The sequence below is a fragment of the Selenomonas sp. oral taxon 478 genome, assembly GCF_001189555.1.
Taxonomy (GTDB): domain Bacteria; phylum Bacillota; class Negativicutes; order Selenomonadales; family Selenomonadaceae; genus Centipeda; species Centipeda felix.
Map to the genome: position 1 here is coordinate 1,086,857 of NZ_CP012071.1, position 57,671 is coordinate 1,144,527.

The following is a 57,671-nucleotide window of genomic DNA, read 5'->3' on the forward strand; positions in this document are numbered from 1 at the left end:
CAAGGGATTGGTCGTCTCCCTGCATACCGAGGCACATCATCAGTTCGTTCGCCTCATGCGCGGCATCCGTCTCCATCAGTGCCGCGATCAGTCCGTCCCGTACATCCGTCGGTGCATGATAGTAGAGTGCCGAGGGCCAGAAGGAACGCGCTGCGAGTGCCGCGCGTGGGATCTCCGGCACGAGCCGTCCGCGACAGCAGAGCAGATACCAGAAATCATCGGGAACATCCTCGATCTGCGCGATGACCTCCTGTTCCTTTGCCGCGACCTCCTCGGGCGTCCATGCGAGTGCGGCACGGCGATTCGCCGCCGTACGGCAGCGCCAGCAGAGCCCCTCGTAGCCGAGCTCCGTGCCGCAGTCGGGGCATTGGTAGGGTAGATTCATGGGCGGCTCCTTTCCCATTTAGACATATCGATTCATTCTGATAATAATACGGATGTGGAGCAGCTTCAATAGGTCTTTTGGGAAAGTAAATGAGAAGGCGGCGAAAATCCCCGCGCTTCCTTTACCTTTTCGCTGAATCTATATATAATAGAAGAAGGGAATCGCTGAATTTATCCGTGTTTCCCAAGTTTTGGAGGTGATGCTATGCGCTTAGGGGAGAATCCGCTCCTTTTGCGGCTGCGGGAGGAGAAGGCGCATCGCCTCTCGGGCGGCATCTACCATGAGCTGCAGGTGCGCATGACCTACAACTCAAACCACATCGAGGGGAGCCGCCTCAGTGAGGAGGAGACGCGGCGCATCTTTGAGACGAATACCGTGGGCGGGGATGCGCATGTGGATGATATCATCGAGACGGTCAATCACTTTCGGGCGATGGACTACTGCATCGACTGTGCGGAGGAGCCGCTGACGGAAGAGATCATCAAAAAACTCCATGAGTTGCTGAAAAGCAGAACGTCTGACGAGCTGCTCCCCTACTTTCGCGTGGGCGACTACAAGGAACGTCCCAATATGGTGGGCGGCGTGGAAACGACTCCGCCGCAGGAGGTTGCAGCGGCGATGCGGAGGCTCCTTGACCGCTATCAGGCCAAAGAGAAGATCGCCTTTGAGGACATTGTGGACTTCCACTACCATTTTGAGCGGATTCATCCGTTTCAGGACGGCAACGGGCGTGTCGGGCGGCTTATCGCGTTCAAGGAGTGCCTGAAGTACAATATTGTTCCGTTCATCATTGAGGACACAAAGAAGGCATTCTACTACCGTGGACTGAAGGAGTATGAGCGCGAGCGCGGGTATCTCGTGGATACCTGCTATGATGGGCAGGATACAATGCGGCGCCTGCTCGATTTTTTTCAGATTTTCGGACATTCCTTTGAGGAGAGTACATGAGCGATTTGAGAACTGCCCGTGCCGCCGCTGAGCGCGGGGCACGGCTGACGAAGGAGGATGCACTCCTCCTCTATGAGGACAACGACCTCCTCGCGCTCGCTGCGTGGGCGCGTGCGGCGAAGGAGCGAGCGAGCGGGAAGAACGTCTACTATACGGTGAACCGTCACATCAATCTCACGAACATCTGCAGTGCGAACTGTCCGCTCTGCGCGTTTCAAGTGGAGCAGGGGGATGCGCGCGGCTATATTATGGAGACCGACGACGTGGCGCGCGTGCTGGAGACGGCGAAAAATACGCCGCGTCTCACGGAAATCCACATTGTGAGTGCCCTGCATCCCGACCGTCCCTTCTCCTACTACGAGGGCGTGGTGCGGCAGGTACGTGCGGCGCTTCCCCATGCGGACATCAAGGCATTCACGCCCGTGGAGATTGTGAACTTTGCAAAAGGCGAAGGGGGTTCTGTCCGCGACATCCTGCGCCGTTTGCAGACGGCGGGGCTCTCATCCCTCCCCGGCGGCGGCGCGGAGATCCTCTCCGACCGTGTCCGCGCAATCATCTGTCCGAATAAGGCAACGCGTGCCGAGTGGCTCGACTGTATGCGCACGGCGCACGCGCTCGGCATCCGCACGAATGCCTCCATGATGTACGGGCACATCGAGACGGTCGAGGAGCGCATCGAGCACCTGCTCGCCCTGCGTGATTTGCAGGATGAGACGGACGGCTTTCAGGCGTTCATGCTCTTTCCGTTTCATCCCGAGAACACGGCGCTCGGCGCGGAGCGTAAACTCACGCGCGTCGGCTCGTGGGAGGATATGAAGATGCTTGCCCTTTCTCGCCTTGTGCTCGATAACGTCGCGCATTTCAAGGCATTCTGGGTCATGCTGACGCAGCCGATCGCACAGCTCTCGCTCGGATTCGGTGCGGACGATCTCGATGGGACGATCGGCGAGGAGAAGATCATCCACGCCGCAGGCGCGCAGACGCAGACGGGCATCACGCGGCGCGAGCTCGACGCGATGATCCGCGAGGCGGGCTATGAGCCTGTGGAGCGCGATACGTTTTATCGGCCGATCGCGGCAGGGGAGGGCGCATGAGACTCACGGAGCAGGAGGCTGCCGATCTCCTCACGCACGGCGACCCGATCGAACTCGGGCGTGCGGCGGACGCGGAGCGGCGGCGGCGGTTCGGCGATACGGTGACGTTCATCGTTGACCGCAACATCAACTACACGAATATCTGCGTGAACGAGTGCCGCTTCTGCGCGTTCTACACGAAGCAGGACGCGCCCGACGCCTATCTCCTGCCGATGGAGGAGATCCTCGCGAAGGTCGGCGAGACGGCGGCAGCGGGCGGCACGCAGGTCATGATCCAGGGCGGGATTCACCCAGATCTGCCGCTTTCCTACTATGAGAATATGCTGCGTGCGATCCGTGACCGCTATCCCTCCATCGTGATTCATTCGTTCACTGCGACGGAGATTCTGTACTTTGCGGAAAAGGAAGGTATCACCATCGAGGACACGCTGCGGCGGCTTCAGGATGCGGGGCTTGCCTCGCTCCCAGGCGGCGGTGCGGAGATCCTCGTGGATCGCGTGCGAAAGCTCATCGCGCCGAAGAAGATCATGACCGAGGATTGGCTGCGCGTCATGCGTACGGCGCACAAGATCGGCATGGAGTCGACGGCGACGATGGTGATCGGCTTCGGCGAGACGATGGCGGAGCGCGTGGCGCACATGGAGCACATTCGCCGTTTGCAGGAGGAGACGGGCGGCTTTCGTGCGTTCATTACATGGACGTTCCAGCCGGGCAATACCGCACTCGGCGGGGAAAAGACGTCGAGCTGGGACTATATGCGGACGCTTGCCGTCACACGTCTCTACATGGACAATGTTGCACACATCCAAGGATCGTGGGTCACACAGGGCGAGCGCATCGGACAGCTGACACTCGGCTTTGGTGCGGACGACCTCGGGAGCATCATGCTTGAAGAGAATGTCGTGCGTGCGGCGGGGACGCGGTACAATATGTCGATCAAGAAGATGATTGATCTGATTCGCGGCGCAGGCAGAGAGGCGGCACAGCGTGACACGCAGTATCGCGTGATACGGAGGTTTTGATATGGCAGAGCAACAGGTTCCGGCAGCGGGCTATGCCGTCATCGGCGGCTCGGGGACGCTCTCGAGCGACTTCCCGCGCGCCTCGATGGCGGCGGATGTGGAGATCCTCGCGGACGGGCTGCACTTTGCGACACCCTACGGCGAGAGCCCTGCGTTCCGTCTATTCTCCGTCGCGGGACGGCGCGTGCTGACCTGCCGCATGCACGGCTGGCGCAGCGGCGTGACGCGCGCGGATGCGTCGCGGCAGGTGTTCTGGGTGCTGCGGGAGGCGGGTGTGCGGCGCATTCTCTCCGAGGGCGGCGTCGGGACGGTGAACCCGCTGCTCGATCCGCGCGACTTCCTCATTCCCGACGACTACCTGGACCTCTCCGTGCGCAAGGATGTCATGCTCGACGGGCGTTATCTGCTTGTCATGCGCGATGCACTCTGCTCCGAGCTGCGTACGGCACTCATTGAAGAAACGAGGAAGCGCTATACGGGGCGCATCTTTGACCGCGGCATCTACGCCGTCACTGACGGGCGGCATTTCGAGAGCTCTGCCGAGATCGCGATGCTGAAAGGGCACGCGGACATCGTCGGGCAGAGCCTTGCGCCCGAGGTCTATCTTGCGCGCGAGATCGGCGCGTGCTATGCGGGGCTGTACTTCGTCGTCAACTACGGCGAGGGCATCCGCCCGTGGTCGCACGACACGCTAGAGCAGATCTTCTACGACGATGCACCGATGATCGGCGACATCCTCCTCGCGACGATCCGCAGCGTCTCCGCCGAGGAAAGGGCGTGCCCGTGCCGCAGCCTGCGCAAGGAAACCCTGCTCAAGGATGTCTACAACGCAGCGTCGGACAAGGGTTGACGAAAAACGCCGAACATCGTATAATGGACACAGAAAAAGGTGCTGCCGGTAAACGGTCAGCCCCCGTAATCTAAGAAATGGTTATAAGAAACCCGCCTAGAGTTGGTGACTGCAGGCGGGTATTCTTATGGTCTCAAGGCTACGATACAGATCGTTACAAGAAAGATGAACGACAGAAAATCGTACAGAGTCATAAGTATCGCCTCCTCTCTTGAGGAGACTGACCGCCTACCGCTCGTGACAACACCTGCGTGCATTATAGCACGAAAATATTTGTCTGTGGACTGTTGTTTCATATTGACAAGTTGGCAATACGAACTCTCCTGTATACACGTTATACTCCGTGAAAAAACCCGTTGACAATGATTCCCTGTGGTGCTACTATGATGGTGCAGGAAATCCTGCGGCGATGATTTGACCGAGAAGAGGTGTGATTCGCCATGAAACAATTACTATCTGTACAAATTCTTCTTCGACCGTAGTGCCCGAGTGCGTTTTTGCGTTCGGGCTTTTTATTATTTAGGAGGTCATTATTATGTCCATCAACCGGGGAAAAGTCGTCATCATCGGTACGAGCAATGTCGGCTCCGCCGTGCTCAACAAAATCGCAGACTTTCAGCTGGCCTCGGAGATTGCCCTCATCGATCTCGATATGAATCGTGCGCGCGGCGAGGCACTCGATACGAGCCACGCCATGTCCTCACCGTACAGTACGAACATCAAGATCCATACGGGGACGTATGAGGACTGCCGCGATGCGGCGTTCATTGTCATCACGGCGGGACCGTCGATCCTGCCTGGAGAGAAGCCCGACCGACTGAAGCTCGCGAGCACGAACACGAAGATCATGCGCTCCATCTTCTCTGAGATCGTGAAATACACGAAGGAAGCCATGGTCATCATGATTACGAACCCGCTTGACGTTGCGACCTACGTCGTATCAACCGAGTTCGACTACCCGCGCGAGAAGATCCTCGGCACGGGCACGATGCTCGAGACCTATCGCTTCCGTTACCTTCTCGCGGAGCATTATGATATGGATCCGAAGAATATCCACGGCTATGTCCTCGGAGAGCATGGCAACGATGCTTTTGTTGCGTGGTCGACGGTCAACTGTGCGGGGCTCGGGATCGATCATCTTGACGAATACTTCCACTTTAAGGAGCGGCTGAATCGTCATGACATCGAGCAGGGACTCATACAGACGGCATACGATGTCATTAACCTCAAAGGATTTACCAACACGGGAATTGCTATGGTTGCCTGCCGCTTTATCAAGGCGATTCTCTACAATGAGCATACGATCCTGCCCTGTGCCGCCGTCATGAACGGCGAGTACGGCATGAAGGATGTTGCACTCTCCATTCCGCGCATGATCGCACAGGACGGCATCGTCCGCTCGCTCGAGGTGCGCCTTGCCGACGATGAGATGGAAAAACTTTCCCGTGCGCAGAAGAGCGTCCGTGCCGCACTCGACGGTGCAGGCGTGAAGTAAAGGCTGTTATGTCCTTTGCAGTGAACTCTCCCACCCGTCAGGCTTGACGGAACGGTTCACACGTCGTATAAATGAGCACAGAAAAAGGTGCTGCCGGTAAACGGTCAGCTCCTCTGCTAGAAACGAACTAAGATTAGCCGCCTAAGTTTGGAAACAGAGGGCGGCTTTTCTTATGCTTTGATCGTTGCAATACAAATTGTAACGAGAAAGACCAGCGAAAGAAATTCGTATGGTCCCATAAGCATCACTCCCTTACGGGAGCAGTGAATCGACCGCCTACCGTTATTGACAACACCTATGTGTATCATAACATGAAATTTCATGTTTATGAACATCTGTTTCATACAAAACACCGCCCCGTGTGTAGTGGAGCGGTGTTTTCGTTTGTCGTTATCCCTTCGCCGCCTCGTATCCGATCATCAGCGCCTGCATATTGCGGTCAACGGTGTGCGGCGGGACGCGATTTGCGACGGCGTTCTTTACGGCATCGAGCGGGACGATGCCGGAGACGCGCGTGATCGCGCCGAGCGCGACAATGTTCGCAAAGAGCGCCTTGCCGATCTTCTCGATGGCAAGCGTGGTGATGGGAACGGAGACGACGTGCGCCGCCTGCGGGACGCTCGGGACGAGCTCGCTGTCCACGATGAGGATGCCGTGCGCAGGATCGAGGTCGCCGGCGTACTTATCCGCCGCCGCCTGTGTCATGGCGAGGACGATGTCAGGATGCTCGACGTGCGGATGATAGATCACGTCGTCGCTGATGATGACCTCGGAGCGGGACGCACCGCCGCGCGCCTCTGGGCCATAGGACTGTGACTGTGCAACGTTTCTGCCGCACGCAGCCGCCGCCTCGGCGAAGATAATGGCGGCGGTGATCACGCCCTGTCCGCCCGAGCCTGAGAGACGAAGTTCCTTCTGCATATCAGAGCCCTCCCGCACGCCGCTGAATCTCGGCGTTTGCCGTGCCGTACTCCTCGCCCGCGCATTCGTAGAGCAGTCCGATGGGGAACTTCTCCGGGGTGCGCTTCTCGGGCGGGAGCTTGTCCCATGCCGCCTTCATGACGGCGGAGTCGCGCATCCACTCAAGCATCGCGGCGGGCGATCCCATCTTGTTCTTGCGCCCGTAGGCGGTCGGACACTGCACCATCGCCTCGACGAGGGCGAAGCCGTGATTTTTGAGCCCGCCCGCAATCATCTGCGTGAGGTGCTTGACGTGGAACGCCGTCGAGCGCGCGACGTAGGTCGCACCCGCTGCCTCGGCGATGCGGCACGCGTCGAGCGGTCGGTCGATTGTCCCGTATGGTGCGGTCGCCGTCATCTTGCCCGGCGGTGTCGTCGGCGAGGACTGCCCGCCCGTCATGCCGTAGATATTGTTGTTGAAAAGTACGACGGTGAGATCGACGTTGCGTCGACAGCCGTGCAGAAAGTGATTGCCGCCGATGGCAGTGCAGTCGCCGTCTCCTGTAATGACGATGACGTTCAGCTCGGGTCGTGCGAGCTTGATCCCCGTTGCAAAGGGAATCGCTCGCCCGTGCGCCGTGTGTACGGTGTCAAAGTCCATATAGCCCGAGCCGCGTGAGGAACAGCCGATGCCGGAGACGATGACCGTGTTGTCCTGCGAAAATCCCTCCGCACCGTCCACCGCCTCTGCGATGCACTTCATTGCCGTGCCGTTGCCGCAGCCCGGACACCAGAGATGGGGGAGGCGGTTCTGACGAAAATACTGCTCGAACGGACGCTGTATGTCGACCTTTGTATGTGCTGTGCTCATGCCCGCACCTCCTCGCTCATCTGACGAATCGCCGCCGTGATCTCCTGCGGCGTGAAGTCCAGCATATTGTACTTGAGGCAGGAGCGGACGTGCGTGCCGTGTGCAGCGCGCGTGACCTCACCCACGAGCTGCCCGTAGTTCAGCTCCGCGACGAGGATGCCCTTGACACGTGCCGCGAGCCGTGCGACTGCCGCATCCGCGAACGGCCAGATCGTCTGGAGCCGCAGAAAGCCGACCTTGATTCCCTCGGCGCGTGCCGTGCGCACGGCTTCGTATGCCGTGCGTGCTGTGCCGCCGTAGCTGACGACGGCGTACTCCGCGTCCTCCATAAAGGATTCCTCTGTGTGGATAATCTCCTCACCCACGCGGCTGATCTTCTCGTGGAGACGGCGGATGAGATGCTCCGTGACGGCAGGACTGCCTGAGGGAAAACCCGTCTCATCGTGGAGCAGTCCCGTGACGTGGATGTGATATCCGTCGCCGAAACGCGCCGCGTCGGGTACGAGATCCTCGCCCACGGCATAGGGCTGATAGCCCTCGGCACGCGTTGCTTTCGGCAGGCGGCGCGGGTAGATTTCGATTTCCTCAGGGGAGGGCAGTGTCACATTCTCGCGCAGATGTCCGATGATCTCGTCCGTCAGCAGAATGACGGGCGTGCGGAAACGCTCCGCATAGTTCACTGCCATGATCGCCATGTCGAATGACTCGCGCACGCTCCACGGGGAGAGCGCGATGATCGGATGATCGCCGTGCGTGCCCCAGCGTGCCTGCATCACATCGCCCTGCGAGGGTGCGGTCGGCTGTCCTGTCGAGGGGCCGACGCGCTGGACGTTCGCCACCACGCAGGGGATCTCCGCGCACGCGGCATAGCCGATCAGCTCCTGCTTCAGTGAGAAGCCCGGGCCGCTCGTCGCGTCCATGACCTTTGCCCCTGCGAGTGACGCGCCGAGAATCGCGCCCATCGCCCCGATTTCATCCTCCATTTGGAGGAAGGTACCGCCGATCTTTGGCAGCAGTTTTGCCATCTGCTCGGCGATCTCCGTCGAGGGCGTAATGGGGTAGCCTGCGAAGAACGTGACCCCGGCGGCAATCGCACCCTCGGCGACTGCCTCGTTGCCCTGCATCAGTCTTGTGCCTTCCATCCTACGCCCTCCTCTCCACGAAAATCGCAAAATCGGGACAGCGCATCTCGCACTGCCCGCACGCGATGCAGTCCTCGGGGCGCACGGGCACAATCTTGCCGAGCAGACTCACCTCGAGCACCTTCTTCGGGCAGAATGCCGCGCAGATGCCGCAGCCCTTGCACCGCTTTTCCTTGATATACAGCTCACCTTTCATGGCACTTCTCTCCCGCCGGGATGCGGAAACACATCCTCACATACACAAAAGCTCATCCTATCATTTCTATAAAAAACGATTTTATCATTATAACAGAAAATACAGAAAAAGGATATATCCCCTGATAGGAAAGGGGGTTCGCGCGTGTATACATCTGCTTGTCTACCGATTGTCTACAAAAATCATTTGTCTGCAAGCCGTTCAAAGATACGATACATGAGTTGGGGCGCAGGATAATATGTGCCGCCTGTGGGGATGACGGCGAACTGTTCGGGCGTGATAATGGTACTTAGGACGGCTTTTCTATGCCCAAATTTTCTGTGTGTACGAACGACGAAAGCCGGGCGGGAATTTCCGCCGCATGATGGACGCCATCAAATCGGGGGGAAAGCCTTCCCCGCGTGTTGAAGTTCGCGACGGCGCAGAGAAGTGACAGCGGACATCGGTGTATCGCAGGTGAAACGGTTCATGAAGGACAAGCGTCCCACCGACGGTGCAGTGATCTTTCGCCGCGAACAGCTGCACGGGAAGCGCGCATTACCTACTACACCCGCAGCGCTATGGACATCGGCTGTGCCGACGATGCAAAGAGCGCGCTGCACAAGATATTTTCGGTCATTGAAACCGCCATTTTTTTGTGCTAGAATAAATTGCGATCGGATCGGAGAAAGGATGCCATGATGGATGAGGAACTGCGCCGTTACGAGAAGATACGCGGAGCGTACTGTTCGGTAGGGCGGCTCGCGAGCCTCTATGACGGAATGATGACGTACTCGACATGGTCGGGGAAGCTGGTCTCACGGCTCGTGTGGGGGCTGGATCGCAGCGGCGTGCGTCGCTATGTGACGCTTGCGCTGCGTGCAGCGCACGAGGACTTTGCGGGGCGGCTGCTCGAGGTGCCGGTCGGGACGGGATGTCTCTCGCTGCCCGTCTATGCGGAGCTCCCGGAGGCAGACATCACCTGCCTTGACTACGCGCCTGCGATGCTTGCGGCGGCGCGTGCGCGTGCGGAGGCACTCGGCATTCGGAACGTCACCTTTACCGAGGGGGACGTCGGGCATTTGACGTTCGGCGACGCTGCGTTCGATGCGGCGGTTTCGATCAATGGGTTTCATGCGTTTCCCGACAAGGAAGCGGCATGGAGCGAGGTACACCGCGTACTGTGTCCCGGCGGACGTCTGACGGGGTCGGTGTTTGTCCTGGGGGAGAATGCGCGGACGGACTTCGTCGTGACGCAGCTCTACACGCGCATGGGATTCTTTACACCACCGTATGACACACGGGAGAGCCTGACGGAGCGCCTGCGTGCGCTCTATGCGGAGGTCTCTGTGGAGTGCGTGGAATCGCTCGCTTGTTTTTCCTGTGTAAAGTAGGGGGATGCCTACTAGAAGGAGGACGTTTTTATGAAGTCTCGTACCCTTTCCCGTTTCCTTGCTGCTGCGCTCGTTGCCGGCAGCGCCGTTGTTGCCGCACCGGCAGTCTATGCGGCGGATGCTCCCGCTACACAGGCGCAGGAGGAGCAGGCGCCGTTCCAGGGCGATGTCGTCCAGCAGCACATGATGGCGACGATTGATCGTTTTGAAAAGGGAGACATCGCAGGTCTGCAGGATGAAGCGACCGCCGATCTGAAGGCGCATCTCTCGGCCGACCAGCTGAAAGAGGCAAAGGCTCAGTTCGCACAGGACTGGGGCGCACGCGTCTCCGTCGGCAAGCCGTATATGACGGCAGGCAAGGAGAATAATGCGTGGTTCGCGGTCTGCGAGATCGCTGTCGGCTACAAGGCGACGGCTGTGGTCTACCGTCTCAGCTACGATCAGAACATGAAGCTCGCAGGATTCTTCATCCGCTGACGGATCCCTTGATTGCAGCAAGAAGGGGCTGTTGTACGAAGTCGTAAACTTCGTGCAACAGCCCCTTCTTTGTGCCCCTTCCACCGCTTGCGCGGTCCCCCTTCCCCGTGATAACGGGGAAGGCTTAGGATAACGGTATATTAGCTTCCCCCGCTAACGGGGGAAGTGGCGAGCGTAGCGAGCCGATGGGGGAATATGCAACAGCCCCTTTATGATGCCGTTTACGCCGCGTCGTGGTAGACGCTCTGATCGTTTGTGCTGTCTGCCTTGGCCGCAGGCGCCTCTGCGTCGCGCTGGAACGGTGCCGCGCTGTCGTAGGTGGTCTGCACGCCGAAGAGAGTCGTCTCGTGCTGTGTCTGGATGTAGAGCTCCGTGCCGGCGGGGAGGTCGACGTTCTTGCCGTGGACGAACGCACCCGCGACAACGCCGATGGGGCCGAGGACGGCGATGCCTGCGAGGGATGCACCGGCTGCCATGGCGAGATGGGTCATCTCTTTCTTTGACTCCTCACCGATGAAGGTTGTCACGTACGTGCCGTCGAGTGCCTTGGTCTCCTTGAAGTCGATCTCAATCTCTGCATTGCGGCCGAAGTTGCGCGCTTGGCGTACCTTCGTGACCGTGCCCTCGCCGCGCGAGCCCTTCGTAAAGACGAGCACGTCGTTCACGAATACATCGTCGGCGACCTGATACTCGATCGTATCGCCGACCTTGAGTTCCTTCGCGTTGACGGGCGTGACAAGCGCAACCTTGATGAGCGTGTCGGCGGGAACGGTGACGGGGGTCACGGGGATCTCCGCACGTCCGAAGGAGGCTGTGGAGAGCGCAGCGATACGCCTTTTGAACGTCCCTTCGGCGTTCTTGCCGAGGAGCGATGTCTCGAGTGCACCGATGCGTTCCTGCACGGAGCGCATGCTCGTCTCGTGGTTGATGTTCCATTCGATGGCGTTGAGATCCATCAGAACGGACGGCGATGTGCTGTTCGTGTAGATCTCCTCGTAGAGTGCGTCGATGCGCGCCATGAGGCTGCCACTGCGGTGCTTGCCGTCGTAGTCGCGCTCGAGGCGATTGATGCGGTCGATGAGCGCGCCGGTCTGCTCGCGCCCGTAGGTGTCCTGCTCGATGAGGGCGAGTTTTGACTGGACGGCGTTCGGCGGCTCTGCGGCAAACGCCGTACCGATGGACGTGAGTGCCAGAGCGAGCGTCAGCATGAGAGCACAGATTTTCTGTCGCATGGATTCATCCTCCTTATGGTGTCGTCTTCTGCTTTGCGAGCAGTTCTTCGATAAAGTCCTCGATGCTCTGCATCGGCGAGGTGGGCGTGTAGACCTGTGGCGCTGCCATGCCCGGCGTCGTGCGCAGTACCTCCTTCGTGTCGTAGACCCCGACCTGGCCGGAGAGAATCTGGTAGGTGCGCATCTGCCGATTGAATCGGATGCGGTAGAGGAGGCGACGGTTCTCCGTTGCTTTGACCACGGCGACGCCTGCCTCGCGCTCGGCATCCGAGAGGCGTGTGATGCTCGCGGCATCCACGTAGTAGCCCGTGTCGCCGTTCGCGTCGACAAAGCGCATATCTTCTGCCGCTTCGACGCTGCTGAGGCCAGTGAAAAGGCCAATCAGCACCGCCCAAAATCCACACACTACAATACGCCGCATCCGCAGGACCCCTTCCGTACCTGTCTTTCTCTCTGATTTCGCTCTATTATAGAGGAAAAATTTTTACGCGTCAAATCCTATGGACGTATGGATACAATGAAGTTTCTCAGATTGGTGTAGATTTTTTTGAGGACTGCGGGAAAACGAATGCTGGGGGATTTTCTGTCGTAGTGTTTCCCTCGGAACGAGCAGGGCGCATGCGCTCTTTTCAGTTGCGAAAATTCCGTTTATGATGTAGTATAAGAACGTCAAATCACTTTTAAAGGACAGGAGAACGCGCCGATGAGTACAGCCCACACCACCCGTATTCTGCTCGCACTGACCGCCGCCTGTGCGGTTTTTCCGGGGGCGGCGCATGCGGCGTATAGCGCGGACTCGGATACGGGGATTGAGCGCCTGGATTTTATCGAAAATCAGCGGCGTGCGGAGCGTGCCAATCGCCTCACGCCGGAGCAGGAGAAGCTCCTCGCTGACGTGACAGCGATGCGGGAGCATCTGCGTCACCCCGTGGCGGCAGATCAGCCCTCTCCGATCGCGTTTGAGGGCGATGACCTGACGTATGACGAGAGTACGGGCGACTTTACGGCGAAGGGGCATGTGGATATTGTCCAGCTGGAGGCGCGTCGCTTTCAGGGGGACTATGTGGCGGGCAATACGGTGCGCGGTGAGGTGTCCGTGCCGGATCGCGCGCACGTGCTGCAGCTGACGGAGGGGACGTCGCGCGTGACGCTCGACGGCTATCACATCAACTACAACTATCAGAAACATACGGGCACGATGGAACGGGCGGATGGCAAGGTCGGCGCCTATTATATGACGGGCAAGCGCTTTGAGTTCTACCCCGACAAGATCGTGGTCTATGACGGCACGCAGACGAAGTGCGGGGCGAAGAGTCCTGACTACCATCTCAGCTCGGAGGTGGCGGAGCTCTATCCCGGCGATCGACTCATCCTGCACAACGTGAAGTTCTGGGTAAAGAACAAGGTGATTTTTTCCAAAAAGCGGCATGAGGTCGATGTCTCGCACCCGATGCAGAACAATTTCCCGCGCGCGGGCTATGACAGCGATGACGGGCTCTGGTTGGAACAGCGGTTTGAGCAGAATGTTGCCCCGCGCGTGACCGTCGGAGCCAATGTCCACGTGACGACGAAGCGTGGGTGGCGCAGTTCCTATGATCTCGGCTGGGCGAACGGTGGTGCGAGTGCCGCATTGACCTATGGCGTCTTTGAGGACGGCGACAACGATTGGGTCAAAAAGATGCCGTCGCTCTCTCTTGGCTATGGACAGCGCATCGGACAGTCCCCCATCACCTACAGCCTGTATTCGGAATACGGACGCTGGTACGGCGGTGGGATCCACAGCAACCATCTTAGGTATGGGATCTCCGTTACACACGACACGATTCCCTTGCACGGCTATGGGCTTGATCTTTCGGCGGGCTATTCCGTGACGCGTGAGAGCTACGATCATTCACGTGTGCAGGGGCTCAGTGCCAGTGCCTTCCTGACGAAGAAATTTAACGACCGATTTGCGGCCTACGCCGGCGGTATTTACACGAAGAGCTCCAAAGAAAATGCCCTTTTCTCCTACAACGAAGAGGACTACTCCAAGGTCTTTATGGGCGGGCTGAGCTATCGCCTCGGCGAACGTGACCGCATTGCCATCGGCACGAAGTACGCTGTCGAGCCGCGTGCGTGGACGGATGTGGACTACTACTGGTTCCACGACCTGCACTGCTCGCAGATCATCCTGCGCTACCGTTCCAAGCAGGATGCGTGGCGGATCAAATGGGAGTTCACGCCATGGTGAGTGCACTGGAGCGCCTGAAGAATGCCCCCGTGCTCATCATCGGGGATATGGTGGCGGATGTCTATCTCGACGGGACGATCGCACGCATCTCGCGTGAGGCCCCCGTGCTCGTTCTGGAGCAGCGCGAGGAGCGCGTCGTGGCCGGCGGTGCGGCGAATGTAGCGAATAATGCGGCAACGCTTGGCGGGCGTTCGTATGCTGTCGGCGTCTGCGGGATGGATGCGGGCGCTGATGCGCTCTGCGCCGTGCTTGGGGAAAACGCTGTCGATACAGCGGGACTTGTTCGCGATGCGGTGCGTCCAACCATCACGAAGACACGCATCATCGCGGGCGGACGCGCGACAGTCAGCCAGCAGATCGTGCGCGTTGACCGTGAGTGGCATACGCCGCTTGCGGCGGCGGTGGAGGAGTGTCTCCTCACGGAGATCATGCGGCTCCTCCCGCAGGTGCGCGCGGTTGTACTCTCAGACTATGGGTCGGGCACGGTGACGGAGCGCGTACGCCGCACGGTGATTGACGCGGCACATGCGGCGGGGATTCCGAGCATCGTGGATGCGCGCTATGACATCCTCAGCTATGCGGGTGTCGGCTACGTCAAGCAGAACGATGCAGAGCTTGCGGCAGCACTCGGGCGTGAGCTCCGCTCGGCAGCAGACATCCATGCGGCGGGACGTGAGCTCCTCGCACGGCTCTCGGCGGACGGCGTCCTCATCACGCGCGGAGCGGACGGCATGACGCTCTTTCTCGCAGATGGGTCGGCGACGGATATCCCCGTGAGCGACCACAGTGAGATCTTCGATGTCTCCGGTGCGGGCGATACGTGCGTTGCCGTGATGGCGCTCGCCCTTGCGGCGGGCGTGGATCCCGTGACGGCGGCGCGGCTCAGCAATACGGCGTCGGGGATTGCCGTGCGGAAACGCGGGACGGCGACGGTGGCGTGGGCGGAGCTGCAGGCGGCACTGACAGCGGAAGGAGACGCTCATGCTCATTCCTGAGGAACACATCGAGGCATACGCGGCGGCGCTGCGTGCGGCAGGTGCGCGCGTCGTCTTTACCAACGGCTGCTTTGACATCCTCCATGCGGGGCATGTGCGCTACCTGACGGCGGCGCGTGCGCAGGGGGATGTGCTCATTCTCGGACTGAACAGCGACGCCTCTGTGCGGCGGCTCAAGGGGCCGTCACGCCCCATCAACAATGAACAGGATCGTGCGGAGGTCGTCGGGGCACTTGCCTCCGTCGATGCGGTGGTGATCTTCGGCGAGGATACGGCGGAGACCCTGATCGCAAAGGTGCGGCCTGCAGTCTACGTCAAGGGCGGCGACTACACGCGCAAGACGCTGCCCGAGGCGCGCATCGTCGAGGCGTACGGCGGCGAGGTCGCCTTGGTCCCGCTCGTTGCGGGGAAGTCCACGACGGGGATTATCGAGAAGGCGGGGCGCGGGTAATCGCGCGTAGTGTTCGTAGCGTAGGCACCCGTGAGGATTCCCTGAGCGAATCCTAGAGAAGCAAACGGCGCAGAGCGTGCGACCCGCCCACTGCGGATTTCTGTCGTTCAAGCGAAGCGCGTTAAGGAATCCGCAGGTATTTAGGCGGACGAGCACGCGCCCGTTTGCGTAACGAGGCATTCGCGAGGGGAATCACACGGTTGGCTACAGGCGGACACACTGCGTATGCGTGAACATATAGCGAAAGAAAGGAGGGCAGTCCATGAAGAATATCTTGGTCGTCAAACTCAGTGCGATCGGCGATGTGATTCATGCGCTGCCCGTTTCCTATGCCATCAAGGAGACCTATCCCGATGCACATCTGACGTGGGTGGTCGAGCCGCCCGCCTATCCTCTGCTCGAGGGAAATCCGTACATCGATGAGCTCATCCTTTTTGAAAAGGCGAAGTTCCGCAGCATCGGCGGATTCTTCCGTGAATATCCGCCCCTGCGCCGCCGCCTGCGCGCGCGCCGCTATGATGTCTCGCTCGATCTGCAGGGACTCTTCAAGTCGGCAGCGATCGTCTATACGGCGGGGGCGAGGGAGCGCGTCGGTACGGCGAATATGCGCGAGGGCGCGGACCGTGTGAGCCGTCCCGTGCGCGGGGCTCACGCACAGGGACACATCGTCGAGCGCTGTCTCGACGTGGCACGCGCCATCGGCTGTCGCGTGGATGCGGTGCGCTTTCCCATCACCGTCTCGGATCGTGACCGCATGGCGGCGGAGACGCTGCTGCAGCGCGAGGGTGTGCCGGAGGGGCGGACGTTTATCGCCTTTGCCGTCGGGGCGAACTGGCCGAACAAGCGCTGGCCGGCGGAGCATTTCGCCGCGCTCGGCGACCGTCTCTATGAGGCGCATATCGTTCCTGTGCTTGTTGGCGGGGGGCATCTCGATACGACGATTGCCGCCGATATCATGGCGGCGGCGCGGCTCCCGCCCGTAAATCTCGTCGGGCGGACGAACCTCAAGCAGCTCGCGCATCTCTTCACGCGCGCCGCGCTCGTCCTCGGCGGCGATACGGGTCCCGTACATCTCGCGGCGGGGCTCGGGCGGCCGACCGTCATGCTGATGGGGCCGACGGATGCGAACCGCAACGGCCCGTACGGGCAGCAGGAGAATGCCATCGAGGTAGACCGCTCCTGCCGCGGATGCTGGAAACGCGCCTGCCCGAAGGGGCTCGACTGCCTCGCGGCGATCACGGTGGATGCGGTGGCGGCAAAAATACAGTCGGTCTTACAGCGGTAGGTAGACCCACGGACGCAGGGGAGGCAAGTATGAATCAACGTGGACGCATGGCACCTTTTTATGATGCCATCCAGCGGGATCTTTGCCTCTTTGTATTCATCCTGCTGACGCTCTGCGTCTATCGTGCCTACTTCATGGTTGCCATGGCAGGGTATATTGCTCCGGAGACCAGCAGCGCCGATATTGGGCTGGCACTCTTCACGGGACTGCGGCTCTCATTGAAAACGGCAGGGTGGATCGCGCTGCCCTCGTTCGTTTTCTGCTCCCTGCCGCTCTTGGTCGCACCGCGGCTCACTGTGCTGCTCGGGCGGCTGCGCCTCTTTTGGGGGACGCTGGCGGCGTTCGTATTCGCGGTTCTCTTCCAGGCGCGCTTTCCCTTTTATCGGCAATTCCACAGTGGCTTTCAAATGCAGATGGATGCGGGGATGGAGGAAGACCCTTTCACCATCGTGTCGATGCTGGTGCAGGAGTATGGGCTCCTCTGGCGGATGGGGATTGCGATTCTTTTGACGCTCGTTTCCTTCTGGATGCTGCGGCGGCTGCTCTGCACGTGGGAGGTATGCGCGCTTCCACGGCTGCGCGGGACCATGCAGCGTGCGCTTTTCTCGCTGGGGCTGCTCCTTTTCTTTGGCCTCTTTTTTCTCTTCGTCCGATTCGGCGGGAGCTTTACGTATGCGGGGGGCGTCAACTGGGAAAATGCGGGCATCACGAGCGACGCATTTTTGAATGAGTGCATCCTCGATGATGGACAGGCACTCTATCGTGTCCACGCCATGAAAAAGGCACTGCACAGCGGCGACGTACCGGGGGTGGAGAAGGATCGTGTGCGTGAGCTCGCCCGCATGGCAGCAGGACACGAGGAGCTATCGTCAGACACAGCTACGCCGTATCTGACGCGTACGGCACAGGGCGCGCGCATCCCGCGTCCGCGCCATATCTTTATCATCCTCGGCGAGACCTATGCCCAGTGGCCCATGCTCGACCAATATATCGCCTTCCACGCAGCAGATGGTATCCGAGGGCTGGTCGCGGAGCCGAATGCCTACTACTCCCGTCGCTTCATGCCGAACGGGGACTTTACCTCGGTTGCCATCACAGGGGTGGTGACGGGACTCTCCGAGATCGGACAGCACGTCAACTACGTTCCGCGCAGTCTACGCGAGGCCTACCCGACGGCGATGGCGCCGCAGTTCCAGCAGCTGGGCTATGCGGTCGATTTCTGGTATGGCGGCGTCCCCTCGTGGGAGGGGATGGATCGTTTTTCTAGGGCGCAGGGATTCGACCATTTTTATGGCTATCCCGATTTTCACGCCACCAAGGTGAATGCGTGGGGGACATCGGATGCACAGCTTTTTGCGGCACTTGGGCAGCATCTCGCCGATGAGCCGCCGACCGTGCATCTCATCATGACGGTATCGAACCACCCTCCCTATGATATTGATGTTGCCGCGGAGGGATTCGATCTCGAAAATGCGCGTGTGGAGGCAGCAAAGCTGCCGAACGTAGATGATCCGGATCAGCTGGCACTTGAACTCGGGCATTATTGGTACATGGATAAGATCGTGACGGACTTCGTCCATGCCACGATGGAAAAATACCCGGACAGCCTGTTCGTCATCACAGGAGACCATGCCGTACGCATGAATCCGTCCCGTCATCCGACGATGTACGAGTACCAATCCGTTCCGTTTGTTCTCTATGGGCAAGGGATTACCCCGGAAATCCTTCCTCCTGATGTGGTGGGCGGGCATACGAACATTGTGCCGACCGTGCTTGAACTCATTGCGCCCGCAGGATTTTCCTATGTGTCGATCGCGCCGAGTCTCACGGAAAACAATATGGGGGCGGCGTTCAACCGCGATTACTTCCTTACGAAAAATGTCATGGGAACGGTCAGCGGGGACCGCTTTGAGTCCCTCGGGGATGGCGCGGACGACGCTGCGGCGTATGAGCTTCTCGAGCGGCGGATGACGATTCAGCGGACACTCTCGTGGCAGCTGATCGAACATGGTGATACAATGGAGGGGCAATGAGCGCGTATCAAAACATTCTCGTCATCCACCTCATGCACCTCGGGGATCTCATGCTCGGCACGCCCGTGCTGTCCGCCCTGCGTCAGCAGTATCCTGCGGCGCGCATCACGCTCCTCGCGGACAAGAAGCTCGCAGATGTTGTCGCCATGAACGAGCATCTCGACGAATGCCTTTTGATTGACAAAAAGGGCGCAGACGGCGGCATTCGCGGTATCCTGCGCTGTGCGATGCGCCTGCGGAAAAACCACTACGATCTCGTCATCAACCTCCACCGCAACGAGCGCTCTTCGGCGCTCGCCGCGCTCAGCGGCGGACGGCGCATCGTCGGCTACGCAAAGCCGGGCTTCTCCCTCGCCTTTGACCATGTCAGCCCGAGTCAGAATCAGGTGATGCACGAGGTGCACTCGCACTATGCGGCACTGCGGGCGGCGGGCGTGCTCGATGCGGACGGGACGGCGGGGCTCGAGATGTGGATTCCGCCTGCCGCGGCAGAGGAGGCAGAGCGCCTCTGGAGGGAGCACTTCGCCCCGACCGACAAGGTGATCGCCATCAACATTGGTGCGAGCTGGGCGACCAAGCGATGGATTGATGCGTACTTCGCCGTCGTGGCTGACACCTATCTCCGACGCGGCTATCACATCGCCGTCATGGGCGGCCCGATGGATATGGAGATGGTGGAGGAATGCCGTGCCCGCATGGAGGAACGCGAGCATCCGCACCTCCATATCTTTACGGGGCAGGTCAGCCTCGGCGTGCTCGCGGGACTCCTCTCCCGCTGCATCCTTTTCATCACGACGGACTCGGGGCCAATGCATGTCGGCGTCGCAATGCACGTCCCCGTGATCTGTATGTTCGGCTCGTCGCCGATTCCCGGGTTCTACCCCTACGATGCACGGAGCATCTCCGTCCGCGCGCCCGTCTCGTGTCATCCGTGCCGCATCCACGAGTGCCCGCTCCGAGGAGAGGAGCACATGATGTGCATGAAGCGGATGCCGCCCGACCTCATTTTGCAGTATGCCGATCAGATCCTGCGCGAGGAGGGCGAGCGTCCCGCGTGCGAACTGCCCGCACCGACGGATTTTGAGACGCGGGTGGTGGAGATGGCAGACGGGCATTTTGCCCTTGCGCCGCGCGGAGCGGCAGGGCGGGTCGTTCGTTCGAGTTTACCGCAGAGCAGATAGGAGCATTTTCATGGATATGGAAAAAATCCGCAGCGTCGTTGCCGAAAAGAGCGCGCGCAGCAACATCCTCGTCGTCGGCGATGTCATGCTCGACAAGTACTATACGGGCGAGGTGACACGCATCTCCCCCGAGGCACCGGTGCCGATCACCCACGTGACGGGGACGCGCGAGACGCTCGGCGGGGCGGCAAACGTCGCGCACAACCTGGCGCTTCTTGGGACGAACGTCAGCATCGCGGGCTATGTCGGCAGGGATGCGCACTGCGACAGCCTGCTGGATAAATTCAAATCGCGCGGCATTGACTATGCGGGGCTCGTCCATACGGAGCGTCCGACGACGACGAAGATCCGCATCATCGGCGGGCATCAGCAGATGCTGCGGCTGGACTTTGAGGACGTAAAGCCCATCGACGGTGCGGACGCGGAGCAGTACCTCGCCTACATCGATCAGAAACTGAACGAGAGCATGGACTGCGTCATCATCTCGGACTACGGCAAGGGCGCATGCACGGAGTACGCCTGCCAGCACATCATCCATGCGGCGCACGATCACGGCGTCCCCGTCATCGTCGACCCGAAGGGGCCGCAGTGGGCGAAGTACAAGGGCGCGGACTATGTGACGCCGAACCTGAAGGAGATCAACGAGATCCTCCTGGAGCCGATCGCCAACGAGGACGGCGCGGCGGAGCGCGCGGCACACTATGCCATACGCAAGTTCGGCGTGAAGAACGTCATCCTGACGCGCTCGGCAAAGGGCATCTCGCTCATCCACGGGCAGGCGGCCGTCCACATCCCGACGCGTGCACAGGAGGTATTCGATGTCTCGGGTGCGGGCGATACGGTGATCGCCGTCTTCGGGCTCGCCCTCGCAGGCGGGCTGAAGCCCGAGGACGGCGCGGCACTCGCCAACCTCGCGGCGAGCGTCGTCGTCTCGAAACTCGGTACGTATGCCGTGAGCCGTGAGGAACTGCTCCGCGTGCTCGATCGGCAGGAAGGGGAAGATCTATGATTATCGTTACCGGCGGTGCCGGCTTTATCGGCAGCAACATCGTCCATGCGCTGAATGCGCGCGGCTATCGCGACATCCTCATCGTCGACGATCTGGAGGACGGCGAGAACTACAAGAATCTGCGCGGCCTCCATTTCATCGACTATCAGCACAAGGACGACTTTCTCCACCTCGTCGAGGAGGGTGACTTCGACGGGACGGACATCGACGCGATCTTCCATGAGGGCGCATGCTCGGATACGATGGAGTATGACGTCAACTATATGATGAAGGTCAATTACGCCTACTCCAAGGCGCTCCTGCACTTTGCGATGGGGGCGCGCATCCCGTTCTTCTATGCGTCCTCCGCCTCCACTTACGGCGGCGGGGCACATGGCTTCACCGAGGGGGATGCGTGTGAGGACGCACTCAATCCCTATGCGTTCTCCAAGCTCGCGTTCGATCGCTATGTGCGGCAGGTCATCCCTGAGGCGCGCAGCCCGATCGTCGGCCTGCGCTACTTCAACGTCTATGGTCCCCAGGAGCACCACAAGGGCAAGATGGCGTCGATCTTCTATCAGCTCTATCATCAGATTCTCGATGTGGGCGAGGCGCGTCTCTTCCGTGGGACGGAGGGCATCGCGGACGGCGAGCAGCGGCGCGACTTTGTCTATGTCGGCGACGTCGTGCGCGTCAACCTGCATTTCTTTGAAAATGGCGGGGAGAGCGGCGTTTACAACTGCGGCACAGGTACGGCACATACATATAACGAGGCGGCACATGCCGTGATCGCCGCACTCGGCAAGGGGCAGATCGTCTACCGCGATTTCCCCGAAGTGCTGCGCGGCAAGTATCAGAACTACACACAGGCGGACACACGAGCACTCCTCGCGGCGGGCTATACGGGCGGCTTTACCCCCATGGAGCAGGCGGTGAAGGAATACTGCGACTTCCTGAATGCGGGCGGCTACTTCTCCTATGCCGAATAAGGCGATCTTCTTCGACCGCGACGGGACGCTCAATGTCGATGTGCACTACCTCCACGATCCTGCAGAATTTGCGTGGACGGAGGGGGCGGTCGAGGCGATCCGCTGGGCGAACGCACACGGCTTTCTTGTCATTGTTGTCACGAACCAGAGCGGTATCGCGCGCGGCTATTACGGTGAGGATTCTGTCCGCCGCCTGCATGACTGGATGAATGCTGAGCTTGCGCGGCAGGGGGCACATATTGATGCGTTCTACTATTGCCCGCATCATCCGGCGGGGCGTGTCCCTGCCTATACGTGTACGTGTGACTGCCGCAAGCCTGCGCCCGGGATGCTCCTGCGTGCGATCACGGAGCACGAGATTGACCCTGCCGCATCGCTGATGATCGGCGATGCGGCGAGCGACGTCGCGGCAGCGGAGCAGGCAGGGGTGTGCGGCGTGCGCTATGTGGGCGGGAGCCTCGCGGACTGCGTGCGGGAGGCACTCACGGAGAAGTAGGGGATCGACAGTGAGGAGAGCCTACGCCATATACTCCTGCACAGCGTCAGTCCGGAGTATCGTATATGACAAGGAAATCCATGATGAAACTCAATCTATCCGTACTGATTCTCGCAAAGAATGAAGAGCAACAAATTGAGGCGTGCATTCGCAGCGCATCTTTTGCGGGGGAGGTTGTCGTCATCGATGACGGCAGTACCGATCGCACCGTAGAGATTGCGTCCCGTCTGGGCGCGCGCATTGTGTCGCATGCGATGAATGGCGACTGGGGTGCACAGCAGACCTTTGCCATCGAGCAGGCAGCGTGCGACTGGGTGTATTTTCTGGATGCAGACGAGCGGATTATCCCGTCACTTGCGGAGCGGATCACACAGATCGTGTCGGAGGATGATCGAACGGTTGCCTACGCAAATGCACGGCTCAGCTACCTATGGGAACAGCCAATTCGGCATGGCGGCTGGTTTCCCGACTATGTCGTACGACTCTTTCCCAAAAAGGGAAGCTCCGTTGAAGGTGTCGTGCACCCGGCGATTCGACACCCCTATCGGGAGGTCAGGCTGCCGAAGAAATACTATCTGATTCACTACACCTATCGAGACTGGGAACATTATCTCAACAAGATGAATCTGTATAGTACACTTGCAGCGAAAAAGCTCCATGAGAAAGGGAAAACGCCGTATTTCGTGAATATCTTTCTTCATGCGGCGTGGGCTTGGTTTCACATGTATATTGTGCGTGGAGGCTTCTTGGATGGACGCATTGGCTTTGTGCTTGCCCTGTTCCACGCGTTCTACACACTGTCAAAATATGCGAAGTTCTATTATCTGGGAAAATCCAATCGTCATGTAGGGGAGGTCTCATGATTGGTGAAATTAACAAAATTGCACATCGTGCCTATCGCTGGAATAATCCACACATGAGATCTGGCACGCACCCGAGAAAGATATGACATGGCACGCATACCTGAAGTTTGTGTCCGGATCGGATCGATCGTGTGCGAGGCGCTCGCACCGGCGCAGCAGGAAGAGGGGGCGGACAGGTGAAACTTGCCGTGATCGTTCTCACGCACAATGAGGAGCAGCATATCGAGGCGTGCATTCGGAGTGCGGCGTTTGCCGATGAGATTCTTGTGATCGACGATATGAGCACGGACCGTACGGCGGAACTGGCGCAGAGTCTCGGCGCACGCGTTGTCACGCACCCCCTTGCGGGAGATTTCGCGGGGCAGCGGAACTTTGCCCTGTCGCAGACGGATGCGGACTGGGTCCTCTATGTGGATGCAGATGAGCGCGTGAACGAGGGGACAGAGGCAGAGCTGCGCCGCATTATGGCGGCAGATGCACGTGCTGTGTACGAGATCAAACGCATCAACATCGTCTTTGGGCAGAGAATGTACTATGGAGGGCATCACCCCGACTACATACGGCGTTTTTTTCCACGCGACGCGGCACACTGGACTGGGCTGGTGCATGAGCGGACGGCGTCTGAACTCCCCGTGCGGCGAATGGGGGGAAGTTTCCTCCACTATACATACGAGAGCTGGGAGCAGTACCTTCGTAAATTCAATCTGTATACGACACTGATGGCAGAACGGCGCTATACGGAGGGACAGCACACATCCTTCTTGAAGATCCTCTTCGACCCACCCTTTGCTTTTTTTCGTTTCTATGTCATTCAACGGGGCTTTCTCGACGGTCGCCTTGGGTTTATCATGGCGATGTGCCATGGATTTTATACGATGATAAAATATGTGAAGCTGGCAGTACTTTGGCAGATGCACGGAGCAGAAAGCACCGCTGCTGGGGAGAGAGCGAAGAATGATGATTGACTGGTCGACACGTCTAAAAACGGTAAATATAGAACGGATTCATACATGGGCATTTTATCTGCTCTGTGGATTTGGGCTCTTTAGCAATATCTCCATTGCCATCGCCAATATTTTTCTCGGATCATTGACGGCGCTCCTTCTCGTCCGCCTGTGGATGAAACATGACGACTGGCAGGATGCGCTGCCGGATGGGCGGCTGTGCACAGCTCTTCTCATTCTGATGGACGCAGTCGTTTTTTCCTCCTTCTTCTCCTCGGATATCTCATATAGCCTGCGGACGTTCGGAGACTATTACGGGTACCGGATGATTGGATTGTATGCCATCCTGCTGATGGTACGAGAAAAACAGAGACTGACACTAATTGCCGTCTGTATCGCCGCCTCGTTCGCCATCAATGATCTGGCGGTGATTTACCAAGGCGTGTTTCAACATAATTTCAGAGCAGCAGGCTTTTCATTTTCTATGTCGGTCGGCGGCTTCCTTTCGATGTTGCTGCCTGCCCTGCTGCTCCTTCTGCTCAGCGGACGGCTCGACAGGCGGTGGCGTGTTCCTGCCATGGGCATCTTCCTCTTGGGGGGGGCCGCACTCCTGTTTAACGGCACGCGCGGGGCATGGCTTGCCGTTCCACTGACGATGATGATCGGTGCGGCTTTCCTCGTCCGACAAAAGAAAAACGTTCTGATTGGTTCACTTGCTGCACTGATTGTTGTTTCGGGCATCTTTATGCTGTCGCCGACGCTTTCCTCACGATTCGCCTCCATCGGCGATACACATAATCAGAGCAATTCCGAGCGATTCTTGCTCTGGAGAAGTGCCTATCACATGTTCGAGGATCACCCGCTCGTCGGTGTCGGTTTTGCTCAGTTTAGAAATGCGTATCAGGGGCAGTATATTCTGCCGGAGGCAAAGTCGCCGCATCTGGGGCATGCCCACAACAATGTCATGCACATGCTCGCGGAGTGCGGCATCATCGGCCTGCTGGCACTCGTGTTTTTCTGGTACGCATATCTCTCCTATGGATTCCGTACATGGATTGCAGCACATCATATCGCAGCACTGCTCATTCCCGCCATTTTGCTGGGGCTAATCTTACAGGGAATGACGGAGTACAATATGGGGAACTCTGCCGTGATGAAGCTGTACTGGACCCTGATGGGGCTGTGTCTCCAGTGGCTACGGCTGGATCACTATGGACCCGCAAACTGACATCGTGGCGCAAAGGGCAAATGTGTGGTTCAGAGAGCTGCCTGAAATGAGGGGAGATTATGTTTGTTGAGATCTATTCACTGGCACATCGTGCCTATCGCTTTCGCCATTGGCGTGAGGGACGGCGGGCGGTTGTTTTTATGGTGCGTGCCGTTTTCCACTGGTTTGCCCTGCGTGAACTCTATCGCTTCTTTCAGGAAACTGCACCGCGCCGACAGCTTTATGCACGCAATCCCTACCCCTTGGAGCAGGCAACGCGCAGTTTCTTCTACGCGGGTTCAAATCTGCATGCGCGCATCACACTGATCAAAGATCACTATGCCTTTCTCGAGGAGCGGCTGAATCCGGATGATTTTGTCGCGCTTGGTTACGAGCAGCGACGCGAGGTCTGGCGCGCGCCCGAGACCGATATGACATGGCATGCATACCTGAAGTTCGAGTCCGGGCAGCGCAAGGAAGGGCTGCTCTCCGTTATGATGGACGTGGATGAGGAGCATCTCTATCAGATCATCTTCTGGATCGATCAAAGAGATGGTCAGCCGACGCTCGTGATCGGCGCAATGCAGGGGCCGAACACGGAGAACGCGCAGGACTTCGTCCGTGAGATGACAAAGCGCGCCCATCGTTTTCGTACGAAGAATCTGATCCTCTATATGACGCAGGCAGTGGCACGTGCGCTCGGTATCAAGCGAATGCTTGCCGTCTCGAATACGGGCTACTACGCCAACAACCACATCCGCCTTGACCGCAAGCTCAAGACAGACTTTGGCGCATTCTGGGAGGAGGTTGGCGGATGGGAGACGGACGACCACCGCTTCTATGAGCTCCCGCTCGTCTATCCGCGCAAGACGATGGAGGAGGTTCCGACGCGCAAGCGCGCGGTCTATCGGCGGCGGTTTGCCATGCTGGATGAGATCGATCAAGAAGTACAGAAACGCATCGAAGCCCTTTTGCGGTGAAGGGCAGAGCCTCCCTAAAAGCAGAAACGCCCCCCTGCGAGGATAATGTTCTCGCAGGGGGGCGTTTATCTTTGGCGGATTATTCTTCCTTTGTCGCGGGCGGCGTCCCCTGCACGCTCTCCACATTCAGCCCCGGTGTGATGCCGCGTGTATAGCGGCGCTCCATGCGGTCGTGGACATGGGCGTATTTCGCCGTGACCTTGGGGCTGCGCTGGCGCAGGGTTTCCTGTACGACGCGCAGATCCTTGGTCTCCTGATAGAGGTTCGTACCGCAGCTGTGGCGGAAGAGGTGGCATGCATAGCCGGGCTGCTTGAGCCCCGCCTCGGTGAGCGCCTTGTTGATAACGTAGCGGATGCCGACGCGTGAGATGCGCCCCTTGGGATTGTTGTTCGCGCAGGAGATGATGGTCGGCGTGAGACGGCTCTCGGGCGGAACAGCACCGCGCTTCTCGATGTATGCACGCAGAATGCCGAATGTCTCCTCACAGGGGTAGATGATGCCCGCGTGGCCCTTGCCGCGGACCTCGATGCGTCCGCGCTGCCAGTCGATGTCCTCGTCGGAGAGACGCATGACCTCGACGACGCGCAGTCCCTCGACGCCCATGAGGTAGACGATGAGGAGGTTGCGCAGACGGCGCAGTTCGTTCTTGTCAGCGGCAAGCCCCTCGCAGATCTCCTTGATCTGATCGACGGTGAGGTATTTATAGTCTTCGTCGAGATGCTGCGGGTTGCGCAGCTGCAGGTCAGCGCAGGGGTTCTCTGCGATGAAGGAGAGCCGCTGGGCGACCTTGTAAAAGGCGCGGATCGCCGCGCCCTTGATCATGAGGGTGGCAGCACTGTAGCCGCGCGTCCGCATCTCCTCCATGTAGACGCGAATCTGGTAGTCGTGTACGTCGCTTAGCGGATGCAGTCCCTGCTCCATGCACCAGTGGAGAAAGAGGCGGATGGCGAGCTCATACGTGTCGCGCGTGTCCGCCGTCGGTGCGCCGCCCGCGATGTAGCGCGGGAGGTATTCGTAGAAATGCGCGATAAAGTACTCCGGTGTAATGGCGTCCTGCCGCACGCTGATGGACGGCGTATCCATGCGGCGCACACCTGCGGGCGCATTCTCCTCGCGCCGCGCGGGAACGCCCACCTCCTGTGTTCCGCCGCTGCGGTATGCGCGATTTCCTGCCAAAAATGTCACCTCTTTCCACAGACCACGAGCATCAGTGTTTCTTGCGGAACTCTGCCATAAACGCGGCGAGTGCCTCGACGCCTGCGAGAGGCATGGCGTTGTAGATGGAGGCGCGCATGCCGCCGACGCTGCGGTGCCCCTTGACACCGCCGAGGTTGTGTTCCTTTGCCTCGGCGACGAATGCCTTTTCGAGTTCCTCGGTCGGCAGGCGGAAGGTGACGTTCATGCGCGAGCGGCTGTCCTTCGCGGCGTGTCCACGGTAGAATCCGTCGGAGCTGTCGATGGCGTCGTAGAGGAGCGCCGCCTTCTTTGCGTTTGCCTCGCCCATGGCGGCGAGACCGCCGCGCTCTTTGATCCAGCGGGCGACTTTGCCGACAATGTAGATGGCAAAGACGGGCGGGGTGTTGTAGAGGGAGTCGTTCTTCTGGAAGGTGCTGTAGCGCAGCATGGTCGGCAGCTCGGCGGGGGTGTTCGCGAGGAGCTCCTTTTTCGCGATGTTCAGTACGACGCCGGCGGGGCCGAGGTTTTTCTGCACGCCCGCATAGATGAAGTCGTAGGAGGAGAAGTCCCACGGGCGCGAGAGCATGTCGGACGACATGTCGGCAAAGAGGGGGACGCCGTTTGTCTGCGGCGTGTAGTGGTACTCCGTGCCGTAGATGGTGTTGTTGAGGCAGATGTGGAGGTAGGCCGCGCCGGACGCGATGTTCAGCTCGTCCTGACGCGGGACGCGGACGTAGTTCTCCTCCTTGGTGGAGGCGGCGACGGTGCCGACGCCGAGTTTGACGGCCTCCTCGTATGCCTTCTGGGAGAAAGAGCCGGAGAGGGCGTAGCTGCCGGGGTGAGACTCGGTGGCAAAGTTCAGCGGGATGAGGGCAAAGGTCTGGCTGGCGCCGCCGGCGGTAAAGATGATGTCGTAGTCGTCGCCGAGCCCCATCAGTTCTTTGATGTCCGCCTTGGCCTGCTGGTGTACTTCGTCGTAGGCGGGGGCACGGTGGCTAATCTCGAGGATGGACATGCCTGTGCCGTGGAAGTTGAGCATCTCGCTCTGGACTTCTTTCAGGACGTCCTCGGGCAGGACGGCGGGGCCGGGGTTAAAGTTATAGATGCGTTCGTTCATTTTGTGTCTCCCTCTATATCCTATCATTTCCATTGGGCGCCCCCTCCGTCACGCTGGCGCGTGCACCTCCCCGTTGCGACGGGGGAGGCGAAGGAAGCAGTATTCGATCAGTCGCCGGTTTCCACAGCGTTTGCCCGCGTCATGCGGATCTGGGCGACGCGCGCGCGATCCATCTGCAGCACCTCGAAGGTGTAATCCTCCCATGTGCAGGTTTCGCCGACGGTAGGGATGCGGCCGATCTGGGCGGTGACGAAGCCGCCGAGGGTGTGAAAGTGGTCGTGATCCTCGTCGGGGAGTTCGTCGATGCCGAATTCCTCCTTGAACTCGTCGATGGGGAACAGTCCGTCAAAGATCCATGTCTGCGCCTTCTCCGCCCCGGTGCGCGTGCCCGTGGGCGCATCCTCATCCGCGCTGCCGATGATCTCGCCCATGATGTCGTCCATGGTGATGAAGCCGACGACGCCGCCGTACTCGTCGAGGACGACGGCCTCGTGGATGGCACCGCTGCGGAATTTTTCGAGGACGCGCAGCCCCTCCATGGTGCGCGGGACGAAGAGCGGCTTGCGGATGTAGTCCGTGATGTCGATCTCCGTCCCGTCGAGTGCCGCGTCGAGCAGCTCCTTGGCGTAGACCACGCCGCGGAAGTCGTCGAGGTTCTCATAGGCGACGGGGAATACGTCGTGCGCCTCTGCGCGGACGATGCGCAGCTGTTCGGCGCGGGGCTCCGCGAGGTCGACCCAGGCGATCTGGGTGCGCGGCGTCATGAGCGCCGAGGCGGTCTGATCGCTCATGTGGAAGATGCGGTCGACCATGTCCTGCTCGGTCTTTTCAAATGTACCGTCCTCCGTGCCCTGCTCCATGAGATCCTTGACCGCGTCCTCCGTGGCGGAGACGCGGTTCTCCGGGTTGATGCCGAAGATGAGCAGGATGCCGCGCGAGATGGAGATGAGGGCGGCGCTCGGCAGCGCGGTGAGCTGCGTGAGGAGGGCGATGGTGCGGTGTTTGCGCAGAAGCATCGCCTCGGGGTTCTGGAGGGCGATCTGTTTCGGCAGAAAGTCGCCGAAGAGCAGGGTGAGCGTCGTCATGACGAGGATGCTGAGGACGAGCGCGGCGGCGTAGACCTCCATGCCCGGGAGGAGCCGCGTGAGCACCCTGCTGAAAATCGGCAGAGCAAAGAGCCCGATGCCGAGCCCCGTAAAGAGACTCATGCAGGTGACGCCCGCCTGCGCCATGGCGATGGGGCGGTCGGCGTGCTCTAGGAGGGCAAGCGCCTCGGCCGCACCCGCTTCGCCGCTTTCGGCGAGACGCTCAAGACGCCCGCGATGGGAGGCCGTGAGCGCAGTCTCAATTTGGGCAAAGTAGGCGTTCGCCATGAGGGCGACGACGAGCAGGAAAAGACAGAGCGCGTCGGATAAAGGACTGTCCAAGAGTTGATGCAGCTCCTTTCAAATGTTGATCGTAATTTTGATGGGGTTCTTGACGGCACTGGCGATGCGGATACCGCGCTGCGCAGGAGAGTTCTTATACAGCGGAGTATTTGCGTTGACGCATTGTGCTGTCATACGATACGTGCCCCTCATTCTACCACAAGATGAATAAAATGTCATTGGGGCCTATGCGGGGGGACCTCTATCTCCGTCAGCCCGAAGTATTCCATCGCACCGTCCTTCGTGACGCCGTTGTCCCAGTCCTCGTAGTAGACGTGGCGCAGGGCGCGGCGCGTGTTCTCGATGCGCGGGAAGTGAACGACGGTCTCGCCGCGTGCTCGGGCGGCCTCGATCTGTGCGATCCGTGCCGCGTCCGCCATCCCCATCTCGTGTGTGAGGAGGAGCGCCCCTGCGCCCGTATAGGCGAGGAGGAGAAATGCCGCCGTGCGCAGCAGGCGGCCTGCCCGGGGGGAGAATTCGCTGCGCACCGATGGATCATTCAGCAGGGCGAGCAGTGCCGCGACGCACATGGCGGCGGAGCTGAACGTGGCACGTCCCGGGAAGGTCGGCGCGGCGATCATGACGAGATTGTTGCAGAGGCCGAGCCCGATGAGGCATGCGGCGTAACGCGCGGCGGGACAGGCGCGCAGAACCTCGCGCCAAGAGACCTGCTGCGCAGCGGCGCGGATGGAGGCCGCCGTCAGTCCCAACAGCTCTTTCATGCGATGGTAGCAGAGCAGAATCGCGAGCCAGTAGATCGCCATCTCCTCGAAGCCGTTCATAACGTTCGTGAAGAGGAAGATGGTCTTTGGCTTGGTCTGCCCGAGCGGCGTGAGTACCCCCGCGATGACTGTGTCGCGGATGGCGGCCGCGACCCATCCGCCCGTAAAATAGGAGACGGTGAGCAGCAGAAGCAGGCTCCAGAGCACTGCAGAGGCCGCGGTGATGCCGCCTTTGTCAAACGCCGCGACATGTTTTTTTCTGGCGTAGAGGATGAGCGATCCATCTCGCTCTACCGGCAGCCCAGACAGACGGCACTGACAGAGACGATATGCCGTGTATATGAGCAGCAGGACAGGCAGGAGGTAGAGCAGCATCTCACCCTGCCCCGCGATCTGATTGCCGAGGTGGATGAGGATGCCCTTGTCCGCGCCCTGTGCGTCGTATCGGACGTAGTTGCCGGGCGCGGCGATGAGCCCGATGAGCCCTGTGAGTGCGCCGACGGCACCCGTGAGCATCCACGGCGCGAACGCGCCATGCCGCCGCGCATAGAGCGTGCAGCCAAGCGCGAGGAGGGTCACGGTCACGGCGAGGTTCTCGATCGACCAGCCCGCGAGTATGCCGAGGAGGAACATCGGCAGGATCGCCCACGCATGACGCGCCCGCTGTCTATCCCCCAGCGTTTTCAGCGCAAGATTGTACGGCAGGAGAAAGAGAAAGGCGGGCACCGCCGACCAGAGATAGACCGTCGAGCCGCTTTTCCACACGGCGACCTCGCCGAAATGCGGCAGGGAGAGCCAGAGGAGGAGTGCCGCCAATGCAAGCAGCCCCGGCGTGCGGGTGAGTGCGGCAGAGCGGCGTGCGTGCATCATGACGAGCACGGAGAGCGCGAGGAACATGAGTGCGTTCGCCGCGTCAAAGAGCGGCTTGCCGAGCCAGAGGAAGAGGTCGAGACAGAACACCGTGACCATGCGCCCGCCGTGCAGGAGATAGTGCTGCATGGCGGAGGAGAGGACATCGGAGAGCGATGCGATGGGCACGCCCGTCTTCCAGACCATCAGATAGTCGTAGTCGTCGCGGTGAAGGGGCATCCAGTGATTGAGCGCGAGCATAAAGGCAAAAATGGCGGCGGCTGTGAGTGCCGTCGCGCCGTATCGGTGCCCTCCGTCATTCGCCGGTATCAATGTATCTCCTCCTTGCCAGCTTTGCATTGTCAAATTTCTCCCCGTCCAGCTCGTCGATCAGATAGCATGGCCGCTGCTTGCTCTCCGTAAAGACGCGCCCGAGATACTCGCCGATGATCCCGAGCGAGAGCAGCTGCACGCCGCCGAGAAAGAGCAGGACGGTCATGAGTGTCGGATAGCCGGCCACAGGATCGCCGTAGACGAGCGCATCGACGAGCACGACGACCATGTAGCAGAGCGCGAGCGCGGAGACGATGAGCCCGAGCACCGTCGTCAGGCGCAGCGGCGCGGTCGTAAAGGACGTGATCCCCTCGACGGCGAGTGAGAGCAGCGCGAGATAGCTCCACGTCGTCTTGCCCGCCGCACGCGGCTGCACCTGAAAGGGAATCTCCTTTTTCTTGAACCCCACCCACGTAAAAAGCCCCTTCGTAAACCGCTGATTCTCGCGCAGCAGGCGCAGCGCCGCGACGCAGCGATGATCGAGCAGGCGAAAGTCGCCCACATCACGCTGCAGGGTAAAGCGGCTGACCGCCTGCATGGAGCGGTAGAAGAAATTGGCCATCGTGCGCTTGAGGAAGGTCTCGTCCTTCCGATCCGTGCGCTTGCCGCAGACATCGTCGTAGCCCGCGCGCCACGCCGCAACCATCGCCGGGATGAGGGCGGGCGGATGCTGCAGATCCGCGTCCATGATGAGCACGGCGTCGCCGTCCGCAAAGTCGAGCCCTGCCATCATCGCGGGCTCCTTGCCGAAATTGCGCGTAAAGCTGAGATAGCGGACATTGTCGTGCGCGTCGGCGAGCGTGCGAATCGCGTCGAGCGTCCCGTCGCGGCTGCCGTCGTCGATGAAGAGATAGGAAAAGACGCAGTCCTCGACAGCAGCAGTTGCTGCCGTCACCGCCTCGTAGAAACGGGGGATGACCTCCGCCTCGTTGTAGCAGGGCACGATGATGGTGATCTTGTCCATGTGCCCTCCTTACTGTGCCAGTGCCTGAAAGTTGACGATATCCGCCCCCTTCGCCGCGAGCGCCGCGCGTACCTCGGGGGCGCAGGCGGCGACGAGTTCCGCCGCGAAGTCATGCTGCCAGCGGCAGTCACGGATGAGCGTATTGCTGTCCGTACCGGGATGGAGCATGACCTCCGTCGTGCCGTCCGCGAGCTGTGCGGCGATCTGTGTGAGGGCGGCGGTATCGACCGCCTCACCCGCGACGATGCCCGCGAAGTGATCGGGGACGGCGATGCCGCGCCGCCGCGCCTTTGCCGCCGCACGATGCGCGAGGGCAGCGAGCCCCGCGCGCCCGATGAACTGTCCCACGCCGCCGAACTGTCCCGCAAAGAGCGGCGCGTAGGGCGCACGCATGGCGGGGATATGCGCCGCCACGCAGAGGTCGAGCGCGACGCCAATGACGCCGGGCAGGACGTGCATGTGCTGATGGCTGTCGGCGTGCGTCGGGCGGATGCCCGCCGCCGTGACGCGGCGCAGCTGTGCGGCGAGCTCGGCGCGCACCTCATCCATGCTGACCATGCCGCGCAGCACGCGCACGGTCAGCGCTGTGTGATCGGGGAGGAATCTGCCCTCCGCCGTGACGAGGGTCGGGATCTCTGCGGGCGGCAGGACGGGTACAGCGTCGACGAGCGTGAGGTGGATGCCGACCCCGAGCGCGGGTGTCCGCACGGCGAGCTCTGCCGCATCCGCGAATGCCGCGCCGCCTGCCATGATCGTTGCAGAGCGCAGCATGCCCTCCTGCACGGCTGTTTCGACGGCACGATTGATGAGCACGTGCCGCCCGAAGTCGTCCGCATTGATGATAATCTGTTTCAAGTCTGCTATCCTTGTGCTTAAGGAATCGCTGATAAAATGAAGTCCGTCAGATTGGCGTAGATTTTTTCGTCCGATTGAGGAGGCAAACCGGACGCATAGCCAAAGCTATGTGGAGGATTTGCAGGCATTGAGCGGGCAAAAAAGATGCGCTAAGATGGCGGTGCTGAATTTATCAGTGCTTCCTTTGTTCCCTATTTTGCTGATCGTTCTATAAAACCCTAGTGCAACGGTGCTTCACGGCAATCCCTAGCGGAGCAGGCGGGAATAGTGTGCGACCCGCCCCCTGCGGATTTTATTCATTCAAGCGCAGCGCGTTTGGAATCCGCAGGTATTTAGGCGGACGAGCACACGACCGCCTGCAAGCGAGGGAGCTGCCGTGAAGCGCGGAAACATCACCAGCGATCCCAGCCGCCCGTACCGATCACGATGTCACCGTGGATGCGCGGGGATGTGCCGGCACTGCGCGGGTCGGGCACGGCGGCGCAGACGAGGACGTTCGTGTCCTTTAGCCCCGCCGCGGCGAGGACGGCGCGGTCCCGCAGCTCCTTATACGTCTTGCGGTCGATCTCGGCGGTCAGCTCCTCGGACGCGCCCGGCGCGAGCGTATACGTCTGCTGTGCCTGCGTGAACGCCATGCCGTCCGACCAGCGCCAGATCTCGCGCCCTTTTGCATCGAGCAGGGCAAAGTCATAGTTCTGTCCCGTCGAATGTTCGACGGCATAAGGCTCCGTACCTTCGTTGCGCACGGTCAGCTTCAGCAGGAGCCGACCGCTCTTTTCGTTCACGGTCAGCTCCTCGGAGAGATCGCCGATGCGCACCCCGGCGTAGGTGTTCGATGCCGCACGCACAGCGGGCGCGTGCGAGGTCGGTATGCTGATGCCGATGCCGCCGCCGATGCCCGCCTCCGCCGCGGGGGCGAGGGCAGGGGCGAGGAGGGCAGCAGTGAGAAAGGCTGCGAACAGTTTCGTGGGGGTCATGGGGATTCCTTCCGTCAATCCAATTATTTTCATCGTATTCGCGCAGAAACGCGATTCCTTAGTAATTTCGACAAAAAAGGGCGAATTACCTTTTCTGGGCAGGATTTTTGTAGTAGAATGAAGAGAAACACTGATTATCAGTGGGAAAACCGTCAAAGGAGAAAGTACATGGTCGTAGAAATCATCAGTGTGGGCACGGAGCTGCTCATGGGAAATATCGTGAACACGAACGCACAGCACATCGCGCAGAAACTCGCGCACATGGGGCTGGATGCCTACTATCAGACGGTGGTCGGGGACAATCCCGAGCGCCTGCGCGCCGCACTCGATGTGGCGTATACGCGCGGGGACTGCGTCATCACCACGGGCGGTCTTGGCCCGACGAAGGACGATCTGACAAAGGAGATGCTGATCTCCTACTTTGGCTGCACGCCCGTTGAGGACGAGGAGGCGCTGCGCCGTTTGGAGGAGCGCGCGGCAAAGCGCGGCGTCCCCCTCTCGGAGAGCATGCGCAAGCAGGCGACGGTTCCCTCGGGTGCAGTGGTACTGCAGAACGACCACGGCACGGCACCCGGCGTCATCATCGAGAAGGACGGGCACGTCTGCATCATGCTCCCCGGCCCGCCGAAAGAGATGAAGCCGATGTTTGAAACGGCGTGTGATGTTTACCTGCGCAAGCAGAGCGACAAAGTATTCGTTTCCATGAATATCAAGCTCTACTCCATGGCGGAGCAAGGCTTTCCTGTCGGTGAGGCACAGGTCGCCGATCGGCTCGGCGCACTCGTCGATGGGGAGAACCCGACCGTGGCGACATACGCGAAGGAGGATGGCTGTCTCGTCCGCGTGACGGCGGCGGCAAAGACGACGGAGGAGGCACGTGCGCTCCTCGTGCCGACGCTTGCAGCGGCGAAGGCAGCGATCGGAGAAGAACATATCAGATATGTGGAAGAGGACTAAATGCAGTTTGGAATCTTACGGCGCGGCGTGGAGGCACTGCTCGCCGCATTCGTTTTGGTGAGCGCAGTGCAGACCTCTGCTGAGGTGCGGCAGGTGGAGCGCGGTACGGCACAGGTGGTGCGCAGCGCGTCCGCCGCATCCAACGCGTCCGCTGCGGCGCCGCTGCCGTCCTCCGTTCTCCTGCGCTGGCAGCCTTACCCTGGGGCGGTGCGTTATGAGGTGCGTATTCTCGTGCGTACGGCAGAGGGGCGTATGGTGGAACAGCAAAAGCTCAGCCGCATCTATACGACGGGGGTTCATGTGCCGTTTACGGGCATCCTGCCGCAGGATGATCTCTGCTGGACGGTGCGCCCGCTGGGCTACGACGGAACGCCGCTGGCAGAGGCATCTGCTCCGCGTCCCGTCCGCGGAGAGCGCGCAGACCCGCCTGCGCCTGTGCTCACAGCAGAATATGACAAAATGGCGTATGCGCCGCTCTATCCCGTTTATTCGTGGATCCCGCTCAGTGGGCAGGAGCATCACGTGGTCGAAGTTTACCGCCGCGCAAATGGGCATGATGTTTTCCTGCGCAGCATTCAGGCGGGGGAATACGATGCCTATGACGATGCCCCGCTGACGGAGCCGGGGCACTATGTCTATCGTGTCCGCGGCGTTACGATCAATGGGACACCCATTTCCGACTGGTCAACGGGCGGCGTGCTCGATGTCGTTCCGCACACGCCGATTGCGGCGCTGGGGGACAGCATCACCCACGGGGGCGGTGCGATCAGCCTGCCCCCCTCTTACACGCTCTATGACTGGGAGACATACTGTACGGTTCCCGTCAAGAACCTCGGGCACAGCGGTGATACAACAGGGGATATGCTCGCACGTTTTGACCGGGATGTCCTGCCGTTTGCCCCGCGCGTCCTCATCATCATGGGTGGGGTGAACGACTATCGCACGGGCATCTATGGTGCGCAGACGGTACGCAACCTTGCTGCACTGGGGGAGAAATGCCGTGTGCACGGCATCACGCCGATCTTCTTGACGGTGACGCCCATTCGTCCCGCGTGGATGACGAAGCGCATGACGATCATGACGCCGCCCTCAGACTGGATGGATCACCGCGACTATATCAACAACTGGATACGTCAGCAGGAGTTCAGCGTCGATGTCTCCTCCGTGCTCGCGGATGCGGGCGGAGAACTCGAGGCGTCGTACACGACGGACGGGCTGCACCCCGACGACGCGGGGAAGAAGTACATTGGGCAGACGGTGGATGCCTACCTGCGCAGAAATTTCGCTGATGCGGTGGGCGCGGCGGAACGCCGCCTTCGGATTTACAAAGAGACGGGAGAGTAGGGATAGGGCGCACACACTGCGCCGCTTGCTTCCCTATGGCGTATGAGATACAATATAAAAATGATGAAAGGAGCCTCTGTCATGCGACACCTGCGCCGCAGCAGTGCCGCTGTACTGGTCGTGCTGCTCATGTTCTGTGCATATATGGGCTTCAGATACTGGAAGGAACATACGCCCGAGGCAGCACTTGCACATATCGCCCATACTGTTGTGGCGGAGGACAGCGTGACCTTCGATCAATACGTCGATACGGATGCCGTCCTTGCGGGGCTCTCTGAGGATGCGGCAGCACTGCTCGCGGAGAACATCGACGCTCTGCATGCACGCCATCCGAGTGACTGGTTCTTTCGCCATGATGCCGCCTTTATGGAGCAGTATATGGCGGAGCGGCGCGCGGCGGACATCGCCTTTGCACGCGCTATGCTGGACTACTACTTTGACTCCTCGCGTGTACCGATCTCGCGCACAGACGGCACGGCGCGGTGGGCGTCCGACGAGATGCGTGCCTTTGCCGCTGCCTACAGCGTGACTGTGGGAGCGGTGCGCACGGACGGTGATCGTGCAGAGGCAGATGCCGTTCTGCGCGGCAATGACAGCACATACGGACGTCTCATGCCGACAGTTGCTCTTATGTTGGAGCTGGCGCGCACGGCGGACGGACATTGGAAACTCGTGCGTGTGCGGACAGCGGCGGATGAGGACGGCTTCTTCGCGCTTGTCGATGCGGCGGAGCGATACTGGGCACTTCAGGGCTGGGACTGATACGATAAGGAAGGGGATGCAGACGATGAAAAAGTACGAACTGACGAAAGAATACTTGACCGGAATCGATATGATCGACAAAGAGCACGGAAAGCTCTTTGATCTCGCGAACGAGTGCTATGAGCTCGTGATGGATGATGCAGGCACTGACCATTACGACCGCATTGTGGAGCTCATCGACGAGCTGCGCGACTATGCGGCGACGCATTTCGCCCATGAGGAGGAGTACATGGAGCGCGTGCAGTACGAGCGGCGCTTCAGCGAGCGGTATCAGCATCTGCGCTTCATCCAGAAACTGAGCGAGGTCGATCTGGACAGCGTGGATGAGAACCAGCAGGAGTATCTGCTCGGCATCCTCGACTTCCTCGCGCGCTGGCTCTATGGACACATCAAGCTGATGGACTGCCGTATCCCAAAGGAAGAGGACGCCGCCGCAAAGTAATTAGCATATTTCTCATACCAAAGGAGTAGCCGCTCAAAGCAGACGAAAGAGGGAAAATGCGCCATGAAGTATGAGTTTACGGATGACTATCTAACGGGCATCGCTTCGGTGGACGAGCAGCATGCGAAGCTGTTCGACCTGACGAACGAGTGCTACGATCTCGTGATGGAGGATGCGTCGGAGGATAAGTACGATAAGATCGTCGCGATCCTCGATGAGCTTGCCGCCTATGCCGGCACGCATTTTGCGAGCGAGGAGGCATACGCAGAGCGCGTCGGCGACCCGCACCGTTTCAGCCATCGCGCGCTGCACCTGCGCTTTATGAAAAAGGTCGGAGAGATTGACCTCGCCAAGGTGGACGAGAATCAGCAGGAGTATCTCCTGAACATCCTCGATTTCCTTGCGCGCTGGCTCTTTGACCACATCAAGGGGCGTGACTGCCATCTGCCGCACGCAGATGGAGGTCAGTGAGCACAAAACAGAAAGAAAAACAGACAAAAAGACCGCGCAGTGAGCAGCTGTGCGGCCTTTTTGCTGTGTATTTGTAGGAGAGTATGGGAGAAGCCGTACGGTGAAGAACGGCTCCCGAGGAAGGGCTGACAGAAAATCTCTCAGACATTCCTCAAAACTGTGAGGTAAGTATAGCATATAAGAGAATGAATTTCAATAGCGCAAAAGAAAATTTTTTCATAAAACTTTCATTGAAATGTGTCATAAACAGTGACAAATTGGGAAAAAAGTCTGTAGGCAAGAAACGGGAAAGATTTTATAATGTATGTAGGACAAAGGAACTGTCCAAACAACTCATAAGGAAATGAGGTGACCGTGATGTCTGTATTATCACTTGCATCCGTACTTGACGATCCTGCACGGCAGATCCCCGTTCCGCTGATTATGCGGACGGCGACACCAACGCTTGCACAGGATGGGATTAACGTCGGCGATATCCGTTCGCAGCACTTTGCGCAGCGCGAGCAGATCCGCCGGTTGGCACGTATGGGGGAAGATGCGTACGCAGTAGACATCGAGTCCTTGGCGCGCTCGCTTCACTCGCTGGAGGAGGATATCCGCAAGGAGGCGTCGCGTGAGGTATTCGGTGAGGCGTATGTGGTCGAGCTGAGTGCAGGAGCACAGCAGGCGAACACGGCGGCGGGCACGTACCGCGCAGCACGCAACTAAGCTGAAAAGCAAAAACAGCGGCAGGAACGATTTGTTCCCGCCGCTGTTTTTGTGTTGTGCTTCTTCCTTACCTCCTCACATGGATCTGGTCGAGGATGAACGGATCCTTGATCTTGCCGTCCTCGGCAAAGAGGATGATCTTCGACAGGATCTCCGCCGTCTTCGGATCCTCGTCGAGGAACGGGAGGAAGAGACGCCCGCGATGCTGGCTGTGGACGGGCAGAACGTTGATCATCGCGCCCGCCTTCTGCTGGATGATGCCGCTGCCGAGGTGGACGGTGTAGTCGCCGAGCTTGCCGTGGATGTGCGCATGCGCACCCTCGAGCCGCACGTTGTCCAGTTTGAACAGCGGCAGGTTAAACTGCACGATGGCGCGGCGCATCTCGATGGTCGAGTGGCTCGCCTCGGGATCGACGCCGCCGACGTGTGCGACGGAGACGACGAGATCGACGTCGCGCATGACCTCGCTGAAGATGAGATCGGGGACATCGTCGATCGGCAGCCGCTTGAAGGTTTTACGGTCGAAGAACTCGACCCACTCCAGTGTCGGCGCCTCGATGTCGGCGGGCGAGTACCAGTCGGCGAGCGCGTAGATGCGCGCGATGATGTTCGCCTTGTAGTAGATGCGCTGCAGTCCCTCACTGCCGTCGATGACCCAGCGGCGCGTCTTGAGCAGGGCGACGGTCTTTGCGGGCTGCACCTGATGCCCCGCATAGCGGTGGCTCGACTCCTTGCCGTGCTCGTCCGCCGTCTTGATGTAGAGCTCGCGGAATACCTGCTTGAACGGCTGACGGATCTCCTTTTCAAAAAGATATTTCTGGTAGTCCGCCCATGTGCCGCTCTCATAGAGATCGAGCGCGTGGGCGATCTTTACCTCCGCGTCCTCCGCGAGCTCCGTGCGCGTGCCGTCCGCAGCGACGAGCGCACCGTCCGCATAGAAGCCGAGAGCTGCGCCCGACTGAAACACGAGCGGCTTCAGCAGCGGCGCAATGACGGGGTTGTACGTCATGACACTCACGATCTCGCGTGCGAGGAGCGGCGTGCCGTCCTCCATCATCTCCTCAAGCATCTTCTTTGCGCGGCGGTACTGCTCCTTTAGATTCTTCTCTGCGTCCTTCAGCTCGAGCACGTAGGCGTTCTTCTTCAGCTTCGCGGGGACGGCCTTCAGCGGCTTCCCGCCCTTCGTGCAGGCGAGCGACACTGCGCCGTCCTCTGCGACGGAGAGGGAGAGCGCGACATCCTCGACCTCCTTCGGACTGAAATGATCGGCGTGCGCCTTGATGAGCTCCGTCTCCGCCGTCCACACGAGGCGCGTCACATCGTCAAATCCGCAGGCGCGCGCGAGGTTCGAGAGGGCGATCTCCACCGCCTTCTCCTCACTCGCACGGCGCTGCGCCCCGAACTGCTTGCTTTCCTTGAGGAAATTTTGGAGGAACACATAGCGTGCGAGCATATCCTTATCCCGTGCGCGTTTCAGCGGGATCAGGCCGCAGCACATGACGAGATCTTTGTTGCGCTTCGCCGTGATTTCCTTCTCCACATCGGCGAGGTTCAACGCACCGCGTACGGCATCGGCAAATTTGCGTGCGCGCGCGTGCTTTGCGCCGTTCGAGATGTACTTTGCCGCGTCGTAGAGACTCTCAAAATGCGCCTTGCCGAGCTCCTTGTACGCCGCCTTGAACCAGTCGATGTCGAACGCGCCTTCCTTCAGATCCTCGATGGGGATGGGCGTGTACTTTGCGATCATGCTCTCGCGATCCTTCGGGATGTCGCTCATGTGCGCTTGGAAGTAGTAGCAGCCGCTCGCCATACTGCGCCAGCCGAGGTATGCCTCGATGAGCGGGATCCACTGCGGCGCGTACATCGCCGCCTCGACGAGACGCTGCTGGGCGATGCCCGCGTCCTTCAGCGCCGCCTTCAGGTCGGCGGCCGTCTCGCCCGCGTGCGGGTGGCTGACCTTCAGCAGGTGGCTCAGCGTCGATGCCTTTGCCTCGTCCGAGCCCGCGTACCAGCTGCGGCGGTCGAGCTTCAGCGCACCGAGCGCCTGCAGGATGCGCACGAAGAGCTGGATGCCCTCGACGCGTAGGATACTGTCCACGGCGGCGGAGTGGAGCGCGGGCGTATCGCCGCGCCGCAGCTCTGCCGTGACGATGCTGTCGACGACGCGCTGTCCCTCCTCGTTGATAAAGAAAAGCACATCCTCCGTCTGTGCGCCGCGGCACTCGGGGTCATTGCGGTCGGGGAGCGCACCGCTCCGATAGCGCTCGAGCACGCGTACGCGGTTCTGCTCGACCTTTTTCTGCTTGCGGCGTGCGTCCTCATCCATATCCTCCGCCTGCACGCCGAGGAGCATCTTGTAGAACGCGTCCTTCTTCTCCATGCCGAGGAGGTGTGCCTTTGCATGCTCGATGATGCCCGTCAGGCCGCCCTCGGGTTCCCCTCCCGCGCGCAGAAGGACATCCTCGATCCGCTCCGCGAGCCGCAGGCGCAGGGCGTAGGACTGTGCGAACTCCGCATCGTCCGCGTAGAGCCGCGCCCCGTGCAGGGCGGCCTGCATCAGTGCATTGTCGTGCGTGATCCGATACGTGCTCGAACTCCAACGCCCCTTTCGCTCCACGAGGTAGAGCTTTTCATCATAGCATTCATAGGCGCGGCGCATCAGCAGCAGCCCTGCGGCAAAGACGAAGGGGCGATTCTCCTCTGCGTGCGTTTCATAGAGCACGCGGATGACGTTTTTCCCCGTCTGCCGTCCGACGTACCCCTCGCCGAAGTAGCTCAGCTTCTGCGCGGCGAGGGCGGCGGGGAACGCCGTCCAGTCCCGCCCCGTGATGCGCGTCAGCCCCTCCGTAAAGAGGGCATCCTCCGCCTTTGCCATGAGAACGGCGATGGCGAGCTGATAGAGCACGCGGAAGTCTTTGATCTCCTTTCGATAGAAATCCTCCCAGACCTCCGGGAGCGGGTAGTCTTTGATATTGTTGGGGGCCCTCTTCGTGTGTTCGGTATCCGCGCGCTCGTAAAAGCCCGAGGCCAGCGTCGTCTCCTCCCTGCCGTTCCAGCGGCTCTTGTACTCATAGTCCTCGTGTTCCGTGTAGAGCGCGTCGAGTTTTTCGACGATCGTGAGCAGTTCCTCGTCCGTGCACGGGAAAATATCCTCGAGCGTGACGGTATTCATGACGTGCACGGTGTTCGTCGCCGCATCATAGCCTCCCATCACGCCGGCGGCATCCTCCGCACCGCGGATGTCTATGGAGAAGTCCGGCGCATATTTTGCGTCGAACAGCGCGTCCTCCGCCGCTGCCGCCGCGCCCGTGCGTGCGAGCTCGTCGATCAGCACCTGCTCGTCCGACGTCGGCTTCTTGATCGTCTGTGCGAGGGCGAGCAGCTCCTCCTGCGGGATGCGCCCGTCCGCCTTGCAGCGCAGAAGGAGGTCGAGCGCGCCGAGCCGCTTGTTCACGTCACGCTGCGTGAGGAGGCCTGCCATCGTCGTACGGAGCTGTGCGTCGGTCTGCTCGTAGAGGAGATCGAGCACCGTGCGGCGTACATTCGCCGTCTTGAGGCGCAGCAGGGCGGCGATGTCGGCACAGTGGCGCGTGACGAAGTCCCCGCCCATGAGACCCTTTGTCGTCTCAGGCGCCGTGCGGAGCGTGTCGGTGACCTCCGTATCGGGCACCGACGCCGTTGGGTTCTCACGGATGATCCGCGCCGCTGTCTCGGGAGCGAGGCGCAGGAGATCGATGAGTGCCTTCTCCTGCACGGGGCTCAGCGGTGCCTTGAGGAGGAGCGGCGCAACGCGCTGCCCGGCGTAGCAGACCGAGAGGACGGGCGCAACGCGGTCAGTCAGCGCACCGTCCGCACAGAGGGCAGCGAGCACCATCGTGCGCGCCAGATCCTCGCGGCGCAGGGTCGCCCCGTACCACGGGAAGATGCACGGACGGTATTCCTCCTCCTTGCGCTTCATCTGTGCGTGGGCGCGTTCGCAGAGGTCAAAGAAACGCGTGGCCTCCTCTGCGTCCACGAAATACTCCTGTGCATCAAATTTCTTGACGAAGTCGTCGAGATCCCGCAGGATGTAGAAACTGTCCACAATGAAGGGGAGATAGCAGGCGATCTTCTTCATATCCTCTGCACTGAGCTCCGCGTCCGTGATGCCGAGGAGGACGCGCTTGGCGACGCTCCGCTCGGCCGCGCCGTCCTGCAGTGCGTGCAGGAAGTACGAGACGAGCAGGACGGAGTGCGGACGCCCCTCCCCAATGATCTCCTCCATGGCGGCGATGAGATCCTTTACGTCGTGCAGCCCCTTGCTCCACAGCCCGACCATCGCCTCGACATTGTCCGCGCTGTGGACGAAGGCATCTCCCTCCGCGGGATCGCGCAGCACGCGCATGATGAGCGCGAGGAGCTTCTTGTCCACGCGTTCGCTGTCCGTCCCGATGCCGATGGTCGTCGCGATGGCGCGGCGCACGGACGAGAAACGGATGAGATTATGCTCCTCGATCAGCCCCATGATGTAGACGAAGTGCTCCTGCCGCCCGCAGTCCATCGTCTCGCAGATCGCCTGCCGCAGACCCTCCTGCAGTTTCCCCGCGAGGAGGAGCTTGCCGACGAGTTCTGCGAGCTCCGTATTGCGTGCCTTGAAGATGGCGCGGAACACATCGTAGGTGAGGATTTTCGTGTTGTTCTCGCTGAGCAGCATCTCGCGGATGATGGAGAGGACTTCCTCATCGCCGCGGTCAATCCACACGGCGATCTGCTCGGGCACGAGGAAGCTGCTGCCGTACTTTTCCACATCGTAGGCGCCGCGCAGAATCTGTGGCACGGTCAGTCCGGAGAAACGCTGGCGAATCAGCCGCTCTACCAGCGCCCAGATGCGCCCGACGTGCTGATGATAGTCACGCGAGCGGATGAGACGGCGCGTATAGCGGGTCGTGTAGGGATAGTCGGCGAGATTGTGTGCGATAGCGACGAGGTCTTTCCGCAGCGCCTCGCCCATCATGAGGTCAAAGGCGGGGTAGAGCGCGGGCGGCAGGACATCATCGTCCACCGTGCAGACCACGTCCTTCTTGTTGCGGCGGAAATTCGCTACAACGACATCCCAGTCATAGTCGGGTTCGCCCTTTTTGTCCGTGCGGAAAAAGAGAAAATTCAGCAGTTTTTGGCTCTGCTCATTCAGCGCGGGCATCGCCTCTTTCAGCTCCGCCAAAAGCGCGGCCATGTCCTCATCGCCCAGATACCAGTTGATCATCGTATTCCTCCAGTTACTATACGCCAGCATGATGCAGCGCTCCAAAGCGAACCTTAGTGAAGCAAGTGAGAAAAGTACGTGTTCTGCCCCCTGTGGACTTCTTTCGTTCAAGCGAAGCGCGTTTAAGAAGTCCACAGGTATTTAGGCAGATAAGCGCACGATCACTTGCGCAACGAGGTGTTCGCGTGGAGCGTGCAGCATCGCATCAGATGAGTGCATAACATCCTCCCTCACCACATACGTCCCGCGAGCATCGTCAGACGCACAAAGGTGATCTCATCGTTCTCCTTCAGCGTGACGGGCGTATCGCACGTCTCGCCGAGCTCCTCCCCATTCACGAAAATGCGGTAGATGCCATCCTCGAACGACTGCCGCGCATTCTCAATCGCCGCCGCCGCACTCTGCACCTGCCCGCGATAGTCCACGCCAAAGCCGACCTTGCCGACCGTGCTCGCATCCGCGATCTCCGCGCGCGTCAGATAGCGGAGCGCCGTCTCGCCCGTCTCCGCACGCGCGTTGAACCGCGTGACCTCCGCCGTCACAAACGCATCGATCAGTTCGCCGACATCGTGCACCGCGCCAATCTCATACGGGCGCGTTTCGATGGCATCCCTGCGCTTGCCGATGTGCTTTACATTCACCTGTACCTGCATAACCCTGCCTTTCGTATCGAAAAGATACAATAACTTATCTTACATTATAGTATAGTTGAAGGATTCATACAATAAGAAGGGCATTTGTTGTCAATGCGTCATGGCAGATGATGGATATCATCAATAAAAATTGATTTTGGATTAAAAGGGGGGCGATTTTTACGATAATATTGTTAAGGAAGCACTGATAAATTCAGCACTACCATCTTGACGCATCTTTTTTGCCCGCACTGTGTCGGCAAATCCTCCACATAGCCCTTGCTATGCGTCCGGTTTGCCTCCTTGTTCGGACGAAAAATCTACGCCAATCTGGCAGACTTCATTTTATCAGCGATTCCTTAGAAGAAAAGAAAGGAAGGCTTGATATGGCATATTTGAGCGTACATGGAACAGATGATGCGGCGCGCGTCCACTCATCCGCCGCCAAACCGTCGAAAAAGGCAGCTGATGGAGAAGTTTTTGCCGCGATGCTCGGCGAGGCGTTGTCGACATCCGATTCCGACGCGAAGCGGAACTCAGTGGAGAATATTTGCAAGTGGTCTGTTGATCCGGAGCATTATCCGGAACCGGATGATGAGGCACTCATTGCGGCTCTCTATAACGATGATCTGCGTGATTATTCCACAATGGCGAAGCCGCGTATCGGCGGACGCCTTGTTGTCTGTCAGAAGAATCCTGACGGTTCGCTTTTCTACTACCCGCCGCGGGATGCATCATTCGAGGAAAAGCGTGCGTTCGTCGACGCGATGAAGGGGCTTTCACGAGAGGAACGCTATCAGGTGAATAACCTCATCTCCGATATGTTCGGCTTCTCTCCCTTTCATCCATTTCTGCATCGGCAGTTGCCGCGAACAGCGGGAGATGTGCAGTCGAGTACACTGTTTGATCTTTTGCGCGATGAAGTGATTAAGGATCTTAAGCAAATGCATGTGGATGATCCAAATCGCCCATGGCGTGAACAGGAAGCGGCGGTACTGGACAAGATTTTTGAACGCAGGGAAGCCGCAAAGCGTTCGGCAATACATTAGGGAAGCACTGATAAATTCAGCACAATCGTCTTGACGCATCTTTTTTCCCGCACGTCGGCGGAAATCTATGCTAAACTGAGGGGCTGCTTTATCAGCGATTCCATTAGTCAAACGATTCACGGGAGTACCGCATGAGGCTGAGGGCTTCGTGCGGTGCTCCTTTTTTATGAGCAAAATGTTCACGCAATTAGCATGGCCATGAAGCAATAATGAGAATCTCACGCAAGATTCATCATATATGAATTGAGAATATTATTCGATTGTAGAATTTGCCTAAAACTGTGATATAACTCACATTCTAGAGACAAGGATTATAGTAACATAAAAGAACCTATGTAATGTGTTTTTTCTGTGTAAAGGAAGCACTGATAAATTCAGAACCGCCATCTTAGGGTCTATTTTATCAGCGATTCCTAAACAGAACAGCGGAGGGGTGAAGGCGTGAGCAGTATCTTTCAAAAATTCAAGTATCTGATTCCTACGTCGACTTCTGCGGATGGTCATCAGGAGACGCGCGAGGGCGGACGTACATGGGAGAACATGTACCGTGATCGCTGGTCATTTGACAAGACCGTACGCACGACGCATGGCGTCAACTGCACGGGCTCGTGCAGCTGGAACGTCCACGTCAAGAACGGGATCGTAGCGTGGGAGAATCAGGCGACGGACTACCCGGAGACGGCGCCGGACATGCCGGACTTCGAGCCGCGCGGCTGTCCGCGTGGGTCGACGTTCTCCTGGTATCTCTACAGTCCGCATCGCGTGAAGTTCCCATACCTGCGCGGGGAGCTGGCGGCTCTCTGGCGTGAGGCGCGCGCGTCGCACGCGAACGCATACGAGGCGTGGAAGAGCATCGCCTCGGATCCCGTGAAGCAGAAGAAGTACAAAGAGGCCCGCGGCATGGGCGGCTTTGTGCGCTCCAACTGGGAAGAGGTCAGCGAGCTGATCGCCGCCTCCGTGCTCTATACGGCGTATACCTACGGCTCCGACCGTATCTTCGGCTTCTCTGTTATCCCGGCGATGTCGATGCTGAGCTATGCAGCGGGCATCCGTTTCATGCAGCTGATGGGCGGCGTAGGACTCTCGTTCTACGACTGGTACGCCGACCTCCCGCCTGCGAGCCCGCAGATCTGGGGCGAGCAGACGGACGTACCCGAGTCAAGCGACTGGTACAACGCGGGCTACCTCATCACATGGGGCTCGAATGTGCCGCTGACGCGTACGCCGGACGCACATTTTATGGCGGAGGTGCGCTACAAGGGGACGAAGGTTGTCTCCATCGCGCCCGACTACGCCGAGTCGTCGATGTTCGCGGACACGTGGATTTCGCTGAAGGTCGGCAGTGACTCTGCCCTCGCGATGGCGATGGGACACGTCATCCTGAAGGAATACTATGTTGACAAGACCGTCCCGTTCTTCGTCGAGTACACGCGGAAATACACGGACTTCCCGTTCCTCGTGCGCATCGAAAAGCGCGCGGACGGCACGTATATCCCCGGGCGCATGCTCTCCTCGCGCGACATGGGACGCGACGAGAAGCACGCAGAGTTCCGCTACTATGTGGTGGATGATAAAACGGGCGAGATCGTCATCCCGAACGGCACACTCGCCGAGCGCTGGAGCGATCAGGAGAAATGGAACATCCGCGAGGAGAACCGCGACACGGGCGCGGAGATCTGCCCGCGTCTCTCCGTCTGGGATGATAAGACCGGGACGGTGGAGGTCGAGCTGCCGTACTTTGGCAACGACCGCGAAAAGCGCACGCTGACGCGTGCACTCCCCGTGCGCAGCGTCAAGACCGCAGACGGCGAGGTGCTCGTCACGACGGTCTACGATCTGACGCTCGCGAACTATGCGATTGACCGCGGCATCGGCGGCGAGAGTGCGGGCTCCTACGAGGACGATACGCCCTATACGCCCGCATGGCAGGAGAAGTACACAGGCATCGCACCCGACCTCGTCATCAAGACGGCGCGCGAGATCGCGGACAATGCGATCAAGACGAACGGGCGCACGATGATCATCATGGGCGGCGGCATCAACCACTGGTTCCACGCCGACATCGTCTACCGCACGATCATCAACCTCCTGCTCTTCACGGGCTGCGAGGGACGCAACGGCGGCGGCTGGGCGCACTACGTCGGGCAGGAGAAGCTCCGTCCGAACGAGGGCTGGGCGCGCATCATGTCGGGCTCCGACTGGCAGGCTCCGCCGAAGATGCTGAACTCCACGTCGTTCTACTATTTTGCGACCGACCAGTGGCGCAGCGACGAGATCCAGACGGACGCGCTCGCGGCGGCAAACGAGACGGCGCGCTATACGCATCCGGCGGACTACGCCCTGCTCGCGGCACGTCTCGGCTGGGCACCCGCCTATCCGACGTTCAACCGCGGCTCGAACCAGATCGCCGCAGACGCGAAGTCGGCGGGCTATGAGGGCGCGGACGGCATCAAGCAGTATGTCGTGAAGAGTCTGAAGGACGGCAGCCTCGACTTCGCGTGGGCGGACCCCGATGCACCCCAGAACTTCCCGCGCAACCTCTTTGTCTGGCGCTGCAACCTGCTCGGCTCGTCCGCGAAGGGCAACGACTACTTCCTCAAGTATCTCCTCGGCACAGAGAACAGCATCTTCCAGGAGGAGGATGCCGCCGTCCGTCCGCAGGAGGTCAAGTGGCGTGAGAAGGAGGAGCTCGAAAAGCCGGGCGGCGCGCTCGACGGCAAGCTCGACCTCCTCGTCGCGCTCGATTTCCGCATGGCGGGCAACGCGCTCTACTCCGACGTCGTCCTTCCGACGGCGACGTGGTACGAGAAGACTGACATCTCCTCGACGGATATGCATCCCTTCGTCCATCCGTTCCAGCCGGCGGTCGATCCGCTCTGGGAGTCGCGGACGGACTGGGATATCTACCGCACGCTCGCACAGGCGGTCTCCGCCGTCGCGAAGGATGCGGGACTCACCCCGTACACGAACATCGCCGCGACCCCGCTCGGGCACGACAGCGAGGCAGAGCTCGCACAGCCCGACGGCGTCGTGCGCGACTGGAAAAAGGGCGAGTGCGAGCCGATCCCCGGCAGGACGATGCCGAACATCGCCGCGAATACGATCGACTACACGAAACTCTATGAGAAGTGGATCGCACTCGGGCCGAATGCGGGCGGCAAGACGGCGAGCCACGGCAATACGTGGGACTCGGCAGAGGACTACGAGGAAATCCGCCGGCGCAACGGCATCATCGACAACAAGGACTATGTGTCCTACGGCTGCCCCTCGATCTACGAGGCACGGCAGGCGATCGACGCGGTGCTCGGCATGTCGCCGACGACCTGCGGCAGGACGGCCGTCCGTGCATGGGCGGCGGTCGAAAAGCGCACGGGACTTTCGAACCTCACGAAGCTCGCGAAGGATCGCGAGGAGGAGCGCTTTACCTACGATCAGGTCATTGCGCAGCCGCGTGAGACGATCACGGCGCCGACCTTTACGGGCAGCAATCAGAACCGCCGCTACACGCCCTTTACGAACAATGTGGAGGAGCTGATTCCGTTCCGCACGCTGACGGGACGCCAGCATTTCTACATGGATCATGAGGTCATGCGCGAGTTCGGCGAGGCACAGGCGGTCTACCGCCCGATCCTCGATTTCCGCCCGATGAATAGGTCGCTGAACGGTCCGCAGAAGGAGATCACGCTGAAGTATCTCACCCCGCACAACAAGTGGAGTACGCACAGCATGTACTTCGATGCGCAGCAGATGCTCACGATGTTCCGCGGCGGCCAGAGCGTCTGGATGAGCGAGAAGGACGCGGCGGAGATCGGCGTGAAGGACAACGACTGGATCGAGCTCTACAACCGCAACGGCGTCGTCGCCTCGCGCGTCGTCGTCTCGCCGCGCATTCCGCAGGGCGCAGTCTTTATGCACCACGCGCAGGACCGCCACATCAACGTGCCGGGCTCGAAGCTCTCCGGGACGCGCGCGGGAACGCACAACACCCCGACGCACATTCACATGAAGCCCACCCACCTCATCGGCGGCTACGGGCAGCTCAGCTATGGATTTAACTACTACGGCCCGACGGGCAACCAGCGCGACTCGTATGTCGTCGTGCGGCGCATGGAGGAGGTAGATTGGCTTGAAGATTAAAGCACAGATCGCGATGGTCATGAATCTCGACAAGTGCATTGGCTGTCATACGTGCTCCATCCTGTGCAAGAACGTCTGGACGAACCGGCGCGGCGCGGAGTATATGTATTTCAACAACGTCGAGACAAAACCCGGCATCGGCTATCCGAAGCAGTGGGAGAATCAGGAAAAATGGAAGGGCGGCTGGGAGCTGAAGGACGGCGAGCTGAGCCTCAAGACCGGCGGCAAGATCTCGCGCCTCGCGAAGCTCTTTTACCATCCGCAGCAGCCTGAGATGGACGACTACTATGAGCCGTGGACATACGACTATGAGACGCTGATCCACACGAAGCGGCGCAACCACCAGCCCGTGGCGCGTCCGCGCTCGCTCATCACGCAGAAGCGCATGGAGATCAAATGGGGCCCGAACTGGGAGGACGACCTCGCCGACGGACAGTCCGCACGCAAGGACTACAACCTCAGCAAGATCGGACAGGAGATCACGCTTGAGTTCCACGACATCTTCATGAAGCATCTGCCGCGTCTCTGCAACCACTGCCTCAACCCCGCCTGCGTCGCGGCGTGCCCCTCGGGCGCGATCTACAAGCGCGACGAGGACGGCGTGGTGCTGATCTCGCAGGACGGCTGCCGCGGCTGGCGTCACTGCGTCCCCGCGTGCCCGTACAAGAAGATCTACTACAACTGGGAGACGAACAAGGCGGAGAAGTGCGTATTCTGCTTCCCGCGCCTTGAGAATGGTCTGCCGACCGTGTGCAGCGACGGCTGCGTCGGGCGCATGCGCTATCTCGGCGTGCTGCTCTACGATGCGGACAAGGTGAAGGCGGCGGCATCGACCCCCGATCCGAAGGACATCTACAAGGCGTACCTCGATGCGCTCTGCGATCCGAACGATCCCGCAACGGTGAAGGCGGCGCACGAGGCAGGCATCCCTGACCGCTGGATCCGCGCGGCACAGAACTCGCCCTCGTATAAGCTGATCGCCGAGTGGCAGCTCGCGTTCCCGCTCCATCCGGAGTACCGCACGCTGCCGAACATCTGGTACGTCCCGCCCCTCAGTCCGATCGCACGGCGCGCCGAGGAGAAGGTATTCTTCCCCGGCGCAGCAGAGATGCGCATTCCCGTCGCCTACCTCGCCCAGCTCCTGACGGCGGGCGACACGGCGGCGATCGAGCGCGTCCTCGGCGTGCTGCTCGAGCTGCGCACCTACATGCGCACGAAGCAGACGGGCGAGCCGCTGCCCGCGGGACTCACGCACGATGCGGAGACCTACGAGGCGATGTACCGTCTGCTCGGCATCGCAAAGCGCCGCGATCGGTTCAACATCCCCGCGGGCGTGCAGGACGTATCGCAGGATAAACTGCGCGAGCTGCAGGGGACGGCAGGCTATGCCTGTCCCGGGGGGTGCTGATGATGGAGACAAACAGCATTCAAAAGGAGCTGCTTCTCACCTCCTATCTCTTTGAGTATCCCTCCAAGGAATGGTGGGGGGATGTGAAGGAGTGCGCCGCCGAGGCGCATACCGTCGAGCGCCCGCAGTCGCGCGAGGTGCTTGAGGAGTTCTTTGACTACGTGGAGGAAAGCGACCCGAAGGAGTATGAGGACGCATACGTGCGTGCCTTCGACTTCTCCCAGAACACGAACCTCTACCTCACGACGCACAACCGCACCGATTTCGGCAAGCAGTCCGAGGAGATGCTCGCGTACAAGCAGCTCTTCCTCGATGCGGGCTATGACCTCGACCATGAGCTGCCCGACTACCTGCCCGCGATCCTTGAGCTCGCAGCAGCCGTGCCCGAGGAGCGTGCCGCACACATCCTCGGCGCGGTGCGCCCGAAGCTGGAGCTCCTGCGTGACCGTCTGATTGAGGCGAAGCTGCCCTACGCGTTTCTGCTCGATGTCGTCCTCACGGGGGCGGCGCATCTGGAAGGGAGGACGGCATCATGAAACAGTTTGTCTGGGGCGCGCTCCCCTACATTGCGTTCACGTTCCTCATCGTGGGGACGATCGTGCGCTACACCGTCTTTGAGCGGAACTGGACGACGAAGTCCAGCCAGTTCCTCACGAAGGGGAACCTCCCGCTCGCAGGTCCCATGTTCCACCTCGGCCTCGCCATGGCACTCGGCGGACACATCATCGGCGTGCTCATCCCGAAGGCGGCGACGGAGGCGGTGGGCATCAACGAGCACCTCTATCACATGATCGCGCTCGGCGGCGGTACGCCCGCGGGGATTCTCTTCTTCCTCGGCTTCATCCTCCTGCTCGGCCGCCGTTTCGGCACCGACCGCATGGCGGTGAACACGTCGTCGATGGATCGTTTCCTCTATTTCTTCCTCTTCCTTGCCATCTTCACGGGCTGTGCGGCAACAGGTCTCAACGCCTTGGAGGGCGGTTTTGACTACCGCGAGACCATCGCGCCGTGGTTCCGCTCCGTCCTTATGCTCAGCCCCGATATCTCCTACATGGAGAACGTGCCGCTCATGTTCCGCCTGCACATGCTCGCGTGGATGTCGGTCGCGATTCTCTTCCCGTTCTCGCGTCTCGTCCACTGCCTCAGTGCACCGTTCGAGTATCTCTGGCGAAGCCCGATCATCTATCGGAAAAAGTAATGCACGACCGTAGTATACCTGAAAGCCTCTGCATCATCGGATGCGGGGGCTTTTTCTGTTGACCAAAGGCATAGAAGCCGATATAATAGAGAGACACGTATAGAGAGGAAAGGGTGGAGTGTGCGATGGGAGAGCCAAATGCTGATGAGCTGATCCGCACGACGCTGGATCGGCGGACGGAGGAGCTGCGCGCGACGCTCGCGGCCGATCTTGAGACCGCGTGGAAGCACGGCGTGGAGGCCGGCAAGGCGGAGGGATTCGCCGAGGGTGAGTTCCGCGGACGCAAGCAGGGCGTCATCCGCGTGGCGATGAACTGCCTGCGTGCGGGGCTTGATACGGCGGTCGTCGCCAAGGCGGCGGAGCTGCCCGAGCCGATCATCAAGAAGCTCGCGCAGGACAACGGCATCGAGATCGCGTAAGAGATGCGCGGCGGATGCTTGAGGAAATACCGATGAATTTGATGCGGCAGCACGCCGCATTTTTTTTGCGTATAACAAGAGCATAGCGCGCAGCAATGGAGCTGCTGCAGGGAACAAAACAGGCCGTGCAGCAACCTTTTTACTTGCAGCTGACAGAAAGCGAAGGAGATAAATTTTGATTTGGAATCAGCTAAAAATTTTCTTTGACTTACGTGGTGATATTGCTTCGACACAGGAAATTACGAAGCGGGTCAACGCTGGTATCCAATTTCGGGGGACGAATCTCAGCGTTTTGATACTGGCGATCTTTATTGCCTCCATCGGTCTCAATATGAATAGTACGGCGGTCATTATCGGAGCGATGCTGATCTCGCCGTTGATGGGGTCGATCCTTGGGATTGGCTATGGGCTTGCCCGTTATGACAGCACGTATATACGTTCCGGTGCAGGTAATCTATTCGCCCAAGTGCTCATTTCAGTTGCTGCATCGACGCTTTATTTTTCCCTCACGCCGATCGATGCCCCCTCTTCGGAGCTGCTTGCACGGACATCGCCGACCATCTGGGATGTTTTAATCGCTGCCTTTGGCGGGCTGGCAGGCATCATCGGGATAACACGCAAGGAGGGCGGAAATGTTATTCCGGGGGTTGCGATTGCAACGGCTCTGATGCCTCCACTCTGCACCGCAGGATATGGGATTGCTGCGGGAGTAGCGGCGTACGCTGTTGGGGCACTCTATCTGTTCTTCATCAATAGCTTCTTTATCTGTCTGACTGCATTTGTTGTCCTGAAACTCATTGACATCCCATCGAAGATTGAGCAGGACTCCGTAGAATTTTCAAGACAAAAACGCTATCTGATGGCCTTAGCCATCCTTGTCACGCTGCCCAGCTGTTTCGCGGCGTATCAGAGCGTGCAGGAAAATCTGGAGAACGAGCAGGCGAAAATCTTTTTTGAGGAGAATTTCAAAACACCTCCGCACATTGCCATCTCCTATACCTTGGATAACGAGAAGAAAACGCTGACGGTTTTTACAATCGCTAGAATATCGAAGGATGATCTTGTGGAATTGACGGAGAAATTGCATCAAAAGACACAGCTCAAACCGTTTCACCTAGAAATCTTTTCTTCGGAAGACCGTGAAGAAATGGAGGCGATGATCGATCAGAGGCTCAGTGAGACAGGAAAAAGAGCGATTCCCTCTGTTCAGGAGCAGCAGACTGTGACCGCACTCAAATCTGCCCGCGAGGAAGGGGAGAAGCAAGGAATGTACATATTGGACTGGAATCGTGAGGCGCGCATCGTTTTCCCGGAGATCTCCCGCATCGCCGTCGGGAGTGTACGCGAACCTGCCGGAACAGGAGGGGATACATCGACAGCTCTGAAGGAAAACCAGATTGCGTTTATCTATCTTAACGCCGATATGGACGAAGCGTCGCGCCATCGCCTGACCGAATGGATTTCGGACAAAGCAAAACACCGTGTAGAGGTGCACTTCCTTCCTGAGACCATGTCTGCAACGGGGGAAAAGGGGCTATAGCTTTACTTTGCCAAGAGCGAGTCCGGTGTCATGTATGCGTTTATGCCGCATCTTTTTGTATGCGTCGATTTGGTCGTCGCATGGATAAAGAAGCACGGTGAGGGAAGTATTTTCCTGTGATATGGGGAAAGGAGCACAGTATGACATTTCCGAAGGATTTCCTCTGGGGCGGGGCGGTCGCCGCAAATCAGTGTGAGGGCGCGTACCATGCGGACGGCAAGGGGCTCGACATACAGGACATCATGCCGCACGGCATCATGGGGGCGCCGACTGAGGAGCCGACCGCGGACAATCTGAAGCTCACGGCGATTGACTTCTACCATCGGTATCGGGAGGATATCGCCCTCTTTGCCGAGATGGGGTTCAAGGTGTTCCGCACGTCGATTGCGTGGAGCCGCATTTATCCGAATGGGGACGATGCGGAGCCGAACGAGGCGGGGCTGCAGTTCTACGATGATCTCTTTGACGAGTGTCTGCGACATGGCATCGAGCCGCTCGTCACGATCTCGCACTACGAGACGCCGCTTCATCTTACGAAAACATACAACGGCTGGATGAGCCACGACCTCATCGGCTTCTACGAACGCTATGTGCGCACGATCTTTACGCGCTATCGAGATAAAGTAAAATACTGGCTGACGTTCAACGAAATCAACTCCGTGCTGCACGAGCCGCTGCTCTCGGGCGGCATCATGACGCCGAAGGCGGAGCTGTCGCTGTCGGATCTCTATCAGGCATGTCATCATGAGTTCGTTGCCTCGGCACGCGCGGTCAAGATCGGGCATGAGATCATCCCGGACGCCAAGGTCGGCTGCATGATCCTCGCGATGCCGACCTATCCGCTGACCCCCGCACCCGACGACATGATCGCCGTCATGCAGGCGGAGCATTTTAACGACTTCTTCGGCGACATGCACGTACGCGGTGTGTACCCCGGCTATATGAAACGGTACTTTCGTGAGAACGGCATCGAGATCAGGGCGACGGAGGAGGAGCTGCGCCTCCTGCGGGAGCACACGGTGGACTTCGTTTCGTTCAGCTACTACGTCAGTATCTGTGAGGGCGCAGGCGGTACGGCGGGCGGCGGCAACATCCTCGGCGGGAAGAAAAACCCGTATCTGAGGGCGAGCGAATGGGGCTGGCAGATCGACCCGCAGGGGCTGCGGCTCGTGCTGAACCGCTTCTATGATCGCTGGCAGAAGCCTCTCTTCATCGTGGAGAACGGGCTGGGCGCAAAGGACGTGCTCGTCGCGGACGGCGCGGGCGGCATGACGGTGGAGGACGACTACCGCATCGACTATCTAAGCGATCACCTCGTGCAGGTGGAGGAGGCCATCGCCGACGGCGTGCCCGTCATGGGCTATACGACGTGGGGCTGCATCGACCTCGTGAGCGCATCGACCGCGCAGATGAGCAAGCGTTACGGCTTCATCTACGTTGACCGAAATGACGACGGGACGGGAACGCTCGCGCGGCACCGCAAGAGATCATTCCACTGGTATAGGAACGTGATCGCGACCAATGGAGCCTGTTTGCGGCGCACAGTGGAATGAGGCGCAGGGCTCCGCTGCCCATCGACTGCACCGAGGCACACGCGCAGCGCACCCTGTTTTGTGAAAAACACCACACAACACGCGCAAGTGCGAAAGAAAAATTGTACGCGGAAAAAAACTTGTCACTAATCACAGGCTTGTGATAAGATGAACAAAGTCGTGCGTGCGGCGGCTGTGCCGCACGTCAGTAGAACACCCCCACGGAATCACTGATAAAATGAGAAACCAAATGTATCAGTGCTTCCCAAGACAAAGGAGGCGCATCTATGGAAACCTTGGCCGCAATCATTTTTGTCGTGATGTATATGGTGATCGTGTCGGAGAAGATTCACCGCACGGTCGCCGCGATGATCGGCGCAGTGCTCATGATGCTGCTCGGCATCCTCTCGCAGGAGGTCGCGCTGCACCATGTGGACTTTGAGACGCTCGGGCTGCTCGTCGGGATGATGGTGCTGGTCGGCGTGACGAAGGAGACGGGGCTTTTTGACTACGTCGCCATCAAGGCGGCGAAATCTGCACAGGCGGAGCCGCGCCGCATCCTCGTCTACCTCTGCGTGATCACGGCGGTATTCTCCGCCTTCCTCGACAACGTGACGACGGTGCTGCTCATGGTGCCGGTGACGTTCAGCATCACAAAGATTCTGAAACTCGATCCGATGCCGTATCTGCTGACGCAGATCATCGCCTCGAACATCGGCGGAACGGCGACCCTCATCGGCGACCCGCCGAACATTATGATCGGCAGTGCGGTCAAGGAACTG

At 59.7% G+C, this 57,671-nt stretch carries 53 protein-coding genes (2 of these 53 running past the window's edge); 36 read left to right on the forward strand and 17 right to left on the reverse strand.

What is annotated here, in order from left to right; all coding sequences use genetic code 11:
* Positions 1-385: the beginning of a hypothetical protein gene (locus ADJ74_RS05090; RefSeq protein WP_050342409.1), read on the reverse strand. 701 nt of this gene lie to the left of the window's left edge; 385 of the gene's 1,086 nt are visible here — the first part of the coding sequence; it begins with the start codon at positions 383-385; its stop codon lies beyond the left edge, outside the window.
* Between the two features lie 204 nt (positions 386-589).
* Here ADJ74_RS05090 and ADJ74_RS05095 point away from each other — a divergent pair, with 204 nt between their 5' ends.
* From ADJ74_RS05095 to ADJ74_RS05115, 5 genes are all read left to right on the forward strand, one after another.
* Entirely contained in the window at positions 590-1,333 is a 744-nt protein-coding gene (locus ADJ74_RS05095) for a Fic family protein (RefSeq protein ID WP_050342411.1), read from the forward strand.
* Entirely contained in the window at positions 1,330-2,427 is a 1,098-nt protein-coding gene (locus ADJ74_RS05100) for a CofH family radical SAM protein (RefSeq protein WP_050342413.1), read from the forward strand. Before ADJ74_RS05095 ends, ADJ74_RS05100 begins: the two co-directional genes overlap by 4 nt.
* Entirely contained in the window at positions 2,424-3,449 is a 1,026-nt protein-coding gene (gene mqnC / locus ADJ74_RS05105) for a cyclic dehypoxanthinyl futalosine synthase (protein ID WP_050342415.1), read from the forward strand. Before ADJ74_RS05100 ends, mqnC begins: the two co-directional genes overlap by 4 nt.
* 1 nt (position 3,450) lies before the next feature.
* On the forward strand, positions 3,451-4,299 hold the full coding sequence (locus tag ADJ74_RS05110; RefSeq protein ID WP_050342417.1) for an MTAP family purine nucleoside phosphorylase: 849 nt from the start codon (positions 3,451-3,453) through the stop codon (positions 4,297-4,299).
* Positions 4,300-4,834: 535 nt separating this feature from the next.
* Positions 4,835-5,794: an L-lactate dehydrogenase gene (locus ADJ74_RS05115; RefSeq protein WP_006690543.1), complete on the forward strand. Its 960-nt coding sequence runs from the start codon at positions 4,835-4,837 to the stop codon at positions 5,792-5,794.
* A 390-nt stretch (positions 5,795-6,184) separates the two neighbouring features.
* Here ADJ74_RS05115 and ADJ74_RS05120 read toward each other — a convergent pair whose 3' ends face one another.
* From ADJ74_RS05120 to ADJ74_RS05135, 4 genes are read right to left on the reverse strand one after another with little or no spacing between them, the layout of a single operon-like run.
* Entirely contained in the window at positions 6,185-6,715 is a 531-nt protein-coding gene (locus ADJ74_RS05120) for a 2-oxoacid:acceptor oxidoreductase family protein (protein WP_050342419.1), read from the reverse strand.
* Position 6,716: 1 nt separating this feature from the next.
* Positions 6,717-7,565 carry a thiamine pyrophosphate-dependent enzyme gene (locus tag ADJ74_RS05125; RefSeq protein ID WP_050342421.1) on the reverse strand — a complete coding sequence of 283 codons (849 nt, stop codon included), beginning with the start codon at positions 7,563-7,565 and terminating at the stop codon, positions 6,717-6,719.
* Positions 7,562-8,707 (reverse strand): 2-oxoacid:acceptor oxidoreductase subunit alpha, encoded by a 1,146-nt coding sequence (locus tag ADJ74_RS05130; RefSeq protein ID WP_050342423.1) that lies wholly within the window; start codon positions 8,705-8,707, stop codon positions 7,562-7,564. Before ADJ74_RS05130 ends, ADJ74_RS05125 begins: the two co-directional genes overlap by 4 nt.
* 1 nt (position 8,708) lies before the next feature.
* Positions 8,709-8,903: a 4Fe-4S binding protein gene (locus ADJ74_RS05135; protein ID WP_006690537.1), complete on the reverse strand. Its 195-nt coding sequence runs from the start codon at positions 8,901-8,903 to the stop codon at positions 8,709-8,711.
* A 677-nt stretch (positions 8,904-9,580) separates the two neighbouring features.
* On the opposite strand from ADJ74_RS05135, the gene ADJ74_RS05140 reads away from it, so the two are divergent.
* Positions 9,581-10,276, forward strand: coding sequence for a class I SAM-dependent methyltransferase (locus ADJ74_RS05140; RefSeq protein ID WP_050342425.1), 696 nt, complete (start codon positions 9,581-9,583; stop codon positions 10,274-10,276).
* 30 nt (positions 10,277-10,306) lie between these two features.
* On the forward strand, positions 10,307-10,753 hold the full coding sequence (locus ADJ74_RS05145; protein ID WP_050342427.1) for a DUF3887 domain-containing protein: 447 nt from the start codon (positions 10,307-10,309) through the stop codon (positions 10,751-10,753).
* Positions 10,754-10,974: 221 nt separating this feature from the next.
* Here ADJ74_RS05145 and ADJ74_RS05150 read toward each other — a convergent pair whose 3' ends face one another.
* Both ADJ74_RS05150 and ADJ74_RS05155 read right to left on the reverse strand, forming a co-directional pair.
* Positions 10,975-11,985 carry a hypothetical protein gene (locus ADJ74_RS05150; protein WP_050342429.1) on the reverse strand — a complete coding sequence of 337 codons (1,011 nt, stop codon included), beginning with the start codon at positions 11,983-11,985 and terminating at the stop codon, positions 10,975-10,977.
* Positions 11,986-11,998: 13 nt separating this feature from the next.
* Positions 11,999-12,406, reverse strand: coding sequence for a hypothetical protein (locus ADJ74_RS05155; protein WP_050342430.1), 408 nt, complete (start codon positions 12,404-12,406; stop codon positions 11,999-12,001).
* A gap of 282 nt (positions 12,407-12,688) precedes the next feature.
* Between ADJ74_RS05155 and ADJ74_RS05160 the strand changes: the two genes are divergently transcribed.
* From ADJ74_RS05160 to ADJ74_RS05220, 13 genes are all read left to right on the forward strand, one after another.
* Positions 12,689-14,215 carry a hypothetical protein gene (locus ADJ74_RS05160; protein WP_050342431.1) on the forward strand — a complete coding sequence of 509 codons (1,527 nt, stop codon included), beginning with the start codon at positions 12,689-12,691 and terminating at the stop codon, positions 14,213-14,215.
* A complete protein-coding gene (locus ADJ74_RS05165; protein ID WP_050342433.1) occupies positions 14,209-15,210 on the forward strand; it encodes a bifunctional heptose 7-phosphate kinase/heptose 1-phosphate adenyltransferase in 1,002 nt (333 codons plus the stop codon). The genes ADJ74_RS05160 and ADJ74_RS05165 overlap by 7 nt, the downstream gene beginning before the upstream one ends.
* Positions 15,197-15,661: a D-glycero-beta-D-manno-heptose 1-phosphate adenylyltransferase gene (gene rfaE2 / locus ADJ74_RS05170; RefSeq protein ID WP_050342435.1), complete on the forward strand. Its 465-nt coding sequence runs from the start codon at positions 15,197-15,199 to the stop codon at positions 15,659-15,661. Before ADJ74_RS05165 ends, rfaE2 begins: the two co-directional genes overlap by 14 nt.
* A gap of 262 nt (positions 15,662-15,923) precedes the next feature.
* Complete coding sequence (locus tag ADJ74_RS05175; RefSeq protein WP_050342437.1) at positions 15,924-16,946, forward strand: glycosyltransferase family 9 protein; 1,023 nt, start codon at positions 15,924-15,926, stop codon at positions 16,944-16,946.
* A gap of 29 nt (positions 16,947-16,975) precedes the next feature.
* Positions 16,976-18,979 (forward strand): LTA synthase family protein, encoded by a 2,004-nt coding sequence (locus ADJ74_RS05180; protein ID WP_253271727.1) that lies wholly within the window; start codon positions 16,976-16,978, stop codon positions 18,977-18,979.
* Positions 18,976-20,160, forward strand: coding sequence for a glycosyltransferase family 9 protein (locus ADJ74_RS05185; RefSeq protein ID WP_050342439.1), 1,185 nt, complete (start codon positions 18,976-18,978; stop codon positions 20,158-20,160). The genes ADJ74_RS05180 and ADJ74_RS05185 overlap by 4 nt, the downstream gene beginning before the upstream one ends.
* A 10-nt stretch (positions 20,161-20,170) precedes the next feature.
* Complete coding sequence (rfaE1, locus tag ADJ74_RS05190) at positions 20,171-21,169, forward strand: D-glycero-beta-D-manno-heptose-7-phosphate kinase (RefSeq protein WP_050342441.1); 999 nt, start codon at positions 20,171-20,173, stop codon at positions 21,167-21,169.
* On the forward strand, positions 21,166-22,137 hold the full coding sequence (rfaD, locus tag ADJ74_RS05195) for an ADP-glyceromanno-heptose 6-epimerase (protein ID WP_050342443.1): 972 nt from the start codon (positions 21,166-21,168) through the stop codon (positions 22,135-22,137). Before rfaE1 ends, rfaD begins: the two co-directional genes overlap by 4 nt.
* Positions 22,127-22,633: a D-glycero-beta-D-manno-heptose 1,7-bisphosphate 7-phosphatase gene (locus ADJ74_RS05200; protein ID WP_050342444.1), complete on the forward strand. Its 507-nt coding sequence runs from the start codon at positions 22,127-22,129 to the stop codon at positions 22,631-22,633. Before rfaD ends, ADJ74_RS05200 begins: the two co-directional genes overlap by 11 nt.
* 65 nt (positions 22,634-22,698) lie before the next feature.
* Positions 22,699-23,496, forward strand: a complete 798-nt coding sequence (locus ADJ74_RS05205) for a glycosyltransferase family 2 protein (RefSeq protein WP_253271728.1) — start codon at positions 22,699-22,701, stop codon at positions 23,494-23,496.
* A 176-nt stretch (positions 23,497-23,672) separates the two neighbouring features.
* Positions 23,673-24,461, forward strand: coding sequence for a glycosyltransferase family 2 protein (locus tag ADJ74_RS05210; RefSeq protein ID WP_050342447.1), 789 nt, complete (start codon positions 23,673-23,675; stop codon positions 24,459-24,461).
* Complete coding sequence (locus tag ADJ74_RS05215) at positions 24,451-25,668, forward strand: O-antigen ligase (protein ID WP_050342449.1); 1,218 nt, start codon at positions 24,451-24,453, stop codon at positions 25,666-25,668. Before ADJ74_RS05210 ends, ADJ74_RS05215 begins: the two co-directional genes overlap by 11 nt.
* A gap of 59 nt (positions 25,669-25,727) precedes the next feature.
* On the forward strand, positions 25,728-26,627 hold the full coding sequence (locus ADJ74_RS05220; RefSeq protein WP_050342450.1) for a VirK/YbjX family protein: 900 nt from the start codon (positions 25,728-25,730) through the stop codon (positions 26,625-26,627).
* 79 nt (positions 26,628-26,706) lie between these two features.
* Here the strand turns inward: ADJ74_RS05220 and ADJ74_RS05225 are convergent, their stop codons facing one another.
* The 6 genes from ADJ74_RS05225 to ADJ74_RS05250 form a co-directional block, all read right to left on the reverse strand.
* Positions 26,707-27,804: a tyrosine-type recombinase/integrase gene (locus tag ADJ74_RS05225; protein WP_157040593.1), complete on the reverse strand. Its 1,098-nt coding sequence runs from the start codon at positions 27,802-27,804 to the stop codon at positions 26,707-26,709.
* A 31-nt stretch (positions 27,805-27,835) separates the two neighbouring features.
* Positions 27,836-28,921 (reverse strand): 3-phosphoserine/phosphohydroxythreonine transaminase, encoded by a 1,086-nt coding sequence (serC, locus tag ADJ74_RS05230; protein WP_050342452.1) that lies wholly within the window; start codon positions 28,919-28,921, stop codon positions 27,836-27,838.
* A gap of 107 nt (positions 28,922-29,028) precedes the next feature.
* A complete protein-coding gene (locus ADJ74_RS05235) occupies positions 29,029-30,348 on the reverse strand; it encodes a hemolysin family protein (RefSeq protein WP_050342454.1) in 1,320 nt (439 codons plus the stop codon).
* A gap of 176 nt (positions 30,349-30,524) precedes the next feature.
* Entirely contained in the window at positions 30,525-32,252 is a 1,728-nt protein-coding gene (locus ADJ74_RS05240; RefSeq protein ID WP_157040594.1) for a DUF6056 family protein, read from the reverse strand.
* The gene (locus ADJ74_RS05245) at positions 32,236-33,216 is read right to left on the reverse strand and encodes a glycosyltransferase family 2 protein (RefSeq protein ID WP_050342456.1); all 981 of its coding nucleotides are present in this window, start codon (positions 33,214-33,216) and stop codon (positions 32,236-32,238) included. Before ADJ74_RS05245 ends, ADJ74_RS05240 begins: the two co-directional genes overlap by 17 nt.
* 9 nt (positions 33,217-33,225) lie before the next feature.
* On the reverse strand, positions 33,226-34,071 hold the full coding sequence (locus ADJ74_RS05250) for a ChbG/HpnK family deacetylase (protein WP_050342458.1): 846 nt from the start codon (positions 34,069-34,071) through the stop codon (positions 33,226-33,228).
* Between the two features lie 73 nt (positions 34,072-34,144).
* On the opposite strand from ADJ74_RS05250, the gene ADJ74_RS11700 reads away from it, so the two are divergent.
* The gene (locus ADJ74_RS11700; protein WP_371257535.1) at positions 34,145-34,285 is read left to right on the forward strand and encodes a secretion protein HlyD; all 141 of its coding nucleotides are present in this window, start codon (positions 34,145-34,147) and stop codon (positions 34,283-34,285) included.
* A gap of 178 nt (positions 34,286-34,463) precedes the next feature.
* On the opposite strand, the gene ADJ74_RS05255 is transcribed toward ADJ74_RS11700, so the two are convergent.
* Complete coding sequence (locus ADJ74_RS05255; RefSeq protein ID WP_050342459.1) at positions 34,464-35,048, reverse strand: BsuPI-related putative proteinase inhibitor; 585 nt, start codon at positions 35,046-35,048, stop codon at positions 34,464-34,466.
* 168 nt (positions 35,049-35,216) lie between these two features.
* On the opposite strand from ADJ74_RS05255, the gene ADJ74_RS05260 reads away from it, so the two are divergent.
* The 6 genes from ADJ74_RS05260 to ADJ74_RS05285 all read left to right on the forward strand — a co-directional run bounded on the left by ADJ74_RS05260 (position 35,217) and on the right by ADJ74_RS05285 (position 39,732).
* Complete coding sequence (locus ADJ74_RS05260; protein WP_050342461.1) at positions 35,217-36,005, forward strand: molybdopterin-binding protein; 789 nt, start codon at positions 35,217-35,219, stop codon at positions 36,003-36,005.
* The gene (locus ADJ74_RS05265; RefSeq protein ID WP_050342462.1) at positions 36,006-37,349 is read left to right on the forward strand and encodes an SGNH/GDSL hydrolase family protein; all 1,344 of its coding nucleotides are present in this window, start codon (positions 36,006-36,008) and stop codon (positions 37,347-37,349) included.
* A gap of 81 nt (positions 37,350-37,430) precedes the next feature.
* Positions 37,431-38,111, forward strand: a complete 681-nt coding sequence (locus ADJ74_RS05270) for a hypothetical protein (RefSeq protein ID WP_050342463.1) — start codon at positions 37,431-37,433, stop codon at positions 38,109-38,111.
* A 16-nt stretch (positions 38,112-38,127) separates the two neighbouring features.
* The gene (locus ADJ74_RS05275; RefSeq protein ID WP_084708962.1) at positions 38,128-38,553 is read left to right on the forward strand and encodes a bacteriohemerythrin; all 426 of its coding nucleotides are present in this window, start codon (positions 38,128-38,130) and stop codon (positions 38,551-38,553) included.
* Between the two features lie 63 nt (positions 38,554-38,616).
* Entirely contained in the window at positions 38,617-39,024 is a 408-nt protein-coding gene (locus ADJ74_RS05280) for a bacteriohemerythrin (protein WP_050342465.1), read from the forward strand.
* 357 nt (positions 39,025-39,381) lie between these two features.
* Positions 39,382-39,732: a hypothetical protein gene (locus ADJ74_RS05285; protein ID WP_050342467.1), complete on the forward strand. Its 351-nt coding sequence runs from the start codon at positions 39,382-39,384 to the stop codon at positions 39,730-39,732.
* Between the two features lie 67 nt (positions 39,733-39,799).
* On the opposite strand, the gene ADJ74_RS05290 is transcribed toward ADJ74_RS05285, so the two are convergent.
* The 3 genes from ADJ74_RS05290 to ADJ74_RS11535 all read right to left on the reverse strand — a co-directional run bounded on the left by ADJ74_RS05290 (position 39,800) and on the right by ADJ74_RS11535 (position 45,926).
* Complete coding sequence (locus ADJ74_RS05290) at positions 39,800-45,004, reverse strand: DUF4132 domain-containing protein (protein ID WP_253271729.1); 5,205 nt, start codon at positions 45,002-45,004, stop codon at positions 39,800-39,802.
* Positions 45,005-45,204: 200 nt separating this feature from the next.
* A complete protein-coding gene (locus ADJ74_RS05295; protein WP_050342470.1) occupies positions 45,205-45,627 on the reverse strand; it encodes a hypothetical protein in 423 nt (140 codons plus the stop codon).
* A gap of 173 nt (positions 45,628-45,800) precedes the next feature.
* On the reverse strand, positions 45,801-45,926 hold the full coding sequence (locus ADJ74_RS11535; RefSeq protein ID WP_071586098.1) for a secretion protein HlyD: 126 nt from the start codon (positions 45,924-45,926) through the stop codon (positions 45,801-45,803).
* Between the two features lie 66 nt (positions 45,927-45,992).
* Between ADJ74_RS11535 and ADJ74_RS05300 the strand changes: the two genes are divergently transcribed.
* The 9 genes from ADJ74_RS05300 to ADJ74_RS05340 form a co-directional block, all read left to right on the forward strand.
* Positions 45,993-46,655: a hypothetical protein gene (locus ADJ74_RS05300; RefSeq protein ID WP_050342474.1), complete on the forward strand. Its 663-nt coding sequence runs from the start codon at positions 45,993-45,995 to the stop codon at positions 46,653-46,655.
* Between the two features lie 441 nt (positions 46,656-47,096).
* Positions 47,097-50,792 carry a nitrate reductase subunit alpha gene (locus ADJ74_RS05305; protein ID WP_050342477.1) on the forward strand — a complete coding sequence of 1,232 codons (3,696 nt, stop codon included), beginning with the start codon at positions 47,097-47,099 and terminating at the stop codon, positions 50,790-50,792.
* Positions 50,782-52,200: a nitrate reductase subunit beta gene (narH, locus tag ADJ74_RS05310; RefSeq protein ID WP_050342479.1), complete on the forward strand. Its 1,419-nt coding sequence runs from the start codon at positions 50,782-50,784 to the stop codon at positions 52,198-52,200. The genes ADJ74_RS05305 and narH overlap by 11 nt, the downstream gene beginning before the upstream one ends.
* 2 nt (positions 52,201-52,202) lie before the next feature.
* Positions 52,203-52,736: a nitrate reductase molybdenum cofactor assembly chaperone gene (gene narJ, locus ADJ74_RS05315; RefSeq protein WP_039981165.1), complete on the forward strand. Its 534-nt coding sequence runs from the start codon at positions 52,203-52,205 to the stop codon at positions 52,734-52,736.
* Positions 52,733-53,398 (forward strand): respiratory nitrate reductase subunit gamma, encoded by a 666-nt coding sequence (narI, locus tag ADJ74_RS05320; protein ID WP_050342481.1) that lies wholly within the window; start codon positions 52,733-52,735, stop codon positions 53,396-53,398. Before narJ ends, narI begins: the two co-directional genes overlap by 4 nt.
* A gap of 125 nt (positions 53,399-53,523) precedes the next feature.
* Complete coding sequence (locus tag ADJ74_RS05325) at positions 53,524-53,817, forward strand: hypothetical protein (RefSeq protein WP_050342483.1); 294 nt, start codon at positions 53,524-53,526, stop codon at positions 53,815-53,817.
* A gap of 175 nt (positions 53,818-53,992) precedes the next feature.
* The gene (locus tag ADJ74_RS05330) at positions 53,993-55,357 is read left to right on the forward strand and encodes a DUF389 domain-containing protein (RefSeq protein ID WP_050342485.1); all 1,365 of its coding nucleotides are present in this window, start codon (positions 53,993-53,995) and stop codon (positions 55,355-55,357) included.
* A 140-nt stretch (positions 55,358-55,497) separates the two neighbouring features.
* Positions 55,498-56,910 (forward strand): glycoside hydrolase family 1 protein, encoded by a 1,413-nt coding sequence (locus ADJ74_RS05335; protein WP_050342487.1) that lies wholly within the window; start codon positions 55,498-55,500, stop codon positions 56,908-56,910.
* A gap of 266 nt (positions 56,911-57,176) precedes the next feature.
* Positions 57,177-57,671, forward strand: the 5' portion of a protein-coding gene (locus ADJ74_RS05340; RefSeq protein WP_050342489.1) for an SLC13 family permease. It continues 783 nt past the right edge of the window; the window shows 495 of its 1,278 coding nt (coding positions 1-495); it begins with the start codon at positions 57,177-57,179; its stop codon lies beyond the right edge, outside the window.

Coding starts and splice junctions, on each gene's coding strand:
- ADJ74_RS05095 (WP_050342411.1), top strand. CDS start 590: ATGCGCTTAGGGGAGAATCCGCTCCTTTTGCGGCTGCGGGAGGAGAAG.
- ADJ74_RS05100 (WP_050342413.1), top strand. CDS start 1,330: ATGAGCGATTTGAGAACTGCCCGTGCCGCCGCTGAGCGCGGGGCACGG.
- mqnC (WP_050342415.1), top strand. CDS start 2,424: ATGAGACTCACGGAGCAGGAGGCTGCCGATCTCCTCACGCACGGCGAC.
- ADJ74_RS05110 (WP_050342417.1), top strand. CDS start 3,451: ATGGCAGAGCAACAGGTTCCGGCAGCGGGCTATGCCGTCATCGGCGGC.
- ADJ74_RS05115 (WP_006690543.1), top strand. CDS start 4,835: ATGTCCATCAACCGGGGAAAAGTCGTCATCATCGGTACGAGCAATGTC.
- ADJ74_RS05120 (WP_050342419.1), bottom strand. CDS start 6,715: ATGCAGAAGGAACTTCGTCTCTCAGGCTCGGGCGGACAGGGCGTGATC.
- ADJ74_RS05125 (WP_050342421.1), bottom strand. CDS start 7,565: ATGAGCACAGCACATACAAAGGTCGACATACAGCGTCCGTTCGAGCAG.
- ADJ74_RS05130 (WP_050342423.1), bottom strand. CDS start 8,707: ATGGAAGGCACAAGACTGATGCAGGGCAACGAGGCAGTCGCCGAGGGT.
- ADJ74_RS05135 (WP_006690537.1), bottom strand. CDS start 8,903: ATGAAAGGTGAGCTGTATATCAAGGAAAAGCGGTGCAAGGGCTGCGGC.
- ADJ74_RS05140 (WP_050342425.1), top strand. CDS start 9,581: ATGATGGATGAGGAACTGCGCCGTTACGAGAAGATACGCGGAGCGTAC.
- ADJ74_RS05145 (WP_050342427.1), top strand. CDS start 10,307: ATGAAGTCTCGTACCCTTTCCCGTTTCCTTGCTGCTGCGCTCGTTGCC.
- ADJ74_RS05150 (WP_050342429.1), bottom strand. CDS start 11,985: ATGCGACAGAAAATCTGTGCTCTCATGCTGACGCTCGCTCTGGCACTC.
- ADJ74_RS05155 (WP_050342430.1), bottom strand. CDS start 12,406: ATGCGGCGTATTGTAGTGTGTGGATTTTGGGCGGTGCTGATTGGCCTT.
- ADJ74_RS05160 (WP_050342431.1), top strand. CDS start 12,689: ATGAGTACAGCCCACACCACCCGTATTCTGCTCGCACTGACCGCCGCC.
- ADJ74_RS05165 (WP_050342433.1), top strand. CDS start 14,209: ATGGTGAGTGCACTGGAGCGCCTGAAGAATGCCCCCGTGCTCATCATC.
- rfaE2 (WP_050342435.1), top strand. CDS start 15,197: ATGCTCATTCCTGAGGAACACATCGAGGCATACGCGGCGGCGCTGCGT.
- ADJ74_RS05175 (WP_050342437.1), top strand. CDS start 15,924: ATGAAGAATATCTTGGTCGTCAAACTCAGTGCGATCGGCGATGTGATT.
- ADJ74_RS05180 (WP_253271727.1), top strand. CDS start 16,976: ATGAATCAACGTGGACGCATGGCACCTTTTTATGATGCCATCCAGCGG.
- ADJ74_RS05185 (WP_050342439.1), top strand. CDS start 18,976: ATGAGCGCGTATCAAAACATTCTCGTCATCCACCTCATGCACCTCGGG.
- rfaE1 (WP_050342441.1), top strand. CDS start 20,171: ATGGATATGGAAAAAATCCGCAGCGTCGTTGCCGAAAAGAGCGCGCGC.
- rfaD (WP_050342443.1), top strand. CDS start 21,166: ATGATTATCGTTACCGGCGGTGCCGGCTTTATCGGCAGCAACATCGTC.
- ADJ74_RS05200 (WP_050342444.1), top strand. CDS start 22,127: ATGCCGAATAAGGCGATCTTCTTCGACCGCGACGGGACGCTCAATGTC.
- ADJ74_RS05205 (WP_253271728.1), top strand. CDS start 22,699: ATGACAAGGAAATCCATGATGAAACTCAATCTATCCGTACTGATTCTC.
- ADJ74_RS05215 (WP_050342449.1), top strand. CDS start 24,451: ATGATGATTGACTGGTCGACACGTCTAAAAACGGTAAATATAGAACGG.
- ADJ74_RS05220 (WP_050342450.1), top strand. CDS start 25,728: ATGTTTGTTGAGATCTATTCACTGGCACATCGTGCCTATCGCTTTCGC.
- serC (WP_050342452.1), bottom strand. CDS start 28,921: ATGAACGAACGCATCTATAACTTTAACCCCGGCCCCGCCGTCCTGCCC.
- ADJ74_RS05245 (WP_050342456.1), bottom strand. CDS start 33,216: ATGGACAAGATCACCATCATCGTGCCCTGCTACAACGAGGCGGAGGTC.
- ADJ74_RS05255 (WP_050342459.1), bottom strand. CDS start 35,048: ATGACCCCCACGAAACTGTTCGCAGCCTTTCTCACTGCTGCCCTCCTC.
- ADJ74_RS05260 (WP_050342461.1), top strand. CDS start 35,217: ATGGTCGTAGAAATCATCAGTGTGGGCACGGAGCTGCTCATGGGAAAT.
- ADJ74_RS05265 (WP_050342462.1), top strand. CDS start 36,006: ATGCAGTTTGGAATCTTACGGCGCGGCGTGGAGGCACTGCTCGCCGCA.
- ADJ74_RS05270 (WP_050342463.1), top strand. CDS start 37,431: ATGCGACACCTGCGCCGCAGCAGTGCCGCTGTACTGGTCGTGCTGCTC.
- ADJ74_RS05275 (WP_084708962.1), top strand. CDS start 38,128: ATGCAGACGATGAAAAAGTACGAACTGACGAAAGAATACTTGACCGGA.
- ADJ74_RS05280 (WP_050342465.1), top strand. CDS start 38,617: ATGAAGTATGAGTTTACGGATGACTATCTAACGGGCATCGCTTCGGTG.
- ADJ74_RS05285 (WP_050342467.1), top strand. CDS start 39,382: ATGTCTGTATTATCACTTGCATCCGTACTTGACGATCCTGCACGGCAG.
- ADJ74_RS05290 (WP_253271729.1), bottom strand. CDS start 45,004: ATGCTGGCGTATAGTAACTGGAGGAATACGATGATCAACTGGTATCTG.
- ADJ74_RS05295 (WP_050342470.1), bottom strand. CDS start 45,627: ATGCAGGTACAGGTGAATGTAAAGCACATCGGCAAGCGCAGGGATGCC.
- ADJ74_RS05300 (WP_050342474.1), top strand. CDS start 45,993: ATGGCATATTTGAGCGTACATGGAACAGATGATGCGGCGCGCGTCCAC.
- narJ (WP_039981165.1), top strand. CDS start 52,203: ATGGAGACAAACAGCATTCAAAAGGAGCTGCTTCTCACCTCCTATCTC.
- narI (WP_050342481.1), top strand. CDS start 52,733: ATGAAACAGTTTGTCTGGGGCGCGCTCCCCTACATTGCGTTCACGTTC.
- ADJ74_RS05325 (WP_050342483.1), top strand. CDS start 53,524: ATGGGAGAGCCAAATGCTGATGAGCTGATCCGCACGACGCTGGATCGG.
- ADJ74_RS05335 (WP_050342487.1), top strand. CDS start 55,498: ATGACATTTCCGAAGGATTTCCTCTGGGGCGGGGCGGTCGCCGCAAAT.